General features: G+C 65.3%; 61 protein-coding genes (2 of these 61 cut by a window edge). 23 read left to right on the plus strand and 38 right to left on the minus strand.

Features of this window, described 5'->3' with window-relative positions:
• On the plus strand, positions 1-592 hold the 3' portion of the coding sequence (locus tag ACO055_RS06325) for a hypothetical protein (protein ID WP_422061738.1). Its footprint begins 50 nt before the window's first position; only the last 592 of its 642 coding nucleotides appear in the window; its start codon lies beyond the left edge, outside the window; the stop codon is at positions 590-592.
• A gap of 3 nt (positions 593-595) precedes the next feature.
• Here the strand turns inward: ACO055_RS06325 and ACO055_RS06330 are convergent, their stop codons facing one another.
• Both ACO055_RS06330 and ACO055_RS06335 read right to left on the minus strand, forming a co-directional pair.
• Positions 596-1,045 carry a DNA polymerase III subunit chi gene (locus ACO055_RS06330; RefSeq protein ID WP_422061739.1) on the minus strand — a complete coding sequence of 150 codons (450 nt, stop codon included), beginning with the start codon at positions 1,043-1,045 and terminating at the stop codon, positions 596-598.
• Positions 1,046-1,059: 14 nt separating this feature from the next.
• A complete protein-coding gene (locus ACO055_RS06335) occupies positions 1,060-2,505 on the minus strand; it encodes a leucyl aminopeptidase (protein ID WP_422061740.1) in 1,446 nt (481 codons plus the stop codon).
• A gap of 132 nt (positions 2,506-2,637) precedes the next feature.
• Between ACO055_RS06335 and ACO055_RS06340 the strand changes: the two genes are divergently transcribed.
• The 4 genes from ACO055_RS06340 (at position 2,638) to rsmA (ending at position 8,502) form a co-directional block, all read left to right on the plus strand.
• Positions 2,638-4,947 (plus strand): LPS-assembly protein LptD, encoded by a 2,310-nt coding sequence (locus ACO055_RS06340; RefSeq protein WP_422061741.1) that lies wholly within the window; start codon positions 2,638-2,640, stop codon positions 4,945-4,947.
• Between the two features lie 362 nt (positions 4,948-5,309).
• Positions 5,310-6,650 (plus strand): peptidylprolyl isomerase, encoded by a 1,341-nt coding sequence (locus ACO055_RS06345; protein WP_422061742.1) that lies wholly within the window; start codon positions 5,310-5,312, stop codon positions 6,648-6,650.
• Positions 6,650-7,669 (plus strand): 4-hydroxythreonine-4-phosphate dehydrogenase PdxA, encoded by a 1,020-nt coding sequence (pdxA, locus tag ACO055_RS06350; protein ID WP_422061743.1) that lies wholly within the window; start codon positions 6,650-6,652, stop codon positions 7,667-7,669. Before ACO055_RS06345 ends, pdxA begins: the two co-directional genes overlap by 1 nt.
• The gene (gene rsmA, locus ACO055_RS06355) at positions 7,666-8,502 is read left to right on the plus strand and encodes a 16S rRNA (adenine(1518)-N(6)/adenine(1519)-N(6))-dimethyltransferase RsmA (RefSeq protein ID WP_422061744.1); all 837 of its coding nucleotides are present in this window, start codon (positions 7,666-7,668) and stop codon (positions 8,500-8,502) included. The genes pdxA and rsmA overlap by 4 nt, the downstream gene beginning before the upstream one ends.
• Here rsmA and ACO055_RS06360 read toward each other — a convergent pair.
• From ACO055_RS06360 to ACO055_RS06380, 5 genes are all read right to left on the minus strand, one after another.
• Entirely contained in the window at positions 8,499-9,047 is a 549-nt protein-coding gene (locus ACO055_RS06360; RefSeq protein ID WP_422061745.1) for a tetratricopeptide repeat protein, read from the minus strand. The two genes, rsmA and ACO055_RS06360, sit on opposite strands and share 4 nt — an antisense overlap.
• An 11-nt stretch (positions 9,048-9,058) precedes the next feature.
• A complete protein-coding gene (locus ACO055_RS06365; protein WP_422061746.1) occupies positions 9,059-10,249 on the minus strand; it encodes an RsmB/NOP family class I SAM-dependent RNA methyltransferase in 1,191 nt (396 codons plus the stop codon).
• A gap of 168 nt (positions 10,250-10,417) precedes the next feature.
• Positions 10,418-11,875 carry an IMP dehydrogenase gene (gene guaB, locus ACO055_RS06370; RefSeq protein ID WP_422061747.1) on the minus strand — a complete coding sequence of 486 codons (1,458 nt, stop codon included), beginning with the start codon at positions 11,873-11,875 and terminating at the stop codon, positions 10,418-10,420.
• 196 nt (positions 11,876-12,071) lie between these two features.
• Positions 12,072-12,371: a hypothetical protein gene (locus tag ACO055_RS06375; RefSeq protein WP_422061748.1), complete on the minus strand. Its 300-nt coding sequence runs from the start codon at positions 12,369-12,371 to the stop codon at positions 12,072-12,074.
• Between the two features lie 68 nt (positions 12,372-12,439).
• Complete coding sequence (locus tag ACO055_RS06380; protein ID WP_422061749.1) at positions 12,440-12,835, minus strand: hypothetical protein; 396 nt, start codon at positions 12,833-12,835, stop codon at positions 12,440-12,442.
• Positions 12,836-12,926: 91 nt separating this feature from the next.
• On the opposite strand from ACO055_RS06380, the gene ACO055_RS06385 reads away from it, so the two are divergent.
• The gene (locus tag ACO055_RS06385) at positions 12,927-14,171 is read left to right on the plus strand and encodes an MFS transporter (protein ID WP_422061750.1); all 1,245 of its coding nucleotides are present in this window, start codon (positions 12,927-12,929) and stop codon (positions 14,169-14,171) included.
• Between the two features lie 98 nt (positions 14,172-14,269).
• Positions 14,270-15,409, plus strand: coding sequence for a diguanylate cyclase (locus ACO055_RS06390; RefSeq protein WP_422061751.1), 1,140 nt, complete (start codon positions 14,270-14,272; stop codon positions 15,407-15,409).
• On the opposite strand, the gene ACO055_RS06395 is transcribed toward ACO055_RS06390, so the two are convergent.
• The 10 genes from ACO055_RS06395 to coxB form a co-directional block, all read right to left on the minus strand.
• Positions 15,406-16,284, minus strand: a complete 879-nt coding sequence (locus ACO055_RS06395) for a class I SAM-dependent methyltransferase (protein WP_422062432.1) — start codon at positions 16,282-16,284, stop codon at positions 15,406-15,408. The two genes, ACO055_RS06390 and ACO055_RS06395, sit on opposite strands and share 4 nt — an antisense overlap.
• Positions 16,285-16,288: 4 nt before the next feature.
• Positions 16,289-17,686, minus strand: coding sequence for a threonine synthase (gene thrC / locus ACO055_RS06400; protein ID WP_422061752.1), 1,398 nt, complete (start codon positions 17,684-17,686; stop codon positions 16,289-16,291).
• Positions 17,687-17,713: 27 nt separating this feature from the next.
• A complete protein-coding gene (locus tag ACO055_RS06405) occupies positions 17,714-18,358 on the minus strand; it encodes an SURF1 family protein (protein WP_422061753.1) in 645 nt (214 codons plus the stop codon).
• A complete protein-coding gene (locus ACO055_RS06410) occupies positions 18,351-18,647 on the minus strand; it encodes a DUF983 domain-containing protein (RefSeq protein ID WP_422061754.1) in 297 nt (98 codons plus the stop codon). The genes ACO055_RS06405 and ACO055_RS06410 overlap by 8 nt, the downstream gene beginning before the upstream one ends.
• 91 nt (positions 18,648-18,738) lie before the next feature.
• Positions 18,739-19,614 carry a cytochrome c oxidase subunit 3 gene (locus ACO055_RS06415; protein WP_422061755.1) on the minus strand — a complete coding sequence of 292 codons (876 nt, stop codon included), beginning with the start codon at positions 19,612-19,614 and terminating at the stop codon, positions 18,739-18,741.
• A gap of 82 nt (positions 19,615-19,696) precedes the next feature.
• Positions 19,697-20,245, minus strand: coding sequence for a cytochrome c oxidase assembly protein (locus tag ACO055_RS06420; protein ID WP_422061756.1), 549 nt, complete (start codon positions 20,243-20,245; stop codon positions 19,697-19,699).
• 5 nt (positions 20,246-20,250) lie between these two features.
• Positions 20,251-20,400, minus strand: coding sequence for a hypothetical protein (locus ACO055_RS06425; RefSeq protein ID WP_422061757.1), 150 nt, complete (start codon positions 20,398-20,400; stop codon positions 20,251-20,253).
• Positions 20,397-21,308 carry a heme o synthase gene (locus ACO055_RS06430; protein ID WP_422061758.1) on the minus strand — a complete coding sequence of 304 codons (912 nt, stop codon included), beginning with the start codon at positions 21,306-21,308 and terminating at the stop codon, positions 20,397-20,399. Before ACO055_RS06430 ends, ACO055_RS06425 begins: the two co-directional genes overlap by 4 nt.
• Positions 21,309-21,370: 62 nt before the next feature.
• Positions 21,371-23,044 carry a cytochrome c oxidase subunit I gene (ctaD, locus tag ACO055_RS06435; RefSeq protein WP_422061759.1) on the minus strand — a complete coding sequence of 558 codons (1,674 nt, stop codon included), beginning with the start codon at positions 23,042-23,044 and terminating at the stop codon, positions 21,371-21,373.
• A gap of 16 nt (positions 23,045-23,060) precedes the next feature.
• Complete coding sequence (gene coxB, locus ACO055_RS06440) at positions 23,061-24,179, minus strand: cytochrome c oxidase subunit II (RefSeq protein WP_422061760.1); 1,119 nt, start codon at positions 24,177-24,179, stop codon at positions 23,061-23,063.
• Between the two features lie 232 nt (positions 24,180-24,411).
• Between coxB and pyrE the strand changes: the two genes are divergently transcribed.
• From pyrE to ACO055_RS06465, 5 genes are read left to right on the plus strand one after another with little or no spacing between them, the layout of a single operon-like run.
• The gene (pyrE, locus tag ACO055_RS06445) at positions 24,412-25,002 is read left to right on the plus strand and encodes an orotate phosphoribosyltransferase (RefSeq protein WP_422061761.1); all 591 of its coding nucleotides are present in this window, start codon (positions 24,412-24,414) and stop codon (positions 25,000-25,002) included.
• Entirely contained in the window at positions 24,999-25,745 is a 747-nt protein-coding gene (locus ACO055_RS06450; protein WP_422061762.1) for a pyridoxine 5'-phosphate synthase, read from the plus strand. Before pyrE ends, ACO055_RS06450 begins: the two co-directional genes overlap by 4 nt.
• Positions 25,742-26,143 (plus strand): holo-ACP synthase, encoded by a 402-nt coding sequence (gene acpS, locus ACO055_RS06455; RefSeq protein ID WP_422061763.1) that lies wholly within the window; start codon positions 25,742-25,744, stop codon positions 26,141-26,143. Before ACO055_RS06450 ends, acpS begins: the two co-directional genes overlap by 4 nt.
• Positions 26,144-26,145: 2 nt before the next feature.
• A complete protein-coding gene (lepB, locus tag ACO055_RS06460; protein ID WP_422061764.1) occupies positions 26,146-26,988 on the plus strand; it encodes a signal peptidase I in 843 nt (280 codons plus the stop codon).
• 11 nt (positions 26,989-26,999) lie between these two features.
• Positions 27,000-28,136, plus strand: a complete 1,137-nt coding sequence (locus ACO055_RS06465; RefSeq protein WP_422061765.1) for an AI-2E family transporter — start codon at positions 27,000-27,002, stop codon at positions 28,134-28,136.
• Between the two features lie 18 nt (positions 28,137-28,154).
• On the opposite strand, the gene ACO055_RS06470 is transcribed toward ACO055_RS06465, so the two are convergent.
• On the minus strand, positions 28,155-28,685 hold the full coding sequence (locus ACO055_RS06470) for an FKBP-type peptidyl-prolyl cis-trans isomerase (RefSeq protein ID WP_422061766.1): 531 nt from the start codon (positions 28,683-28,685) through the stop codon (positions 28,155-28,157).
• A 198-nt stretch (positions 28,686-28,883) separates the two neighbouring features.
• Positions 28,884-29,090 carry a 30S ribosomal protein S21 gene (rpsU, locus tag ACO055_RS06475; RefSeq protein WP_037510267.1) on the minus strand — a complete coding sequence of 69 codons (207 nt, stop codon included), beginning with the start codon at positions 29,088-29,090 and terminating at the stop codon, positions 28,884-28,886.
• Positions 29,091-29,368: 278 nt separating this feature from the next.
• On the opposite strand from rpsU, the gene ACO055_RS06480 reads away from it, so the two are divergent.
• The 3 genes from ACO055_RS06480 to ACO055_RS06490 are packed head-to-tail and all read left to right on the plus strand — an operon-like array spanning position 29,369 to position 31,189.
• Positions 29,369-30,133 (plus strand): class II aldolase/adducin family protein, encoded by a 765-nt coding sequence (locus ACO055_RS06480; RefSeq protein ID WP_422061767.1) that lies wholly within the window; start codon positions 29,369-29,371, stop codon positions 30,131-30,133.
• Between the two features lie 27 nt (positions 30,134-30,160).
• On the plus strand, positions 30,161-30,706 hold the full coding sequence (locus ACO055_RS06485) for a (2Fe-2S)-binding protein (protein WP_422061768.1): 546 nt from the start codon (positions 30,161-30,163) through the stop codon (positions 30,704-30,706).
• An 18-nt stretch (positions 30,707-30,724) separates the two neighbouring features.
• Complete coding sequence (locus tag ACO055_RS06490; RefSeq protein ID WP_422061769.1) at positions 30,725-31,189, plus strand: c-type cytochrome; 465 nt, start codon at positions 30,725-30,727, stop codon at positions 31,187-31,189.
• 35 nt (positions 31,190-31,224) lie between these two features.
• Here ACO055_RS06490 and ACO055_RS06495 read toward each other — a convergent pair whose 3' ends face one another.
• Positions 31,225-31,758, minus strand: a complete 534-nt coding sequence (locus ACO055_RS06495; RefSeq protein WP_422061770.1) for a hypothetical protein — start codon at positions 31,756-31,758, stop codon at positions 31,225-31,227.
• Between the two features lie 6 nt (positions 31,759-31,764).
• Between ACO055_RS06495 and ACO055_RS06500 the strand changes: the two genes are divergently transcribed.
• The 3 genes from ACO055_RS06500 to ACO055_RS06510 all read left to right on the plus strand — a co-directional run bounded on the left by ACO055_RS06500 (position 31,765) and on the right by ACO055_RS06510 (position 34,874).
• The gene (locus ACO055_RS06500) at positions 31,765-32,334 is read left to right on the plus strand and encodes an RcnB family protein (protein WP_422061771.1); all 570 of its coding nucleotides are present in this window, start codon (positions 31,765-31,767) and stop codon (positions 32,332-32,334) included.
• Between the two features lie 118 nt (positions 32,335-32,452).
• Positions 32,453-33,724 carry an amidohydrolase family protein gene (locus ACO055_RS06505; RefSeq protein ID WP_422061773.1) on the plus strand — a complete coding sequence of 424 codons (1,272 nt, stop codon included), beginning with the start codon at positions 32,453-32,455 and terminating at the stop codon, positions 33,722-33,724.
• A 118-nt stretch (positions 33,725-33,842) separates the two neighbouring features.
• A complete protein-coding gene (locus ACO055_RS06510; protein WP_422061774.1) occupies positions 33,843-34,874 on the plus strand; it encodes a fatty acid desaturase family protein in 1,032 nt (343 codons plus the stop codon).
• Here ACO055_RS06510 and ACO055_RS06515 read toward each other — a convergent pair.
• The 8 genes from ACO055_RS06515 to ACO055_RS06550 all read right to left on the minus strand — a co-directional run bounded on the left by ACO055_RS06515 (position 34,871) and on the right by ACO055_RS06550 (position 40,798).
• Positions 34,871-35,641, minus strand: coding sequence for a DNA-binding domain-containing protein (locus ACO055_RS06515; protein WP_422061775.1), 771 nt, complete (start codon positions 35,639-35,641; stop codon positions 34,871-34,873). The genes ACO055_RS06510 and ACO055_RS06515 overlap by 4 nt on opposite strands.
• Positions 35,634-36,485, minus strand: coding sequence for a DUF692 domain-containing protein (locus tag ACO055_RS06520; RefSeq protein ID WP_422061776.1), 852 nt, complete (start codon positions 36,483-36,485; stop codon positions 35,634-35,636). Before ACO055_RS06520 ends, ACO055_RS06515 begins: the two co-directional genes overlap by 8 nt.
• Before the next feature lie 56 nt (positions 36,486-36,541).
• Positions 36,542-36,850, minus strand: a complete 309-nt coding sequence (locus tag ACO055_RS06525; RefSeq protein WP_422061777.1) for a hypothetical protein — start codon at positions 36,848-36,850, stop codon at positions 36,542-36,544.
• A 151-nt stretch (positions 36,851-37,001) separates the two neighbouring features.
• Positions 37,002-37,286 carry a hypothetical protein gene (locus tag ACO055_RS06530; RefSeq protein ID WP_422061778.1) on the minus strand — a complete coding sequence of 95 codons (285 nt, stop codon included), beginning with the start codon at positions 37,284-37,286 and terminating at the stop codon, positions 37,002-37,004.
• Positions 37,287-37,384: 98 nt separating this feature from the next.
• Complete coding sequence (locus ACO055_RS06535) at positions 37,385-37,879, minus strand: asparaginase domain-containing protein (protein ID WP_422061779.1); 495 nt, start codon at positions 37,877-37,879, stop codon at positions 37,385-37,387.
• Positions 37,876-39,492, minus strand: coding sequence for a lysine--tRNA ligase (locus ACO055_RS06540; protein WP_422061780.1), 1,617 nt, complete (start codon positions 39,490-39,492; stop codon positions 37,876-37,878). The genes ACO055_RS06535 and ACO055_RS06540 overlap by 4 nt, the downstream gene beginning before the upstream one ends.
• 260 nt (positions 39,493-39,752) lie before the next feature.
• Positions 39,753-40,289 (minus strand): DUF4199 domain-containing protein, encoded by a 537-nt coding sequence (locus ACO055_RS06545; RefSeq protein WP_422061781.1) that lies wholly within the window; start codon positions 40,287-40,289, stop codon positions 39,753-39,755.
• A gap of 98 nt (positions 40,290-40,387) precedes the next feature.
• Complete coding sequence (locus ACO055_RS06550; RefSeq protein WP_422061782.1) at positions 40,388-40,798, minus strand: helix-turn-helix domain-containing protein; 411 nt, start codon at positions 40,796-40,798, stop codon at positions 40,388-40,390.
• A 110-nt stretch (positions 40,799-40,908) separates the two neighbouring features.
• Between ACO055_RS06550 and ACO055_RS06555 the strand changes: the two genes are divergently transcribed.
• The 3 genes from ACO055_RS06555 to ACO055_RS06565 all read left to right on the plus strand — a co-directional run bounded on the left by ACO055_RS06555 (position 40,909) and on the right by ACO055_RS06565 (position 44,920).
• Positions 40,909-41,277 (plus strand): PilZ domain-containing protein, encoded by a 369-nt coding sequence (locus tag ACO055_RS06555; RefSeq protein WP_422061783.1) that lies wholly within the window; start codon positions 40,909-40,911, stop codon positions 41,275-41,277.
• Between the two features lie 295 nt (positions 41,278-41,572).
• A complete protein-coding gene (locus tag ACO055_RS06560) occupies positions 41,573-44,314 on the plus strand; it encodes an ATP-dependent DNA helicase (RefSeq protein ID WP_422061784.1) in 2,742 nt (913 codons plus the stop codon).
• A 54-nt stretch (positions 44,315-44,368) separates the two neighbouring features.
• Entirely contained in the window at positions 44,369-44,920 is a 552-nt protein-coding gene (locus ACO055_RS06565) for a SixA phosphatase family protein (RefSeq protein WP_422061785.1), read from the plus strand.
• 462 nt (positions 44,921-45,382) lie between these two features.
• Here the strand turns inward: ACO055_RS06565 and ACO055_RS06570 are convergent, their stop codons facing one another.
• The 5 genes from ACO055_RS06570 to rpmF all read right to left on the minus strand — a co-directional run bounded on the left by ACO055_RS06570 (position 45,383) and on the right by rpmF (position 48,428).
• Positions 45,383-45,769: a MerR family transcriptional regulator gene (locus ACO055_RS06570; protein WP_422061786.1), complete on the minus strand. Its 387-nt coding sequence runs from the start codon at positions 45,767-45,769 to the stop codon at positions 45,383-45,385.
• Between the two features lie 21 nt (positions 45,770-45,790).
• Positions 45,791-46,084, minus strand: a complete 294-nt coding sequence (locus ACO055_RS06575) for an integration host factor subunit alpha (protein ID WP_422061787.1) — start codon at positions 46,082-46,084, stop codon at positions 45,791-45,793.
• Positions 46,085-46,233: 149 nt separating this feature from the next.
• Positions 46,234-47,199 (minus strand): beta-ketoacyl-ACP synthase III, encoded by a 966-nt coding sequence (locus tag ACO055_RS06580; protein ID WP_422061788.1) that lies wholly within the window; start codon positions 47,197-47,199, stop codon positions 46,234-46,236.
• Positions 47,196-48,230: a phosphate acyltransferase PlsX gene (plsX, locus tag ACO055_RS06585; protein WP_422061789.1), complete on the minus strand. Its 1,035-nt coding sequence runs from the start codon at positions 48,228-48,230 to the stop codon at positions 47,196-47,198. Before plsX ends, ACO055_RS06580 begins: the two co-directional genes overlap by 4 nt.
• Positions 48,231-48,251: 21 nt before the next feature.
• Entirely contained in the window at positions 48,252-48,428 is a 177-nt protein-coding gene (gene rpmF / locus ACO055_RS06590; RefSeq protein ID WP_053553947.1) for a 50S ribosomal protein L32, read from the minus strand.
• A 575-nt stretch (positions 48,429-49,003) separates the two neighbouring features.
• Here rpmF and ACO055_RS06595 point away from each other — a divergent pair.
• Positions 49,004-49,441 carry an MAPEG family protein gene (locus tag ACO055_RS06595; protein WP_422061790.1) on the plus strand — a complete coding sequence of 146 codons (438 nt, stop codon included), beginning with the start codon at positions 49,004-49,006 and terminating at the stop codon, positions 49,439-49,441.
• 30 nt (positions 49,442-49,471) lie between these two features.
• On the opposite strand, the gene ACO055_RS06600 is transcribed toward ACO055_RS06595, so the two are convergent.
• The 4 genes from ACO055_RS06600 to ACO055_RS06615 are packed head-to-tail and all read right to left on the minus strand — an operon-like array spanning position 49,472 to position 52,112.
• Positions 49,472-50,137: an MBL fold metallo-hydrolase gene (locus tag ACO055_RS06600; RefSeq protein ID WP_422061791.1), complete on the minus strand. Its 666-nt coding sequence runs from the start codon at positions 50,135-50,137 to the stop codon at positions 49,472-49,474.
• A gap of 45 nt (positions 50,138-50,182) precedes the next feature.
• A complete protein-coding gene (locus tag ACO055_RS06605; protein WP_422061792.1) occupies positions 50,183-50,731 on the minus strand; it encodes a retropepsin-like aspartic protease family protein in 549 nt (182 codons plus the stop codon).
• A gap of 35 nt (positions 50,732-50,766) precedes the next feature.
• On the minus strand, positions 50,767-51,351 hold the full coding sequence (locus tag ACO055_RS06610) for a hypothetical protein (protein WP_422061793.1): 585 nt from the start codon (positions 51,349-51,351) through the stop codon (positions 50,767-50,769).
• Between the two features lie 32 nt (positions 51,352-51,383).
• Positions 51,384-52,112 (minus strand): YgfZ/GcvT domain-containing protein, encoded by a 729-nt coding sequence (locus ACO055_RS06615; RefSeq protein ID WP_422061794.1) that lies wholly within the window; start codon positions 52,110-52,112, stop codon positions 51,384-51,386.
• 57 nt (positions 52,113-52,169) lie between these two features.
• On the opposite strand from ACO055_RS06615, the gene pyrC reads away from it, so the two are divergent.
• Positions 52,170-53,192, plus strand: a complete 1,023-nt coding sequence (gene pyrC, locus ACO055_RS06620) for a dihydroorotase (protein WP_422061795.1) — start codon at positions 52,170-52,172, stop codon at positions 53,190-53,192.
• 153 nt (positions 53,193-53,345) lie between these two features.
• Here pyrC and rarD read toward each other — a convergent pair whose 3' ends face one another.
• Positions 53,346-53,712 carry the 3' end of an EamA family transporter RarD gene (gene rarD, locus ACO055_RS06625; RefSeq protein WP_422061796.1) on the minus strand. It continues 551 nt past the right edge of the window, so the window shows 367 of its 918 coding nt (coding positions 552-918); the start codon falls outside the window, past its right edge — the gene reads right to left on this strand; it ends in the stop codon at positions 53,346-53,348.

Consider the following 53,712-nt stretch of genomic DNA (forward strand, 5'->3'; position numbering starts at 1 on the left):
ACTGGCGGCATCTATCGCGCTGACTAGCGGGGCAAAAGCGGCGGAGGCCGCGCTGCGCCCCACGGCATCGGGTGACCTGGGACCTTTCTACCCGATCGACAGACTCGCCGAGGATGATGCCGACCTGACGTGGATCAAGGGGCACGACAAACGCGCGATGGGCGATGTGATCGAGGTCAGCGGCCGCGTGCTCGACCGCTATGGCAAGCCGGTGTCCGGTGCGACGCTGGAAGTCTGGCAGGCCAATTCGGTCGGCCGCTATGCGCATCCGAACGATATCGCGACAGCGCCGATTGACCCGAATTTCCAGGGCTATGCTCAGATCAGGACTGGCGCGGACGGCGAATGGCGGATCGTTACGATCAAGCCCGCCGCCTATGACTCGCCGATCGGGCGGCGGACGCCGCACATCCATTTCGACGTCCATGGCAAAAGTCACCGTCTCATCTCGCAGATGTATTTTGCCGACGATGCGGACACCAACGCGAACGACGTGCTTTACAAGGGCCTTGGCGACTGGGCCGACACGGCGGTCGCGCGGCTCGACAGTCCGGCGAAGTATCGCTGGGACGTGATATTGATGGACGCCTAGCGCTCAGGGCCCTTCGGACCAGCGTCCGTTTTCGTCCTGCTTCCAGAAGCGGTTGTCGACATCGTCGCGCGCCGCCAGCGTACGCCAGGTCGCGCGTGCGTCGTCGATGCGGCTGTTGTCGAACAGCAGGAAGCTTCGTTCGAACCCCAGCGCCTCGTCACGCCATTCGCCGTCGGCGAGCGCGATGTGCGTTGCGCGGTTGGGCGGCGCGGGATCGAGCGTACCGGCAAGCAGAATCGGCTCGATCGCCTCGTCGGGCGACCCGGCATTGCCGTGCGGCAGAAAGCCCGCGGGTTGCAGCGTCCACAGCGCCTCGTCGATCGCCTGCCGCTGCATCGCCGAGGCGGCGACCACCAGCAGACGGTCGCCATTCGCCAGAATGCGCGTCGCAAGCGCGGGGAGCACCCGTTCGACGGGGTCGCGCGTCAGCCGGTAGAAGTCGACGCGGGACATGCTCCCCTGCCCTCTCAGCCTTCGTGGTTGTCGGCGATGTAGCGGTCGAGCAGGCGGACGCCATAGCCGGTTGCGCCCTTGCCATGGACCGCGCCGTCCTTGTCGGCCCACGCCATCCCCGCGATGTCGAGATGCGCCCAGGCGACGCCTTCGTCGACATAGCGCTTCAGGAATTGTGCCGCGGTGATCGAGCCGCCTTCGCGCGGGCCGATATTCTTCATGTCGGCGATCGGGCTGTCTATCAGCTTGTCGTAAGCAGCCGACAGCGGGAAGCGCCACAGTTTGTTGTTGCTGCCCTCGCCCGCCGCGATCAGATCGGTCGCCAGCTTGTCGTCATTGGCGAAGATGCCGGCATATTCGTGGCCGAGCGAGATGACCATCGCGCCGGTCAGCGTGGCAAGATCGACGATGACCTTGGGATCATAGGCCTTTTGCGCCCAGCTGATCGCGTCGCAGAGGACAAGGCGGCCCTCGGCGTCGGTGTTGAGCACTTCGACCGTCTGGCCCGACATGGTGGTGACGATGTCGCCGGGACGCATCGCGTTGCCGTCGGGCATATTTTCGACGAGGCCCACGACGCCGACGACATTCGCCTTTGCCTTGCGCCCGGCAATCGCCTTCATCGCGCCGGCGACGGCGCCCGCGCCGCCCATGTCCCATTTCATCATGTCCATGCCCGGCCCAGGCTTCAGGCTGATGCCGCCGGTGTCGAACGTCACGCCCTTGCCGATGAACACGACCGGCGCTTCGCCTGCCTCGCCGCCGTTCCAGCGCATCGCCAGAAGGCGCGGCGGGCGCGTCGAGCCCTGCGCAACGCCAAGCAGGGCGCCCATGCCGAGCGCTTTCATCTGGCGCTCGTCGAGGATTTCGATCTCGATGCCCAGGTCGGCGAGGTGCTGGCAGCGCTCGACGAAGGTTTCGGGATAAAGAATGTTCGGCGGCTCGGCGACGAGCGTCTGGGTCAGCGCAACGCCGTCGGCAACCGCCGAATAGCTGCCCCAGCGTGCCGACAGATCGCCCGCGGGCGACGCGATCAGGATGCTGTTCAGGCTCGGCTTCGCCGTATCCGACAACCGCGTGCGATAGGTATCGATGCGCCAGGCGCGCAGCTTTGCGCCCATGGCGAAGGCAAGAACATCGTCTTCGTCGTTCTGCGCCGTGCTCGCGAAATCGACGTGTAGCGTCTGGACACCGCTGGTTTGCAGCCGCGCGACGAGCGCAGCGCCAGCGCGCTCGAGATCCAGCACGCTGCCTTCGCCGATGCCGACGAGCAACAGCCGCTTCGCCTGTTCGCCGTCGATCGCGGCGGTTTCGGCAATCGCGCCGGCGGCGCCTTCGAAGCGCGCCTGCTGGGCCGCGGCGCCGAGCAGTGCGCCCAGCGCGCTCGCCTCTCCCTTGCGGACCGGAAACGCGACAACGTCGGCAGACGTGTCGATTTGCGCGACAAACTGGATGTTCATGCCTTAACTTTCATATGCGGAGATTGATTGGAACGTGCCGGATCGATAGGGGTTTCGCCTGCGAGTTGCAAAAACAAAGCAGCCGGTCCAAGCCGGATTGCCGTTATCTAGGGTCTGGGACAAAGATATCAAATGAGCTGGGCTTTGTTCCATCGGTCGACGCGCACGCGCCCCTTGTGGCTGGTGACCGCGAGCGGCGTCGCGCTGATGGCGTGCCCCGTCGCCGCCCAACAGTCGGTCGAGCCGCCGCAGATCGAGGCGCCACAGGGCCAGCCCGACCTGCAGAATCGCGACGTCTCTACCGCCGCCACCGACGCTCCCGCCTCCAGGGCCGAGGATCAGATCGGCTTTGCCGCCGATAATATCAATTACGACAGCGACAGCGACATCGTCGTCGCCGAGGGCAATGTCGCGATGAACCGCGACACGGTCGACATGCGCGCGAACAAGGTGACGTGGAACCGCAAGACCGGTGAAGTCGTCGCCGAAGGCGATGTCGCGATCAAGAATCCCGAGGGCGACACCGCCTATGGCGACCGTATCGTCCTGACCGACACGCTGCGCGACGGCGTGGTCGAAAATCTGCTCGTCGTGCTCGACAATGGCGCGCGCCTCGCTGCGGTGAAGGGCACACGATTCGACAACGGCAATATCGAGCTCGAAAACGCCGCCTATACGCCCTGCCCTGTCGAGGATGGCAGCGGTTGCCCGAAGAATCCGAGCTGGCAGGTCCGCGCCGTCCGCGTGATCTATGACCGCGCGAAGAACAAGATTCGGTACAAGGGCGCGCGGATCGAGTTGTTCGGCCTGCCGCTGATCCCTCTACCGGGGCTCAGCCACCCTGCGAACCAGCAGGCGGGAAGCGGGCTTCTCGTTCCCGAAATCCGCCTCGCGCGCTCCAATGGCTTCGAGATCGCGGTTCCTTATTATCTGCGCATTGCATCCGATCGCGACATCACGATCACGCCGCATATCTACACTGGCGCGGCGCCGATGCTCGAAGGCGAATTCCGGGCGCTGACCGATGTCGGATCGTTCCGGATCAATGGCTATGCGACGTCCAGCTCGGTCGTGCCGCTCAACGTGAGCGGTCCGACGGTTCCCGGCAAAAACGAGTTTCGCGGCTATCTGGAAAGCGCAGGCAAGTTCCAGTTCTCGCCGCGCTGGAGCTTCACCTTTTCGGGTCGCATCGCGACCGACCGCACGTTCATGCGCCGCTATGACATCAGCCGCGACGACCGCTTGCGCTCGACCTTCGAGCTCGAACGGATCGGCGGGAGCAGCTATCTGTCGATCGCCGGCTGGGCGACGCAAACGTTGCGCGCCGGCGATCAGCAGGGCCAGCAACCCATTGCGCTGCCGATCATCGACTATCGCCAGCGTTTTGCCGATCCGGTGCTGGGCGGGCAGGTCGAGTTGCAGCTCAACACGCTCGCGATCGGCCGCACGTCTGGCCAGGACACGCAGCGCGCCTTTGCCGGCGCGTCCTGGAATCTGCGTGGGCTGACCGGAATGGGCCAGGAAGTCGTGCTGACCGCGCTCGTGCGCGGCGATGTCTATCACAGCGACGAAAACCTGCTGACCTCTGTGCCCGGCTATCGCGGCAAATCGGGCTGGGAAGGCCGCGGTATCGCTGCCGTTGCCGCCGACATGCGCTGGCCCTTCATCGGCGAATTCGCCGGCGGCACACAGACGCTGACGCCGCGCGTCCAGATCGTCGCGACGCCGCAGCTCAAGAATCTCGATATTCCGAACGAGGATTCGCGCGCGTTCGATCTGGAAGACAGCAACCTGTTCGCGATCAACCGCTTCTCCGGATACGACCGGTTCGAGGATGGCGCGCGCATCACCTATGGCGTCGAATGGAATTACAGCCGGCCGGGGTTCAATGTCAGTTCGGTGATCGGACAAAGCTATCGCCTGTCGGACAAGCCCAGCCTGTTCCCCGACGGCACCGGCCTGACCGACCGGACCTCCGACGTCGTCGGGCGCACGACGGTTGCGTACAAGGACTTCCTGCGGCTGACGCACCGCTTCCGGCTCGACAAGGATAATCTGGCGATCCGCCGCAACGAATTCGACGCGACGATCGGCAGCCGTTCGACCTATGCCGTGCTCGGCTATTCGCGGCTCAACCGCGACATCCTGCTGCTCGGCGAGGATTTGCAGGACCGCGAGGAAGCGCGTGTCGGCGGCCGCGTCGCCTTTGCGAAAAACTGGTCGATCTTCGGGTCAGCCATCGTCGACCTGACCAGCAAGAATGACGATCCCCTGAGCGTCGCCGACGGCTTCGACCCGATTCGGCATCGCTTGGGCGTCGCCTATGACGACGAATGCCTGTCGATCGCACTGACCTGGCGCCGCGACTATATCGACACCGGCGACGCGCGGCGCGGCAACAGCTTCTCGTTCCGCATCGCCTTCCGCAATCTGGGGTTCTAGCTACCCGCTGACGCGTGGAAGCGGATATTCCCTTTTTCGTCATCTTGCACTTTTCGTCATCCCGGACTTGATCCGCTTCGTCATCCCGGACTTGATCCTCTTCGTCATCCCGGACTGGATCCGGGATCCATAGCCGCACCGTCGTCGTGGATCCCGGATCAAGTCCGGGATGACGAAGCGGAGCTAGGCGCCTCCCCCCTCCACCGTCGCAAAGCGCACGCCTCCCCCATTCTGCTCAGCCCCCGTTCAGCGTTTCAACGCTAGATCGGGCCCAGTTATGACATGCAGACACGCGTTTGCGCTGGACCATCGGGCACGTCCGCTGATACGGAGCGGGCCGGAACCTCTCGAATAGGGTAAAAATGATCAAAATTTCGACCATGATCGGGCTGATGGCCGCGGCGGCCGTGGGTATCACGCCGGTAATCGCGCAGACCGTCCCCGACAATGAAGTGCCGACGACCAGCCTGAACATTCCGGGCAACGTCCAGATCTACGGCGATGCCAAGCCGAATGTCTATCGCCCCTCGGCGACGGTGAATGGCGAGATCGTGACCGCGACCGACATCGAACAGCGCATGGCGCTGATCCGCATCGCGAACAACAATGTCGAGCTGCCGCCCGAAGAATTGCAGCGGCTGCGCAACCAGGTTTTCAGCAACCTGATCGACGAAAAGCTGCAAATCCAGGAAGCCAAGGCGGCCAAGATCGAGATCGACGAGAATGTCATCAACGATCAGTTCGCCCGCCTGGCTGCGCGCTTCAAGCAGACGCCCGACCAGTTCACGCAATATCTGGTGTCGAAAAATTCTTCGGCGGCCGCGGTCAAGCAACAGATCCGCGGTGAATATGCCTGGGACCGCCTGCTGTCGCGCAACATCCAGTCGACGACCAACGTGTCGACCGAAGAGGTTGAAGCGATCGTCAAGCAGATGAACGAATCCAAGGGCCAGGACGAATTTCACATCGGCGAAATCTATCTGTCGGCGACGCCTGAAAACGCCGCCGCCATCGTCGAGAATGCCCGCAAGATCATCCAGGCGCTACAGGCGGGCGGCAGCTTTGCCGCCTATGCGCGCCAGTTTTCAGAAGCATCGACCGCGGTCGTCGGCGGCGACCTTGGCTGGGTGAAGTCGGCGCAGTTGCCGACATCGATGGCCGAAGCCGCCGGGCAGATGCAGCCGGGCCAGCTGGTCGGCCCGATCGAGGTTCCGGGCGGCGTGTCGATCATGCTGATGATCGACCGGCGCCAGGTCCTGACCGCCGATCCGCGCGACGCGGTGCTGAGCCTGAAGCAGATCTCGCTCGATTTCCCGGCCGGGACGAACGAAGCGCGCGCCGCCGAACTCGCCGGCAAATTTGCCGAATCGACGCGCAATATCGCCGGCTGCGGCGCCGCCGACGCGGTGGCGGCCAGCATTGGCGCCGCCATCGTCTCGCGCGACAATATCGAAATGCGCGCGCTGCCTGCCCCTCTGCAATCGACGCTGGCCTCGATGCAGATCGGCCAGACGACGCAGCCTTTCGGCGCCGCGAACGAAGGCATCAGCGTGCTGGTGCTGTGCGGCCGCGATATGCCGCAGACGGCGACCGCGCCCGATCTCCAGCAGATCGAGCAGCGCCTGCTCGAGGAAAAGGTCAACAAGCGCGCCCAGCGGTATCTGCGCGATCTGCGACGCGACGCGGTGATCGAATATAGCTGATGCCCGATCCTGATACTCCGCGGCCGATCGCGGTCACCATGGGTGACCCGGCCGGCGTGGGACCCGAAGTCGCAGCCCGTTCGTGGGTTGCGCGACGCGAGCATGGCCTTCCGCCTTTCATTGCCATCGGCGACATTGCCGCGGTCGAAGCCGTCTGGGACGGGCCGATCGCGCGCGTGGGCGATGTCGAGGAGGCCGAGCGCGCGTTCGATACCGCCCTCCCCGTCTGGCACCTCGAAGACAGCGGGCCGCTGACCCCCGGCACACCGACCGCGGCCGGCGCGACCTGCGCGCTCCACGCGCTCGAAACCGGCATCGGCCTGACGCGCAATGGCGCGAGCTCGGCGCTCGTCACCGGCCCGGTGTCGAAGCATGCCTTGCACGGCATCGGCTATACGCACCCCGGGCAGACCGAATTCATCGCCGAGCGCTGCGGCGTCACGCACACCAATGCGGTGATGATGCTGGCGGGACCGAGCCTGCGCGTCGTGCCGCTGACCGTCCATATCCCCCTGTCCGAAGTTCCCGAGCGGCTGACGATCGAACTGATCGTCGCCAAGGCGCGGATCGTCGCGCGCGGGCTGGCGCGCGATTTCGGCGTCGCGCAGCCGCGGCTCGCGATCGCAGGGCTCAACCCGCACGCAGGCGAAAGCGGCCAGCTCGGTGACGAGGAAATCCGCATCATGGCCCCCGCGGTCGCGCAGCTCGCCGAGGAAGGGATCATCGTCGAAGGCCCGCTGGCCGCCGACGCGCTGTTCGCCCCGGGCATTCGCGATCGGTATGACGCGATCCTGTGCGGCTATCACGACCAGGCGCTCGCACCGTTCAAGGCGCTGCATTTCCACGACGGGGTCAATCTGACGCTGGGGCTGCCGATCATCCGCACCTCGCCCGACCATGGCACCGCGTTCAACATCGCCGGAGCGGGGACGGCCGATCCGGGACCGACGATCGCAGCGATCGCGATGGCGGCGCGCATGGCCGCCGCGCGCGAGCAAAGCTACGCGCCGGCGAAGTGACCGTCGAACCCAAGCATCCCCTGCCCCCGCTGCGCGAGACGGTGCGCGTCCACGGCCTGCAGGCCAGCAAGGCGCTGGGGCAGAACTTCCTGTTCGACGAACAGCTGCTCGACCGGATCGCGGCGCTGCCGGGCGACCTGGACGACGCGGCGGTGTTCGAGGTGGGACCGGGGCCTGGCGGGCTGACGCGCGCGTTGCTCCGCGCTGGCGCGCGCGTGACCGCAGTCGAGCGCGACGACCGCTGCCTGCCGCTGCTCGGCGAGCTGTCGGACGCGTTCGGCGGGCGGCTGACCGTCATTCCCGACGATGCGATGGCGATCGATGCCGATGCGATCGCGGGCGCGCCATATCATATCGTCGCGAACCTGCCGTATAATGTCGGCACCGCGCTGTTCACGCGCTGGCTCGAGCCCAAGGCGTGGCCGCCGCTGTGGCTGTCGCTGACGCTGATGTTCCAGCTCGAGGTCGCCGAACGCATCGTCGCGCCGGTGGGATCGGGCGCTTACGGGCGCCTCGCGGTGCTATCGCAGTGGCGTTCGACCCCGAAGATCGCGATGAAAGTCCATCGCTCGGCGTTCACGCCGCCGCCCAAGGTGATGTCGGCGATCGTCCACGTGACACCGACCGAGCAGCCCGAAGGCGTCAACCCGCGCATCCTGTCGAAACTCACCGAGAAGGGATTTGGCCAGCGGCGCAAGATGCTGCGGCAGAGCCTGAAAGGGATGGAAGGCGCCATCGAGGCGCTCGAATCGCTCGGCATCGACCCGACACGGCGCGCCGAAACGATCAGCGTCGCCGAGTGGGTCGCGCTGGCGCGAACGTTGAGCGCTTAATTCTGGTTGCTGGTGCCGACCGTCGCTACGACGGGCTTCGGTGCGATCGCTTCGGCGGCGACGACGCGTTTTGCGTCGCTGCTGGCGATGGCTCTTTCGAGCGTCGCGACCTGCGGACAGGTCGTCTTGCACAGCCGCTTCGCGTCGGCGAGCTTTTCGCGCGCCAGCTCGAGCGCGCCCTTGTCGGCGAGCGCTTCGCCCTGTCCGGTCAGAGCGGTGACGTCGTTGGGTTCGAGGAGCAGCGCTTCGCGATAGAGGCCGATCGCCTTGCCCGGCAGCCCCTGCGCGCGCGCGACCTGCGCCATCGCGATGATCGCCGAGCGGTTGCGCGGATCGGCGGCGAGCGCCGATTCATAGAAATCGACCGCCTGGGTCAGATTGCCCGCGGTCTGCGCGGCTTCGCCCTGCTTCTGGAGCACGGTCGAACGCGGCAGGATGTCGTTGTCGGCGCGCTGCGCATCGGAGGCCACGGGCATGCTGGCAAGAATAAGGCCGGCACCAAGAGCCAACAGACTGACGCGCATCGCATTCTCCCATTTTGTCATTCGCGGCGATGCTAACATGGGCGTGTCAGCCGTGCGAGAAAAAATCCGTCGCAGCCGTCGTGGGCCGGCGTCAGCAGAAAACCGCGGCCCGCAGCGCGGCCGATGCCCCGGGGCAGATAGTCTTGATCCGCCGTCCAGCCGGGATTTTGCGTCAGAAACTCGTCCACCTGGGCCCGCCCCTCGCGCGCGATGATCGAGCAGACGGCATAGAGGAGTTTGCCGCCGGGCGCCACAAGATCGGCGCCGATGCCGATGAGCTTCGCCTGATCGGCGAGATGACGATCGAGGCGCGCGGGGGTGAGGCGCCAGCGCAATTCGGGACTGCGCCGCCAGGTGCCGCTGCCCGAGCAAGGTGCATCGACAATGACGTGATCGGCCTTGCCCTGCCAGTCGGCGAGCATGTCCAGTTCCTGGCCCGGATTGAGCAGCCGTGTTTCGATCCGCGTCGCGCCTGCGCGTTCGGCGCGCGGCGCGAGTTGCTGCAGGCGGGCGCGGTTCGTGTCGCAGGCCAGAATATCGGCGGCGTTTCCGGTGAACGAAGCGATGGCAAGCGTCTTGCCGCCGCCCCCCGCACACAGATCGACGATCTTCGCGCCGGCCGCGGCGCCCAGAGCGGCCGACGCATATTGGCTCGCAGCGTCCTGAACCTCGAAGCGGCCCTCGGCATAGGCGGGATGCTGGGCGGCAGCGGTTTCGGGCGGCAGGCGCCAGCCGTCGGCCGCGCCGGGGATCGCTTTACCCTCGGGAAAAAATGTCGCCAGATCGTCGCCGGTCGCCTTGATCCGGTTGGCGCGAAGATCGAGCGAAGCGCGCGCGAGCATCGCGTCGCGCTCGCTTTCGCCGACGAGCGGATCGAAGAGATCGATGAGCGCCTGTGCCGCAAGCCCGGGCTCGGCGCGCGGTTCGTCAGGCGCGATCGGCGCGGGGCCATAGGGCGTGCCGTCGAACAGCTCCGTCAGCGCGGGATCGGCATCGACGAGCGCGAGCATTGCGGCGCGCCCCGACGCGGGCGCCGACCGAACGACACGGATTGCATCATAGACATGCGCGCGGATCGCGCGGCGATCCTTCGACCCCGCATAGCGGCGCGCGCGCATCGCTTCGGCGAAAATGGCGTCGGCCGGCGGCCCGCCCTCACGCGCCGAAGCGGCAATGGCGTCGAGAATCTCGATGGCGGTCTGGAGGCGGGCGGCGGGGGTCATAACGCCTTCTCCCTCTCCTTCAGGGGGCAGCGAGATTTGCCGACTGGCTGGCCTAGTCGCAGCGGGTGGGGCCCATCGGCCTTGCGCAAGGCTGACGGCCCCCACCCCGATCCCTTTCCTGAAAGGGAGGGGCTTGCAGGAGTCGCTTCGCCGTGCATTGCGCTATCCTCAACCCGCCGGATAATTCGGCGCCTCGCGGGTGATCGCGACGTCGTGGACATGGCTTTCGCGCAGCCCCGCATTGGTGATCCGTACGAACTTTGCCCGCTCGCGCAGGTCTTTCAGCGTCCGGCTGCCCGTATAGCCCATCGCGGCCTTCACCCCGCCAACGAGCTGGTGGATCACATCCTTCGCCGGGCCCTTGAACGGGACCTGGCCCTCGATGCCTTCGGGAACCAGCTTCATCTGGTCCTTGATGTCCTGCTGGAAATATCGGTCGGCCGAACCGCGCGCCATCGCGCCGACACTGCCCATGCCGCGGTAGCTTTTGTACGTCCGGCCCCGGAACAGGAAGGTTTCGCCCGGCGCCTCGGCCGTGCCGGCGAGGAGCGAGCCGACCATCACGCTCGACGCGCCCGCGGCGAGCGCCTTTGCTATGTCGCCCGACGTGCGCAGGCCGCCGTCGGCGATGACGGGAACGCCCAGCTTTTCAGCGGCTTCGACGCTGTCGAGAATCGCGGTGAGCTGCGGCACGCCGACGCCCGCGACCACGCGCGTGGTGCAGATCGATCCGGGGCCGATGCCGACCTTTACGCCGTCGGCGCCGGCGTCGATCAGCGCCTTGGTCGCATCGCCCGTCGCGACATTGCCCGCGAGCACCTGGACGCGGTTCGACATTTTCTTGATCCGCTCGACCGTCGCGCCGACACCCTTGCTGTGGCCGTGCGCGGTATCGACGACGATCAGGTCGCATTCGGCGTCGAGCAAAGCCTCGACCCGCTCGATCCCCGAATCGCCGGTGTTCGTCGCCGCGGCAACGCGCAGGCGGCCGTTGCCGTCCTTGGTCGCGTCGGGGAAGTTGACCGCCTTTTCCATGTCCTTGACGGTGATCAGACCGATACAGCGATAATCGTCATCTACGACGAGCAGCTTTTCGATGCGCCGCTGGTGCAGCAATTTGCGCGCCTCGTCCTGCCCGACGCCGGGGCGGACGGTTGCCAGATGTTCGGCGGTCATCAGCTCGCGCACCGGCTGGCCGGGGTTGTCGGCAAAGCGGACGTCGCGGTGGGTCAGGATGCCGACGAGCTTGCCGCCGGGTTCGACCACCGGAATCCCCGAAATCTTGTGCTGGTCCATCAGCGCGGTCGCATAAGAGAGCGGCGCGTCGGGGGTGATGGTGATCGGGTTGACGATCATGCCGCTTTCAAAGCGCTTCACTTGCCGCACCGCTGCGGCCTGTTCCTCGATCGTCATGTTGCGGTGGAGAACGCCGATACCGCCGATCTGCGCCATCAGGATCGCCATGTCGGCCTCGGTCACCGTATCCATTGCCGAGGAGAGGATCGGGATATTGAGCGTGATCTCGCTGGTCAGCTGAGTCGAAAGATTGGCGTCGGAAGGCAGGATATCCGAAGCACCGGGCACCAGCAGCACGTCGTCGAAGGTCAGGCCGGTGATGATTTCCATGGGTGCCACTTTCTCATGCGGGCGGCATCTGCCCCGCGTTTCGGGACGACACACGCGATTCGTTTGGTGGCGGCCCATGTAACCAGTCGGACCGGAGCGCGCCAGTGGGGTCGGTGCGATTATTTCATCCGCGCCCTACGCGCGGAAAAAGACGGGATTGCGGCAGCGCGGGGCCGCCGCAATCCCGTACCCGGCGTTATTTGGCGAGCAGCCAGACGACCGTCACCAACATCAGGGCAAAGAAAGTGGTGAAGCCAATGATCTCGCCCCAGGCGAGGTCGAGTTGCCGCGCATGCTGATCGCGGAACGCCGCGATATTCTCCTTGAGATCGACCATACCGGTGACAAGCCCGATGTCGAGGTGCCGCCCCTTCTTGAGGAAGACCACGGCCTCCTTCGCCTCGGCGTCGCTGATGTGGGGGTAACGGCGGAAGATATCTTCCGCGCGCACGGCCTGGGTCGAGGCCGAAGCCCCGTTTTCGATTATGTCCGTCATTTCAAATTCCATCGCTTGCGCCCCCGCGAAGGGGGCGTCGAATTGGGTCCGCCCAAGGGCGGCGCTGATTAGCCGATGGAGGGAAAAGGCGGCGCGCGTGCGGCGTAGGGCGCACCGTGCCAACCGGCGACCTTTGCCAGCGGAAGCGTGACGAAAGCGGCGGCCTCCGCCGAACGCGCCGCCAGCAGGATCGCCGCGACCAGCGCCAGCGGGTCGGGACCCGATGGGTTGTGCCGGTGATCGTCGTCGCCGGTTCGATGCGGCGTCAGCTTGATCGCGGCCAAGCGTCCCACATGCGCCGGTGCCTCGACCAGCGCCCGCACCGCCGACACCTTCACCGCGCCGTCGAGCGCGCGAGCGCCCGCCGGATCGTTCAGCGCGCCGAACGCGCCGAGCGACAGCAGCGCCATCCAGGCCAGCAAGCCAGCCATGCGGCTGCGGCCGAGAGAGAGGATCGACGTCATCGGCCCTCTATAATCATTCCTACCTTGCGGAAAACTGACTCATTTGTCGAAGTGGAGCGCCTTGCGACGGTGGCCATGCCGGTCTAGGCGCATGGGTGTGAGTTCCGACACGCCCTCCCCGCCCTCCGCGCTCGCCCCCTTCAACTACCCCGCCTTTCGCGCCATCTGGATCGCCAACCTGGCGTCGAACATGGGGTCGATGATCCAGTCGGTCGGTGCCGCGTGGCTGATGACCGAGCTCACACGGTCGCATCTGCTCATCGCGCTCGTCCAGGTCGGCGCGACGATCCCGATCCTGCTGCTCGGCGTCTTTGCCGGTGCGATTGCCGACAATTACGACCGGCGGCGCGTGATGCTCGCCGCGCAGACGGGGATGCTCATCGTCTCGGCCATCTTGACGGTGACGACATGGATGGGGGCGATCACGCCCTTTCTTCTGCTCTTCTTCACGCTCGCGGTAGGCTGTGGCACTGCGCTGAATGGCCCGGCGTGGCAGGCCTCGGTGCGCATGCAGGTCGGCCCGAAAGATCTGCCGCAAGCGATCGCGCTCAACAGCATCGCGTTCAACCTTGCGCGAAGCGCGGGGCCCGCGCTTGGCGGGCTGCTCATTTCGATCACCGGCCCGGCGCCGGCGTTTGCGCTCAACGCGATCTCCTATCTGGCGCTGATCGTCGTGCTGCTGCGCTGGCATCCGGAGGTCGAGCCGCCGAAACGCACGCCCATGCTCGCGTCGATCGCAACGGGCCTGCGCTTTTGCTATCAGTCCGATCCGGTGCGCCGCATCCTGATCCGCGGCTTCGTCTTCGGGACCCCCGCGATTACCTTTCAGGCTTTGCTGCCTTCACTCGTGCGCGACCGGCTGCACGGGACCGAGACGATATACGGCGTATGCCTGGCCGCATTTGGCATCGGCTCGATCCTCGCGGCGCTGTTCGTGGGCAATCTTCGCCGGCGCTGGGGCAGCGACCGGATCGTGAGCGCATCCTCGCTGGTCTATGCGGCGGCGATGCTGCCCGTCGCGCTGACCCAAAGCCTGCCGATCATCCTGGCCGCCGCCTTTGTCGCGGGCATGGCGTGGGTATCGACCCTGACAACTCTCAACGTCGCGATGCAGCTTCGCTCGCCCGAAGCGATCCTGGGGCGATGCATGGCGATCTATCAAGCCGTGACTTTTGGCGCGATGGCGCTCGGAGCATGGCTGTTCGGGGCGATCGCCGACCTTTGGACGCTTTCCACCGCGATTCTCGCCGCCGCGGGATGGTTGACGATTTCGGCGATCATCGTCCCGATGCTGGCGCCGATGCCGGGGCGCGACGAAGGCCGCATCATGCCCTGAGCCAAGGTGCAGCGACGGGTTTCAAAAGGCGCCCGACGACGCGCATGATAATTTTCGGTTCGGCTTAAATCGGGTCCATGGCGCCCGTTAAAAGTCGCATGACCACACATGCAACACCTTCGAACGAGCCGGTTGGGCGGCTCCTGGGATGGCTGGGACTCCGCAATGCCCAAGGCGGAACCCGTGACGAGGATCGAGCGCCGGCAGCCGCCGTCACGCGCGACCTGCTGCGCGAGGGGCGCCGCCAACTGGTGGGCGCGATCGGCGCCTTCCTGCTCGATCACGATCTCGACGTCACGGCGACGAACCTGTTGATCGCGCACAGCGCCTTTTCGGGGATCAATCCCCGGCTTGCGCGCCAGATCGCAACACGCGCGCAGGGCGGCGAAGGCATTACGCAGCAGTGGCTCGACGAACTCGCGCAACAGGAACCGATCCAGCCCGACCGCGCCGACATCGACCGGATGGTCGCGCGCCTCGAAACCAACCTCGAAACCTTTCAGACCAACACCAAAGCCGCGCGCAGCGCCACCAGTGAATATGGCACCAAGCTGGAGGCGCACGTCAGCGACCTGCAAGAGGTGCAAAAGACCGGCGAACTCGTGTCGCACCTTGCCGACATCGCGAAGGTCATGCTCGAACGCACGCGCCACGCCGAAGAGGAAATGCGCAAGAGCGAGGACGAGGCCAAGGCGCTTCGCAAGAGCCTCGCCCGCGCCAAGCGCGATGCCGAGGTCGACTATCTGACCGGCCTGCCCAACCGACGGGCGTTCGAGGTGCTGCTCGAACATCATTACGAGGAAGCACGCGCCGCGGTCGAACCGCTCAGCGTCGCTTTCTGCGACATCGACGAGTTCAAGAAGGTCAACGATACGCACGGGCACGAGGCGGGCGACCGCGTCATCAAGCTGATCGCCGATACGCTCGCGCGCATCTCGAACGACCATTGCCATGTCGCGCGCCACGGCGGCGAAGAATTTGTGATGCTGTTCCGCGGCCTGCCGCCGAGCGAAGCGGTCAAGAAGCTCGACGAGGCACGCGAAGGGCTGGCCGAACGGCGGTTGATCAACCGCAAGACCGATCAGCCCTTTGGCCAGATCACCTTTTCGGGCGGCGTTGCCGACGTGTTCGGCTTTGGCGATGCGCGCGCCGCACTCAAAGCCGCCGACGAAGCGCTATATCGTGCGAAAGAAAACGGCCGAAACCGCATAGAGCTAGCCGAACCCAAAGCGGCCTAACGGCTCCAGCGCGCAAAGATTGCGGTCGGCAGCAACAGCCCGCGCGTTTCCTCGCGCACCACGAGTTCGCCGCATTCGACCTGGCCCGGCAGATCGGCGAACAACTGCGCGAGCAGCTCGCCGATCGCGAGCGCCGACATGCGCACCGCATAGACGGTCAGGAACAGCGCGCGGCTGTCGGCGTCGAGCAGCTGGCGGCAATCGGCGAGCAAGGGCGCCAGGCTTTCCTCGAGCTGCCAGCGTTCGTTGTTCGGCCCGCGCCCGAATTTCGGGGGGTCGAGCAGGATGGCGTCATAGCGCCGCTCGCGTCGTACTTCGCGCGCGGTGAACTTGCCGGCATCGTCGACGATCCAGCGGATCGGTTTGTCGGCCATGCCCGCCAGCTCGGCATTTTCGCGCGCCTGCGCGACCGATTTCTTCGATGCATCGACATGGGTCACCGATGCGCCTGCCGCGGCCAAGGCCTGGCTGCCGACGCCGGTATAGCCGAACAGGTTCAGAAACGCCGGATCGGCCTTGTCGGCGACCTGCGCGCGCAGCCAGTCCCACACGGGCGCCATGTCGGGGAAGAAGCCCAGGTGCCGAAAGGGCGTGCATTGCGCCGTGAAGCGCGTCTCGCGCCATCCCAGCGGCCATCCTTCGGTCGGGACGGGCTTGTTATAATACCAGCGGCCGCCACCATCGTCGTCAGACGCCGGAATGAATTCGCCGTCGGCGGCGTCCCATTCGCTTTGCGGCAGCGCCGGCTGCCACATCGCCTGCGGCTCGGGGCGGATGAAGCGGTGGGCGCCATAGCGTTCGAGCTTGCGCCCGCCGCCGCTGTCGACCAGCCCATAATCGCCCCACGCCTCGCCGATCAGCGTGATCAAAGGCAGCTGATCAGCCACGCGCTGCTTCGCCGAGAATATAGGCCTTCACCGCGTCATAATCGCCGGGCAGCTTTTCATACCGTTCTTCGCGCTCGAACAGATTGCCGAGGCGGGCGGGAAGCGCCGGGCGAACGCCGGTTGCGCGCTCGACCGCGTCGCGGAACTTTGCCGGATGCGCGGTCGCCAGCGTGACGACGGGGACATCGGCGTCAATCTGCAGCTCGCGCGCTGCCGCCAGCCCGACCGCGCTGTGCGGATCGATGATCTGGCCTGCCTTCTCCTGCGCCCAGCGCAGCGCGAGCGCCATCCCGTCGGCGTCGATCCGCGCACTGGAAAACAGATCGCGCGCACCGACGAGCATGTCGGCCGGGATCGTCATCGCACGCTGCGCATCGAATTCGTGCATCATGCCGGTAATCGCGCCACCGTCGCGGCCCGCCAGGTCGAAGAGCAGCCGTTCGAAATTGCTGCTGACCTGGATGTCCATGCTCGGCGTCGCGGTCGCGGTGACGCTGCCCGCGCTGTAATCGCCACTCGACAGCGCGCGGTGGAGGATGTCGTTGACGTTCGTCGCGACGACGAGCCGCGCGACGGGCAGCCCCATGCGCGCCGCGACATAGCCTGCGAACACATCGCCGAAATTGCCCGTCGGGACACTGAAGGCGACTTGGCGGTCGGGCGCGCCGAGGCGGACGGCGGCGTAGAAATAATAGACGATCTGCGCCATCAGCCGCGCCCAATTGATGCTATTCACCGCCGACAGCGTCACCTGGCTGCGCGCCTCCGCATCGCCGAACAGCCGCTTCACCATCGCCTGCGCATCGTCGAAGCTGCCGTCGATGGAGATATTGTGGACGTTCGGCGCCAGCACCGTCGTCATCTGGCGGCGCTGGACGTCGCTGACGCGGCCCTCGGGATGAAGCATGAAGATCTGGATATGCTCGCGCCCCGCGACCGCTTCGATCGCCGCCGAGCCGGTGTCGCCCGACGTCGCGCCGACGATCGTGATGTCGGTGTCGCCGCCGCTCAGGAATTTCTCGAACAGCTGGCCGAGCAATTGCAGCGCGACGTCCTTGAACGCCAGCGTCGGGCCGTGGAACAGTTCGAGCAGCCAATGCCGATGGTCGAGCTGGACGAGCGGCGTCACCGCATCGTGGCTGAAGCGGCCATAAGCGGCTTTGCAAAGCGCGCGCAGATCGTCCTCGGACAGGATGCCGATGACGAACGGGGTCATCACGCGAACCGCGGTTTCGACATAATCGAGCCCGGCAAGCGCGCGAATCTCGTCGGTCGTCATCTGCGGCCAGACGGCGGGAACATAGAGCCCCCCGTCGCTGGCGAGCCCCGCGAGCGTGGCGGCGCGAAAGTCGAGAGTCGGCGCGGAGCCGCGGGTGCTGATATAATCCATGACGGCACAGCGCCTAGCGGCGCGCCGTCACCGCTGCAAGCGGCGGCGAACCGCCAGGATATAGATAATCAGCGCGGCGGCAGCGAAAATGAACCATTGCACGGCGTAGGCGAGATGGTTGTTCGGGACGTCGGCCCCCGACGGCACCTCACTTGCGCGCAGCCCCGCGACCGGTGCGTCGGCCACGAGCATCGCGCGCGCGGGAACCGCCTTACCCGTCAATCGCTCGATCATCGACGGCTGTTCGGGACCGGGCACGATCGTCCCCTGCACGGTTCCGCCTTTCCATTGCGGCGGTTTGAAGTCGTCGGCGATCCCGACGTCGACGAGGACGCCCGGGCCCTCGGCGCCGGTGCGGCAATCGGCGATCATGCGAATGCCGGTCTTGCCGGTGCGGTCGGTGCCGCCGCGCGGATCCCAGCGCGTCGGCTCGAGGCAGACGACGCTGCTCTTGCGAAACAGAAAGGCATCGGCGACCGGCGGCAGCTTGGGATAGGTGACGAGCGACGACATCGCCATGTTGCGTTCGTACAGCGCGATCAGCGCTTCCTTCTCGGCCTTGCGCTGGAGCTGCCAGACGCCGAGCGCGATCATCACCGCGACGGCCGCGAGCACGACGATCGTCGAGACGACCGGCCAGCGGCGAAGCGTCGTTTCGGCGGGTTCAGTCATGACGCGTTGTCCCTTCGGCGGCCTGTCGCTGGTGCTCGCTCGCGAGCAGCGCCGCCTTGCCGACGCGCAGCCCGTAAAGGACGGCAGCGGCGGTCAGCGGCACCCAGAGGACGACATGGACCCAGAGCGGCGGCCTGAACGCGGCGTCGACGCCGAGTGCCAGCGCGATCAGCAAGGCGCCGATGATCAGGGTGAGGAAGGCCGCAGGGCCGTCGCCGACATTGTATCGGCCGGATTCGAGCCCGCAAGACGGGCAACGCTCGCGAAAACTGGCCGCGCCCTCGAACAAGCCGGGCGCACCGCATTCGGGACAGAGACCAAAAAAGGCAGCGCGCCAGACCGGCGGCTGCCCTTTTTGTGTTGGCTCGTCTTGCGGCAATTTAGTGCGCGGCGACCGGCGCGCCCCAGCCGCCCCAGACATAGACGATGATGAAGAGGAACAGCCACACCACGTCGACGAAGTGCCAGTACCAGGCAGCAGCTTCAAAACCGAAATGCTGGGTCGGAGTGAAGTGGCCCTTATAGGTGCGGACGAGGCAGACGATCAGGAAGATCGTGCCGACGAGCACGTGGAAACCGTGGAAACCCGTCGCCATGAAGAAGGCCGAGGTATAGTTGATCGTGCCGAAGTGGAACGGCGCCTCGGCATATTCATAGGCCTGGATCGAGGTGAACAGCATCCCCAGGATGATCGTCGCCCACAGACCCTTTTTCAGCCCCTCGCGATCGCCGTGGATCAGCGCATGGTGCGCCCAGGTAATCGTCGTGCCCGAGCAGAGCAAGATCAGCGTGTTGAGCAAGGGCAGCGAAAAGGCGTCGATGACGTGGATGCCCTTCGGCGGCCATACCGTCGCCGCGAGCGCGCCGTCCTGGCCGAACAGCGAGGTGACCGCGCCGTCGACGATTTCAACCGGAACCGGGAAAAGCGAAAAGTCGAACCAGGCCCAGAACCAGCCGACGAAGAACATGACTTCGGACGCGATGAACAGGATCATGCCGTACCGCAGATGCAACTGAACGACCGGCGTATGGTCGCCTGCATGCGCTTCGTTGATGACGTCAGACCACCAGCTGAAGAAGGTGGCGATCACACCTGCCAGGCCGAGGCCGAGCACCCATTTGCCGGCACCGCCGAAATAGTCGGCGTGCATGGCCATCACCAGGCCAAAGAACATCGTAAGCGCAGCGACCGAGCCGATGAGCGGCCAGACGCTGGGGTTTACGAGATGATAGTCATGATGTTTGGCACCGGACATGGCGTTTTTCCCGTTTTAGCAGCCCCAGCATGGCGATTCCCCATCGCCCGCCGGTCCTTTGTAAGACTCTTTGATCGCGGCCTTAGCTCGCCTTTTTGTCGCCGTCTACAGGGTGGAAGGTGTAGCTCAGCGTGATTTCCTCGATGTCGCGCGCGTCGGGATCGTCCTTGATCTTGGGATCGACGAAGAACAGCACCGGCATGCGGATTTGCTCGCCCGGTTTCAGCGTCTGCTGGGTGAAGCAGAAGCACTGGATCTTGGTGAAATATTTGCCCGCAGCGTCGGGCGTGACGTTGAAGCTCGCGGTTCCGATCACCTCGTGCGGCGACTGGTTTTCGGCGATGAAGATCGCCATGTCGCGCGCGCCGATGCTGACCGTATCGGTCGGATGCTCGGGATAGAATTTCCACGGCAGATTCGGCGAGACATTGGCATCGAAACGGACCGAGATCGTGTCGCTGAGAATCTTCGGCTCGGCGGCGGCGGCCACCGGATCGAAGCGCTGAGTCGTGCCGCCGAAGCCGGTCACGCGGCAGAAGAGATTATAGAGCGGCACCGCCGCGAAGCCGAGACCCACCATTGCAACTGCGAGTAGCGCCGCCAGCGATCCGGTCTTCGCGTTCCGCGACATCGTCCTCACTTGGGCACCACCATGCGCGCCATCGTGATGAAGAAGAACAGGAAAGCAAGCCCGCCGAGAATCCACCCCATCATGTTCGCACGGCTGCGCTGACGGCGGCGATATTCGGCTTCGTCGAAGGGTTCGGGGGGAGTTTCGTCGGTCATAGGGGCCACCAATGGTCGGCGACGACTGCGCCGAACAATATGAAAAGATAAGCGATCGAATAGGCGAAGAGACGCTTTTCGGGCTGCATCATGTCACCCTCGCCCGTGGTCCGCGTGCCGACCTGGATCGACAGCAGGACGAAGACGATCGACAGGATGACCGCCGTCCAGCCATAGAGCGCGCCGGCATAGCCCAGCGGCCATGGCGCGATCGCCGACGCCGCCATGATCAGCGCGTAGAACAGGATCTGGCGCCGCGTCGAGGTTTCGCCTGCGACGACCGGCATCATCGGGATACCCGCGGCGGCGTAGTCCGACCGCATGAACAGCGCGAGCGCCCAGAAATGCGGCGGCGTCCACAGGAAGATCAGCAGAAAGAGCAAAACCGGCAGCGGCGCGATGCTGCCCGTCGCGGCGACCCAGCCTATCAGCGGCGGAAAGGCGCCTGCCGCGCCGCCGATGACAATATTCTGCGGCGTCCGCGGCTTCAGCCACATGGTGTAGACGAAAACATAGAAAAGGATCGACACCGTCAGCAGCACCGCCGCCTGCCAGTTGGCGGCGAAGAGCATCAGAAAGACGGAGAAAGCCGCGAGTCCGACTCCGAACTGCAGCGCGGTCTGCGGATCGAGCCGTCCCGCCGGAAGCGGCCGTCCGGCGGTGCGCTTCATCTTCGCGTCGAGCCCGGCCTCATACCATTGATTGAGCGCGCCCGACGCCCCCGCGCCCAGCGCGATCGCGAGGATCGATGAGAAGGCGAGGACCGGATGGACGCTGCCCGGTGCCGCGAGCAGACCGCAAAGCGCGGTGAACACGACCAGCGACATCACGCGCGGCTTGGTGAGCGCGAACAGGTCGCGCCAGTCGGCCGGAAGCGCCGGTTCGCCGTGGGTCAGGCTCTGCGCCATGCTAACTCCAGGCCGGAAAGCAGATCGCCCCCTGCCAAGTTTTCAGCAGGGGGCGGATGCAATCAGGCGATACGCGGCAGTTCGTTGAACTGGTGGAACGGCGGCGGGCTCGACAGCGTCCATTCGAGCGTCGTCGCACCTTCGCCCCACGGATTGTCGGCCGCCTTCTTGCCCGCGAACAGCGACCAGCCGATATTCACGAAGAAGAACAGCATGCCGACGGCCATGATCACATAGCCGAGCGACGAGACGTGGTGCCAATAGGCATAAGCTTCCGCATAGTCGGGATAACGGCGCGGCATGCCCTGCTGGCCCAGGAAGTGCTGGGGGAAGAACATGACGTTCACGCCGATGAAGAATACCCAGAAGTGCAGCTGTCCAAGGAACTCGTTGTACATCCGGCCCGACATCTTCGGGAACCAGTAATAGAAGCCGGCGAAGAGCGAGAAGACCGCGCCCAGCGACAGCACATAGTGGAAGTGCGCGACGACATAATAGGTGTCGTGCAGGTTGGTATCGACGCCGCCGTTGGCGAGCACGACGCCTGTGACGCCGCCAACGGTGAACATGAAGATAAAGCCCATCGCCCAGACCATCGGCGTCTTGAAGCTGACCGAACCGCCCCACATGGTAGCGATCCAGCTGAAGATCTTGATGCCGGTCGGGACCGCGATGACCATCGTCGCCGCGGTGAAGTACATCTTCAGGTTCACGCTCATGCCGACCGTGAACATGTGGTGTGCCCACACGATGAAACCGACAACGCCGATCGCGACCATCGCATAGGCCATGCCCAGATAGCCGAACACCGGCTTCTTGCTGAAGGTGGAGATGATCTGGCTGACCATGCCGAAGCCGGGCAGGATCATGATGTACACTTCGGGGTGGCCGAAGAACCAGAAGAGATGCTGATAGAGCACCGGATCGCCGCCGCCCGTCGCATCATAGAAGGTCGTGCCGAAATTGCGGTCGGTCAGCAGCATGGTGATCGCGGCGGCCAGAACCGGCAGCGCGAGCAGCAGCAGGAAGGCGGTCACCAGCACCGACCACACGAACAGCGGCATCTTGTGCAGGGTCATGCCCGGCGCGCGCATGTTGAAGATCGTGGTGATGAAGTTGATCGCGCCGAGAATCGACGCTGCACCGGCAAGATGGAGCGAGAAGATCGCCATATCGACAGCCGGGCCGACCGACCCGCTGGTCGACAGCGGCGCGTAGACCGTCCAGCCGGTGCCGGCGCCATGCCCGCTGCCGCCCGGAACGAAGCTCGATCCGACGAGCATCACGAACGCGACCGCGGTCAGCCAGAAGCTGACGTTGTTCATGCGCGGGAAGGCCATGTCGGGCGCGCCGATCATCAGCGGCACGAACCAGTTGCCGAAACCGCCGATCATCGCGGGCATGACCATGAAGAAGACCATGATCAGGCCGTGCGCGGTGATGAGCACGTTCCAAAGATGCTTGCCTGCAACCTCGTCGGCGCCGCTGCCGAGCGCTGCCGCCCAGCCCGGAAGATACTGGATGCCGGGTTCGGCGAGTTCGAGGCGCATCATGCCCGAAATCACGCCGCCGACGATGCCGGCGATGATCGCGAAGATCAGATAGAGGGTGCCGATGTCCTTGTGGTTCGTCGACATGAACCAGCGGACGAAAAAGCCCGGCGTGTCATGATCATGGTCGTGATCGTGCGCATGGTCGTGGCCGTGCGCGGGTGCAGTCGCTGCGATATCGGTCATCTGTCGGACCCCTTGATTATTTCTTGGCGGCCGGGGCAGCGGCGGGAGCCGCAGCCGGCGCTGCTTCGGTCGTGGCGGCTGCAGCCGGTGCGGCGGCAGCGGGAGCGGTGGTGGCGGGCGCCGGAGCGGCAGCAGCCGGGGCAGCGGCGGCAGGCGCCGCCGGTGTCGGCTTGGGGTTGCCGCCCTTCGAGCGGACCCAGGCTTCCCATTTGTCGACCGGCAGCACTTCGACCGCGATCGGCATATAGCCGTGGTCGACGCCGCAAAGCTCCGAACACTGGCCGTAATAGACGCCGACCTTCGTCGCGGTGAACGTCGTTTCGTTCGCGCGGCCGGGAACCGCGTCCATCTTGGTCCAGAAGGCAGGAACCGCAAAGCTGTGGATCACGTCCGAACCGGTAATGATCAGCTTCACCTGACGCCCGACCGGAACGACCATGCGGTTGTCGACCGCGAGGTGATAGGGTTCGCCTGCAGCCTTGGCCTTGTCCTCGGGCAGGATCTTAGAGACATATTCGCCGATGCCCTGGTCGGGATAGGCATAGCCCCAATACCATTGATACCCGGTGACCTTGATCGTCAGCGCGTCCTTCTTCGGCGGCTCATATTGCGCCGCGAGCAAGCGGATCGACGGGACCGCGATGACCGCAAGGATCAGCACCGGGATCGCCGTCCAGATCACTTCGATGAAGGTGTTGTGCGTGGTCTTCGACGGCACCGGGTTCACCTTTGCACGGAAGCGCACGACAACCCAGAGCAGAAGGCCAAGAACGAAGAGCGAGATCACCGTGATCACCGGCAACAGGATGGCATGGTTGAACCAGTAGGCTTGCTCGCCGATCGGGGTGACCTGCGGCTGGAAATTGATGCCGGCATCGACCGGTTGGCCGATCCCGGGGGTCGGCTTCATCGGCACATAGGTTGCATCGCCCGCGGGAGCGGCAGCCTTGGTCGCCTCGACCGCAGCGGGAGCAGCGGTCGTCGCGGCCGCATCGGCGGTCGCCGGAGCCGGAGTCGCCGTCACGGTGACTGCCGGGGTCGCAGCAGGAGCAGCCGCGTGCGCGGCGCCCACCGCGCCGAGCGACAAAGCCGCTGCGATTGCAATGGTTTGCAAGCTGGTTTTCAAGCTCTTCATAAGGATAGTGCCGCCCGTTGCCTGTTGTTCTTGTCGATGCCCCAGCCCTTTATCCGGATGGCCGGACATACGTCACGGCAGCCGTCCCCGAGGCTGAATCTCGCGGGCGCTATAGACCCGCTTGCCGCTTGCCTCAAGCATCTCTAACACTATTTTACGGCTGGCAAATCTTCGCCGCCGAAACGCAGTCGCCCGATCCGGGCGACGACAGGAACAAAAGATAAAATCTCCCATGACCGATGACGACATCCTGGCCGAATTCCGCGCCGCCGACGCGCTGCTGCAGGGACATTTCCTGCTCTCCTCCGGCCGCCACAGCGAATATTATCTGCAGTGCGCGCGCGTGCTGATGGATACCGAGCGCGCGGGCCGCCTGGCCGTCACGCTGGCAGGCAAGCTGCCGCGCGAACTGCGGCAGGCGATCGACATCGTCGTCTCGCCCGCGATGGGCGGCGTGATCATCGGCCATGAAATGGGCCGCGCGCTCGGCAAACCGGCGATTTTCGTCGAGCGCCCGACGGGCGTTTTCGAACTGCGCCGCGGCTTTGCCATCGCGCCGGGATCAAAGGTCCTGATGGTCGAGGACGTCGTGACCACCGGCCTGTCGTCGCGCGAAGCGATGGAAGCGGTGCGCGCAGCAGGCGGCGAGGTCGTCGCCGAGGCTGCGCTCGTCGACCGCTCGGCGGGAAGCAATATCGACCTTGGGGTGCCCTTCTATCCCCTCGTCGCGATCAATTTCCCGACCTATGCTGAAAATGAACTCCCGCCAGAACTGGCATCGACGCCGGCGATAAAGCCCGGGAGCCGGAGCGTAGCGGCTTGAGCGCCTCCCCCTCCAAATTGCGGCTCGGCGTCAACATCGATCATGTTGCGACGATCCGCAACGCGCGCGGCGGCGAGCATCCCGATCCGGTGCGCGCGGCCGAAATCGTCGCGGCGTTCGGCGGCGACGGGATCACCGCGCATCTGCGTGAGGACCGGCGACACATTCGCGACGACGACCTCGCGCGCATCCAGGCGGCGACCGACCTTCCGCTGAATCTCGAGATGGCGGCGACCGACGAGATGCTGGCGATCGCGCTGCGCCATATGCCGCACGCGGCGTGCATCGTCCCCGAAAAGCGCGAAGAACGTACCACCGAGGGCGGGCTCGACGCCGCTGGCCAGCATAATCATCTGGCGCCGATCGTCGGACGGCTGAACGACGCGGGGATCCGCGTCAGCCTGTTCATCGAACCCGACCCGCGGCAGATCGAAGCGGCAATGCGGCTGAACGTGCCGGTCGTCGAGTTCCACACCGGCCGCTATGCGCATGTCGAGGGCGAGGAGCGCGCCGCCGAACTCCGCCGCATCGCCGATGCCGCCGCGCTCGCGTGGAAGAATGGCATCGAACCGCATGCCGGGCACGGCCTGACCTATGACAATGTCGTACCGATCGCCGCGATTCCCCAGCTCGCTGAGCTCAACATCGGCCATTATCTGATCGGCGAAGCGATCTTCACCGGGCTGGAGCATGCGATCCAGCGCATGCGCGGCCTGATGGACGAAGCGCGCGGCGCGGCATGATCATCGGCCTCGGCTCCGACCTCTGCAATATCGAGCGGATCCAGAATTCGCTCGACCGGTTTGGCGAGCGGTTCGAGAATCGCGTCTTCACCGACGTCGAGCGCGCCAAGGCAGCGCGGCGTCCGTTCACTCGCGCGGGCACTTATGCCAAGCGCTTCGCGGCGAAGGAGGCTTTTTCGAAAGCCGTCGGCACCGGCTTCAAGCGCGGGGTGTTCATGAAGGACATCGGGGTCGTCAACGAGCCGTCGGGGGCACCGACGCTCGCGCTGACCGGCGGAGCAGCGGCACGGCTCGCCGCGATGATTCCGCCGGGACATACAGCGCACATCCATCTGACGCTGACCGACGACCATCCCTGGGCGCAGGCTTTCGTCATCATCGAGGCAATCAAGGACTGAGAATGACGAAAACGACAGGCAAGGACGACGGAAGCTGGGGCAAGCTGATCCGCGATATCGTGGTGATATTGCTGCTGGTGCTCGGCATCCACAGCTGCGTTGCCAAGCCTTTCTATATCCCCTCGGATTCGATGATGCCGGTTCTGCGCAACGGCGACCGGCTGGTGGTGTCCAAATATCCCTATGGCTGGTCCTACGCCTCGGTCAGCTTTCACCTCGCGCCCAAAACGGCCGGACGCCTGTTCGGCAAGCTGCCCGAACGGGGCGACATCGTCGTGCTGGAACATCCGGTGACCCGCATCGACTATATCAAGCGCGTGATCGGCCTGCCCGGCGACACGATCGAGCTGAAAGGCGGCGCGCTGTTCATCAACGGAAAGCCCGTGAAGCGCGAAGTGCAGCCGATGCTCGGCGTCCCGGTCGACGGCAATATGCCCGGCGCAGACAGCTCGCTCGGGCGCTTCCTCGACCGGGATGCCAGCGGCAAAGATGTTCTGGAACTGCCGATCGTACGCGAAACGCTGCCCGGAGGAGCAACATTCGACACGATCGATATGGGTCCGGGCTATATGACCGACGACTATGGCCCCGAGAAAGTCCCGGCCGGCCATCTGTTCCTGATGGGCGACAACCGCGACGGCAGCGCCGACAGCCGCGTATCGGTCGACCGCAAGGGTCTGGGCGGCCCCGTGCCGTTCGACGCGATCGCCGGACGCGCCGAAATCATCAGCTTTTCGACCGACGGCACCGCCGAATGGTACAATCCGCTGAGCTGGTTCAGCGCGCTGCGGTCGAACCGCGCGGGAACCAACCTGCGTCCGGCGCATGATGCCACAGTGAAATAGGGAGTAAGGGCATGGCGACGACGAGGAAACCGGCCACGACACGCGCGAAGGCCGTGGCCAAAGCGTCGCCCGCCGTTCCCGAGGACGATCACAAGGAAGCCGTCGGCCCGACCGAGATCCGCAGCCAGCTCGTCCGCAGCGAGTTGCTCCGCGCCGGTGTGTGGCTTGGCCTCGCGCTGCTGATCGGCGTTTGCATCATCCTGATCCAGCCGATCCTGCTGATCTTCGCCGGAATCGTCATGGCGGCCATGCTCGACGGCGGCACCCGCCTGCTTGGCCGCGTTCTGCCGATCGCGCGCGGATGGCGGTTGCTGATTGTCTGTCTGTCGCTCGTCGCCTTCATGGCGTGGACGGTCATGTTTGCCGGCTCGCAGATCGCCGATCAGGCCGCGACCCTGCAACAGGTCGTGATGTCGCAGGTCCAACGCATCGCCGCGTGGGCGAGCGAGCATGGCATGGGCGACCTCCAGCTCGATACGAAAACGATCACCGACAATATCGCCGGCACCTTCGGGCGCGTCACGGCCGCGGTCGGCACAGTGCTCGGCGCGCTCACCAGCCTGATCATGGTCCTCGTACTCGGCATCTTCATCGCGATCGAGCCTCGGCTTTACGAGCGCGGCGTCGCGTGGATGCTGCCGATGAAGAGCCGCGAGAATTTCTATATCACGACCGCGCGCATGGGCTTTACGCTGCGCCGACTGATGGCTGGCCGCTTGCTCGGCATGCTGGTCGAGGGTGTCGGAACCTGGCTCGCCTGCCTGGCGGTCGGCATCCCAATGGCCGCGCTGATGGGGCTGCTCACCGGCCTGCTCGCGTTCATCCCCAACATCGGGGCGATTGTGTCAGGCGTGCTGCTCGTCCTCGTGGGTTTTTCGGCAGGGGTCGACACGGGGCTCTGGGCGATCGCGATCTATTTCATCGTTCAGACCGTCGACGGCTATCTGATCGTGCCGATGGTCGCGAAGCAGACGGTCGACCTCGCCCCCGCCCTCGTCCTGGGCGCGCAAATCCTGTTCGGCGCGTTGCTCGGCATCATGGGCCTGTTCCTGGCCGATCCGATCGTCGCGATGATCAAGGTCGCGCTCGAACGCGAAGCCGAACGCAATGCCGGCGCCGCCAAAACAAAAGCGGCGGCGAGCACCTAACCCGAAACCATGTTTTGATTACTGCGGGGGCGCGGGAGGAGGAGCGCCGGGAGCACCGCCCGGCGCGCCCTGCATCATCTGCTGCTGCTGTTGCTGCTGCATCATCTGCTGCATCGCGCGGACTTCGGCTTCCGAACGGAAGTCGAGCAGTTCGATGTCGAAGTGCAACGTGCTGTTCGCGGGGATCGGTCCCGCGGCACGGTCGCCATAGCCTAGCGCAGGCGGGATCACGACCTTGTACTTGCCGCCCTTTTGCATGCGTGCCAGCGCCTGGCCGAATCCCGGAACAACCTGCGCGACCTGAAGCGGCGCCTGTTCATTGGCGTCAAAGACCGTGCCGTCGTCGAGCTTGCCTTCATATTTGATGAGGACGACGTCGGCTTTGGTGGGGCTGGGACCGGTACCCGCCTTCACCGTTTCAAAGCCGATACGCGGCGTAAAATGGAACGCCAGCGCGACGCCCGCGACGAGCAGCGCAATCAGGCTGATCCACATCAGCCACAGGCCGCCCTTGCTCACCGGGCGCAATGGAACCGTCGTTACGCTCATCGTCGCTATCCTTCCCCTGCCCCGGCGGAGCAAATGTCGCGCACGCCTATAGGCGGAGCGGCGTGGGAGGGTCCAGAGACATTATTCCGCTGTCGCGAAAGGCGGGACCGGCCCGCATACCAGATGCCCCAACGAAAAAGGGCGCCGCGTTGCCGCGGCGCCCTTTTCTCGAATCAGGATCCCGAACGGGAGACGGTCTTACTTGATACCGTCACGCTCCATCCGCTTGCGCTCCATCTTGCGGGCGCGGCGGACAGCGGCGGCATGCTCGCGCGCACGCTTTTCGCTGGGCTTCTCGTAATGACGGCGCAGCTTCATTTCGCGATACACGCCCTCACGCTGCAGCTTCTTCTTGAGCGCGCGAAGGGCCTGGTCGACATTATTGTCGCGAACGATGATCTGCATACGCCGTGTCGTCTCCTGTTCGTCAAAACGACCATGTCCCCGGCACAGATCCGGTTCGCCATAAGTCGCCGATATTCGGGCAATAAAAAGAGCGCCGCGATCACGCGACGTTCCGATGGGCCGCCAACTAGAGAGATTCGCGGCAAAATGCAAGCCCCCGCGCGGCGAACCGCGCGGGTCACGCCGCGAGACTGGACTTGCCGCTCTCGGGATTGTGCCAGCCCCTCGGCTTGTGGCATAGGTAGCAGGACGAAACTAACATGACAAAGGGACAGGCCATGGCGACCCAGCTCAAGCGCAACAGCAAATATAGCGAAGCCGAATGGACGGCGCGGCAGGAACTTGCCGCCTGTTACCGCATCTTTGCGATGATGGGCTGGGACGAAATGATCTTCAACCATATCACGGTGAAGCTCGACGATCAGGAAGGCGCGTTCCTGATCAACCCCTATGGCATGCACTTCAGCGAAGTGACCGCGTCCAGCCTGATCAAGATCGACATCGACGGCAACAAGCTGGACGAGGACAATCCCTGGCACGTCAACAAGGCGGGCTTTGTCCAGCACAGTCTGTTCCACCGCGTCCTGCCCGATGCGCATGCGATCATCCACACGCACACGACAGCAACGGTGGCGGTATGCGGCCTCGAAAACGGGCTGCAGCCGACGAATTTCTATGCCTGCAACTTCATGGGCCAGCTTGCCTATCATGATTTCGAGGGCGTCACGGTACGCGAGGAAGAAGGGGCTCGGCTCGTCGAACATCTTGGCGACAAGCGCATCCTGATGCTGCGCAACCACGGCCCCGTGGTGATGGGCAAATCGCTGAGCGATGCGTTCATCAAATATTGGGCGCTGCAACGCGCCTGCGAAATCCAGCTCGCGACGATGAGCATGGGCAAGCCGATCCTGGTCGGCGAGGATGTCATCAAGGTCCACCAGCGCGACCTTTATATGGCGGCGATTCCTGGCCAGTCGGGCAAGGCCGAATTCGATGCGATGGTGCGCAAGATCGACAAGATCGACACGAGCTGGCGTGACTAATCCGGCCGTTCGGCTAAGACCGCCTGCATGACACGATTCTCGGTCAACGACCGGCCGGTCGAATATCGCATGGACCCCGAAACGCCCCTGCTGTGGGCGCTTCGGGATGCCTCGAACCTGACCGGCACCAAATATGGCTGCGGCACCGGCGAGTGCGGCGCGTGCACGGTCGATATCGACGGCGAAGCGATCCGCAGCTGCATGGTCACGATCGCCGAATGCGAAGGCCGCTTCGTCACGACGATCGAGGCACTGTCACGCGACCGCAGCCATCCGGTGCAGCAGGCCTGGGTTGCCGAGCAGGTTCCCCAATGCGGCTTCTGCCAGTCGGGGATGATCATGGCCGCCGCGGCCCTGCTGCGAAAGAACAGCAATCCCAGCGATGCCGAGATCGACGCGGCGATGACCAACATCTGCCGATGTGGCACCTATCCGCGAATCCGCACCGCGATCAGCCGGGCCGGGCGCGTGCTGCGCGGCGAGGAACGTATTGCCGCTGCGCCGCCGCCGGGTATCCGCCCCGCCGATGCGGCGCGCGCCGTTCCAGCGCTGAAACCGCCGCCTGCCCCCTGACCATCGAGGAGAATGACGATGCGCTTTTTGTCCACCCTGACGATCGCCGCGCTTGTCGCCACCGCCAGCGCCGCCGCTCTGGCCAAACCTGCGGCAGAGCCTGCCAGCCCGACGCAGGCGCAGATCGTGGCGGCACGCAAAGCCTCCTTCACGATGTCGGCGGGAATCGTTGCGGCGATGAAGCACACGATCGACGCCGACGAGGATGTGAACAAATGGGCGTTCGGGGCGCGCGGGCTTTCAGCCTGGGCCGCCGCCCTCCCCGCCATGTTTCCGGCGGGATCGAATATCACCGGATCAGAAGCTTTGCCGACCGTGTGGAGCGACAATGCCGGCTTTCGGGCCATCGCCGCCAAATATAGCGAGGATGCCGCCAAGCTTTCGGACCTTGCCAAGGCAAACGACAAGCCGGGTTTCGCGGCGCAGTGGGCAGTCGTCCGCGCCGATTGCGAAAGCTGTCACAAGACCTATCGCACCAAGTGATGTTCATCTAGCTGAACCGCAGGCAACAACCGGGTTCAGCCACGATCCATCTTGCGTCCGGTAATTTCCACTTCATCTTCCCGATCGGCTGGGTGCCGGGTGGGACATTGGAGAATGCCGAGATGAAGAAGACGCTTGGAGGGCTGCTCATCGCAGCGACAATCCTCACCCCCATTGCGCCCGCTGCCGCCCAGGCAAGCGGCGAGCGTATCCAGATTGCCCAGCGCGGCGATCGTGGCGGCGAGCGCGGCCCGCGCGGCCCCGAAGTCCGTCGCGGCGGCAATGGGAACGGCGACGGTCAGCGCGGCGAACGCCAGCGCACCGAAAGCGCGCCGCAGACGCAGCAGGTTCAGCAGGTCGAACGCGCGCCGCGCGGCGATCGCGGCGGCAACGGCTGGAACGGTCAGCGCCAACGCGGCGGCGACGGTGAGCGCCAGCAGCAGGGCCAGCGCAGCGACGGCCAGCGCCAGTGGCAGGGCCAGCGCAGCGAGGGCCAGCGTCAGTGGCAGGGTCAACGCGGCGACGGGCAACGCCCGGTCGTCCAGCAGCAGCGCCCGGTCGTGCAGCAACAGCGCGTGACCGGCCAGCGGGGCACCTATGACCGCAACGGCAATGGCCGAACCGACCGTCAGTGGGATCGCAACCGCGACGGTCAGGTCGACCGTCAGTGGGACCGCAACCGCAACGGACAGGTCGATCGCCGCTATGACCGCAATCGCAACGGCGACCTCGACCGCCGCTGGGATCGCAACGACAACAACCGCGTCGATCGCCGTTACGACCAGAACCGCAACGGCTCTGTCGATCGGCGCTATCGCGATGGCCGCTCCGGCAACAACTGGAACCGCGACTGGCGCAGCGACCGCCGCTACGACTGGCGGAACTACCGCGAGCGGAACCGGAATTATTACCGGATGCCCAGCTATTACAACCCGTATCGCGGCTATGGCTACACCCGGTTCAGCATCGGCTTCTCGCTGAACTCGCTGTTCTACAGCCAACGCTACTGGATCAACGACCCCAGCTACTACCGTTTGCCGGCCGCTTACGGCGACTATCGCTGGATCCGCTATTACGACGACGCGCTGCTCGTCGACACCTACTCCGGCGAAGTGGTCGACGTGATCTATGACTTCTTCTGGTAATATTCCTTTCGGTTACCTGAAGTGAAACTGAGGGGTCGGCTCGTCCGGCCCCTCTTTTTATGGCCTTGCCCTACCCTGTCCCGCGCGCCACGATGACGGCACAGACAGGGGAGATCATATGCGTAAAATCGGACTCGTCGCCGCGGCGGCCTGCGCGCTGCTGAGCAGCACCGCGATTGCCAAGACCACGATCATCTATGCCGGCCGCGTCATCACCGATGCCAGCAAGCCTGCCGCAGGCCCCTCGACCATCACCGTCACCGACGATCGCATCATTTCGATCACCCCGGGCCGCTCCGCGGCGCCCGCCGATGCCGAGGTCGTCGATCTGGGCGAGAAGACGCTGCTTCCCGGACTGATCGACCTTCACGTGCATCTGACCGGCGATCCCGGCGGCGACTTTCGCAGCGAAGCCGTCGAACCCGATGAATGGGGCGTCGTCGTCGGCGCCAAAAATGCGCGCGTCACGCTGCGTGCCGGCTTCACCACGGTGCGCGAGGCCGGGTCGGCGCAATACACCGCTTTCTCGCTCCGCCGCGGCACGGCCGAGGGTTTCATCGAAGGGCCGCGGATCATCGCGGCCGGTCCGGCGCTGTCGATTATCGGCGGGCACGGCGACGTCACGGGATTTCGCGAGGACATCCATGCCGTCCTCGACCAGGGCTATACCTGCACGGGTGCGATCGAATGCGCCGAGAAGGTCCGCAAGGCGTCGCGCGCGGGCGCCGACGTCATCAAGATCACGGCAACCGGCGGCGTGCTGTCGCAGCAAGGCCGCGGGCTCGAAGGCCATTTCTCGAACGCCGAACTGGTCAGCATCGCCGACACCGCCCATTCGCTCGGATTGAAGGTCATGGCGCATGCGCACGGCGCGCGCGGAATCGAATCGGCGGCCGCGGCAGGGATCGACAGCATCGAACATGGCACGTTCGCCGACGATGCCGCGCTCAAGGTCATGAAGGCCAAGGGCACGTATATGGTCCCCACCCTGATGGCATTCGAGGGCATTCGCGAACGGCTCGGCAAGGGCATCTATACACCGACGGTCGAGACCAAGGTCCGGATGACGCTGAACGACGTCGGCAAAGCGGTCGGCCGTGCAAGAGCGCTCGGCGTGCCGATCGCCTTCGGCACCGACGCCGGCGTGTTCGAACATGGCCGCAATGCGGGCGAGTTCGCGCTGCTCGTCAAATATGGGCTGACGCCGCGCGAAGCGCTGGCCAGCGCGACGACGGTCGCCGCCAAACTCCTGTCGATGGACAGCGAGATCGGCCGTATCGCACCGGGCATGTCGGCAGACATGATCGCGGTGAGCGGTGATCCGCTGACCGATGTCACGACGCTGGAAAAGGTCGATTGGGTGATGGTCCGCGGCCACATCGCGGATTGAAGGCCACAAGAATCATGTTTTCCCACGAAGGCAAGCGGCCAGCGCCGCCGATTGCCGGCGCTTGCGAGCCAAAACGGAAGGGGTTTGGTTTCGGATCGAAACTCGTTAAAGTGTTGCCGTGTCCGCCGTTCGCCTCTTGCCTCCCGATCGCTTTTTCGACCGTGCTGAATGGTCCGCGATAACGACCGCGTCGCGCTGGCGCGGCCCTTGGCTCGTCGCGCATGCGTGGATCGTCAGCATCGCCGCGGTCGGGCTGGCAGCATGGAGCGGAAATCCCGCAGCGTGGCTGCTCGCGGTCGCGATCGTCGGCGGGCGGCAGCTTGGCCTCGCGATCCTGATGCACGAGGCAGCGCACGGGCTTCTCCATCCGAATCGGAAACTGAACAATTTCCTTGGCCAATGGCTGACGGGCGCCGCGGTCGGATCGGACCTGATCGCCTATCGCACTTATCATCTGCAGCATCACAAATTCACGCAGCAGCCCGAAGACCCCGACCTGTCGCTGTCGAAACCCTTCCCGACAACGCGCGCGAGCCTGGGCCGCAAGGCGCTTCGTGACCTGACCGGACAGACCTTTTTCAAACAGCGTGCGGCGCAATTCGGATTCGCGCTCAAGGGACTGAAAGCCATGCTGCGGGGCGAACAGGTTGAGAAAGGCCGGGCCAGCACCAAGGCCGGAACGCCCTTCAACAAGCAGTCCGACGACGGCATGACGTCACCGACGATCGACGTGGCCGGCGCGATGACGGTGGCCCGCTCGGTCGGGCGCTTTCTGGTCGTGCAAGGCGTTCTGCTTGCTGCCTCGCTCGCTCTCTATGGCTGGACGCCCTACCTGCTCTGGCTTGCCGGTCTGGCGACGACCTTTCAGCTGTATCTGCGCGTCCGCAACATCGCCGAGCATGCCTGTACGACGACCGGCAGCGACGACCCGTTCACGCATGCGCGCACCACCTATGCCGGCTGGATCGCACGCGCGACGGTCGCGCCCTATTGGGTGAATTTTCACGCCGAGCATCATCTGTTCATGGGCGTACCCTGTTATCGGCTGCCCGCGGTGCATGCGATGCTCGGCCGGCAAGGCAAGCATGACGCGATGACGATTGCGCCGGGCTATGCGGCGGTCCTGCGGCGAGTGACTGCCAAAGGCTAGTTCGCCAGAATGAGCACCCCGTCGGCGAGCCACTGGCCCAGCCAGGCGGCCAGCTCTTTCATCGCCGCCGCCTCGCCCACTCGCTCGATGACATGCGCGCTGAGGTCGGTGAAGCTTGCACCGACTGCCAGCTGCGCCAGCGCATCGGCCTCGCCCTCCGACAGGCTGCGAAAACTGGGCTGCTGGCCACTGCGCCAGACGAGCAGTGTCACCGGCGCCGCGAAGGCGGCAGGCTCGGGCGGCGCCTCTTGGGCGTCGAGCGCACTCCAGAGCGCCGCGACATTGAATTGCACCGCGACCAGTTGCGCCGCAGGATGAAGCATCAACCGCCGCTCGATCCACGCGTCGCCGAGTTCACCCACCGCCGCGGCATCGAGCGAAGGCGTGTCGGGCGCATCGAAGGCGCTGCGCAACGCCCAGTCGAGCCGCGCGAGTTCGGCCAGCTCGCCGTCATCCGGAAAATGCTGCGCAAGAAATGCAGGAAACTCGACGCCATAATAGCGCAAGTTGCGCGTCGTCGACGGGTGCGCCGTCAGATAGGCGCCTGCGATATTGTCGAACTGCTCGTCGCCCAGATAGGAATGCAGCCGTTCGAAATGGTCGGCAAGCACCCCCGCCAGGCTGGCGCGATAATTGTTGCGATAGATGTCGAGCCGCCGCGCCGCGCCGACGCGGGCATCGTCGACGATCAGCGCCTCGCCGCCGGCATCGCCGCCGATGATCGCAGCAAGGAAGCGGTGTTGAAGCTCGCGCAAGGCCTCAGGCATGGGCTGGCTCCATCGCCTGCGCCGCCAGCGCCCTAGCCCGGTCGAGTTCGGCGATGACATCGGCGAGCGGCGGAATGTCGTCGTCGCGCTCGATCATCGTCGCAACGGGGCCGAACAGGGCGATCGCCCTGGAATAAAGATCCCACACCGCGTCGCACACCGCCGCATCATGGGTGTCGATGACGATGTCGCCCATGTCGCTGTGCCCCGCGAGATGGACCTGCTGGATGCGGTCGGCGGGCAATCCGGCGAGATAGTCGCGCGGGTCAAAGCCATGGTTGCGCGCGCTGACATAGATGTTGTTGACGTCGAGCAGCAGCAGACAGTCGGCGCGTTCTGCCATTTCGGCGAGGAAGTTCCACTCGCTGCGGTCGGACGAGCGGAAGGTCACATAGCTCGACGGGTTTTCGATCAGGATGCGGCGGCCGAGATAATCCTGCACGCGGCGGATATTGTCGACGACGCAGTCGAGCGCGGGCGCGTCGTAAGGCAAAGGCAGCAAATCGTGGCTGTTGTGCGCGTTGATTCCGGTCCAGCACAGATGGTCCGAAATCCACAGCGGCTCGACGCGCCGTTCCAGCGCCTTGAGCTGCGCCAGATACTCGCCGTCGAGCGGCTCGTCGGACCCGATCGACAGCGACACGCCGTGCATCACCATCGGATAGTCGGCGCGGATCGCGTCGAGCATCGCCAGCGGCTTGCCGCCCGGCACCATGTAATTTTCGGAGATGATCTCGAGCCAGTCGACCGGCTGCGGCCCGGCGAGGAAATCGCGATAATGATCGGGGCGCAGGCCCAGCCCGAAGCCCGGCGACGGCACCGTCCTGCAATCATCTGGGTGCACGCATCATCTCCACGGTAACGAGGGGTCCGGCGCGCGGCCGGACCCGCCGCTTACGGTCAGACGCCGATCTTGCCGCCGTCGGTCAGGCATTTGCCCGCCGCGAGCTTCTTGAAGCCCTTGCCCTTGCAACTGTTCGCGCCGGCGCAGCTGTTGCCCGCGGTGCTGCAGCCCGAATCGCCACTGCACGACGCCGCTTCGACCTTGCAGTCCGACGAGCCCTTGCAGCTGTTGACGCCATAGCATTTCACCGTGTCGCTGGCGCTGATCTGCTTGGGCAGAGGCTTGTCGGCAGCAACGGCTGCGCTCGACAGCGCGAGCGCGGTCGCTGATGCGGCAATCAGGCCGGCGAGTTTGTTCGAAGTCATAGATCGTCCCTTCCCTTGGTTGTCCAGATAAGGTGGGGCGAATCGTCGCCCCCGTGTTTTGTCACACGACCCGAAGGCCTTGTGGCATGATCTGGATCACAGGCGAAGGAATTCTTCCCGTGCGGCGGGGCGGCCGCACGGGAAGTGACGATCAGCCGATGTCGCCGATGACGCCGCCACCGGTCAGGCACTTGGCCGCGGCCATCGCCTTGAAGCCATGGCCCTTGCATTCATTCTGGCCCTTGCATTCGTTCGACGCGGTCTTGCAGTCGGCGGTGCCCTTGCAGCTGTTGACGCCGTAGCAATGCACCGTGTCATTGGCGCTGACCGCGGCGCCCGCGCTGCCCGTGGGCGCCGGGGCGGCCATGGCTGCGCCGGCAAGTGCGAGAGCGGTGGCCGAAGCGGCGATGGCGGCGGCAAATTTGCTGTTGGTCATGATGGATCCTCCCAGGATGGTGCGATGGAGGGACCCGATGTCCGTCCATGCTGAGTATTCGGACGGATCGGCAAAAGGTTACGCCGCGCGGGCGATTGTCATGCGGCGCTCGACACGAAGCGCGCGCCCGCGCGGTCCTTCACCGTCGTCGCGGGGTCGAAGATCATCCCGTTCATCGCGATGTAGACGCCAGGCGGCAAGGTCTGCGCCGCGGCCAGCGCAAAGCCGACGTTGAATTCGGCGTCGCTCGCGCGCACCGACGCCGGTTGCATGGCACCCGTCATCACGATCGTCTTGCCCGGAATATCCTTCAGGACGCGTCCGGTGACGGGCATGGTATCGGTGCCGTGCGTGACGAGAATGCGCGACGCGTCGCTGGCGACGACCGCGGCCCGGATTTTCGCGCGATCGGCATCGTCGAGTTCGAGGCTGTCCTTGCGCATCAACTGGGTCACGCGGTGCGGGACATGGACATTATTCTCTCGCAGCAGGTCGGGAAGCGCCGTCGGGCCCACCTGATATTCGGACAAGGCGTCGAAATAGACCTTGTCGATCGTCCCGCCGGTGGTGAAGATCTCGATCGTTCCGGTCACGCCAGAGCCTCGGCAATCAGCCGCCGCGTGTTGTCGATCCCGAACAGCGCGATGAAGCTGCCCATGCGCGGCCCCGCGCTCGATCCGAGCAGCGTCTCATAAAGCGCCTTGAACCAGTCGCGCAGGTTTTCAAACGCATAGGCTTCGTTCTTGCCGATCTCGTACACGATATTCTGGATATCGTCGGCGCCGGCATCGGCGGGCAGTGCAGCAAGCCTTGCGTCGAGTTCGGCGAGCGCCGCGCCTTCGCCGCCCTGCGGCTTGCGGCGATGGAGCGTCGGCGCGACATAGTCGCGGTTATACGCCATCGCATTGTCGATCAGCCGATCGAGCTCGGGATAGGTGGCCGCGTTCGCGCCTTCGACATATTGGCCGAGATAGCGCCAGATCTGGTCCTTCGACGCATCGGCGCCCATCACCCCGACCAGATTGAGCAGCAAGCCGAACGTCACCGGCAGTTCGGCCGGAGGGATATCCTCGCCGCGCGCGACATGGACATGATGCACCGGATTGCCGAGCCGCTTGTCAGGCTCCTGCGTGGGATAATTGCCGCGCATCTGCAGATATTCGTCGACCGCCTTCGGGATCACGCCGATGTGCAGCTGCTTCGCCGCCTTGGGCTCGCGATAGGCGAAAAAGGCCAGGCTTTCCTCGCTGCCATAGTCGAGCCATTGCTCGAGGCTGAGGCCGTTGCCCTTCGACTTCGAAATCTTCTCGCCCTTTTCGTCGAGGAACATCTCGTAGATCAGCCCCTCGGGCTTCCGCCCGCCGAGCGCCTTGGCGATCTTGCCCGACTGGACGCCGCTGTCGGTCAGGTCCTTGCCGTACATTTCATAATCGACGCCCAATGCGACCCAGCGCATCGCCCAGTCGACCTTCCATTGCAGCTTGGCGCCGCCGCCCAGAATCGAATGGGTAATCGTCTCGCCTTCGTCCTCGAACGACACGAGCCCGGCATCGGCATCGACGACGGTCACCGGAACCTGGAGCACGACGCCCGACTTTGGGCTGACCGGCAGGATCGGCGAATAGGTCGCCGCACGCTCGGCACGCAGCGTCGGCAGCATGATGTCGAGAATGTCCTGATTGTGGCGCAGCACATTCTTCAGCGCGTCGTCGAACGCGCCCGCCTTGTAGCGCTCGGTCGAACTGACGAATTCATATTCGAAGCCGAACCGGTCGAGAAATTCGCGCAGCTTCGCATTGTTATGGTGCGCGAAACTTTCGAACTTGCCGAACGGATCGGGAATGTCGGTGAGCGGCTTGCCAAGATAGGCGCGCAGCATGTCGCCGTTCGGCACATTATCGGGAACCTTGCGCAGCCCGTCCATGTCGTCGCTGAACGCGACAAGCCGCGTCGCCGCGGCCACTCCCGATTCATTGGCGGTCAGCGCCTCATAGGCGCGGCGGACCATCGTCGTGCGCAGCACTTCGTTGAAGGTGCCGATATGCGGCAGGCCCGACGGACCATAGCCGGTCTCGAAGATGATCGCGTCGCCGCCGGGCTTGCCGTCGGGATAGCGTTTCACCAGCTTGCGCGCTTCCTCGAACGGCCAGGCCTTGGACGTTTGCGCGGGTTCGCGCAGCGAAGGATGCAGGTGCAAGTCAGTCATGGCTGCGCCCATAGCGGCAACAAGGCCTGATGGGAAGAAGCGCAGAAAACTGCGTAACTTCACGCGCAATTCGCGTTGCTGCCCCGTCCTTGCCCAGGCTTAAAGCCACAAAAGCCCCGCACGCGCGCGCCCAAAATGTGTCCTTTGTGGCTTTAAGCAGAAGGGCGTTGGCTGGCGGCATTGGCATTATGAAGCACGCCGGTGCAATGTAGGAAAGCCGATAGTTCGGTCGCCGCCCGGAAATGTTGCGCCGCCTCGATTCACCCGCGCGGCTGTGTCGCGGGCATGAAGCTGCTCTTGCGCAGCAAGGCCGCGGATACGATCGACACCAGCAGCGCGACGGGCAATATTTCCATGAAGGTCAGCGCCATGCGGAAGGCGGGGTTCTTGTATTGCTCGGCCATCGCATTCATCTCGGCCGAAAATTTGGCAACCTCCGCCGCCGACTTGCCCGCCGCGCGCATGCTCTCGATGCTCTGGGCAATATATTCGGCCATGAAGGTTCCGCCGGTCTGCCACATATAGACCTCCCAGCTCAGCACGTAGAAGAGCGACGCGACGCCCGCGATGCCCAGCCCGACCATCAATGCCTTTCCGAAACCGATCACGCCGCCCAGATTGACGTCGCGATAGCGCTTCACGCCGACGAAAACGAACAGCAGCGCGACCAGCATCGACAGATAGCCGGCGACCATCCCCATCGTGCCATGATCGGAAATGACGGCGATGCTGGTATACATGCCAAGAATAACGATGACGCCCGATAGGACGCCATAGACTGCGATGATCCTGCCCATATCCTGTCTCCCCGATGGATGAATGCCATGCGGGATGGGCCGAAACAACGGACGAAATCCATCGCCCAAACGGGTGATTTGGCCAATTTAGCCCGATTTTACGGCAGAATGTCCAGCGTCCGCGCCTTTTGCACCGCCTGCGTCCGGCTGGCGACCGCCAGCTTTTCGTAAACCCGGGCGATATGGGTCTTGACCGTGTTGGGCGAGATATCGAGCTGGCGCGCGATGACCTTGTTGGCGTGACCCGCGGCGAGCATTTCGAGCACCTGGCACTCGCGCGCGCTGATCCCCAGCGCGGCGATCGCGGCATCGTTGCGGACAAAGGCCTGGCGCGGCCGCGCGGTCAGGCGGCTGCCGACCCATATGCCGAGTGCGACGCAAATCACCGCGATGCAGGCGATGTAGAATTCGGCCGACCAGCGGTGCACGACATGCTTGTAATTCAGCCACTCGAGCAGAAAGGCCGCCGCAGCGAGGCCGATGCCGTAGAGGATGATCGGGCGGACCATGCGCTCGGTAAATCATTGTCGGACGCGGCTTGCAACAGGCCGCCCCGATCGGCCGCGATGGCGCGAACATCGTTACCACAAAATTTACCATGTCGGCGTAGCGTCGGCGCATGGAAGATTTTCGCTCCCCCACGGCGCGCAGCCACAAACGCACTCCGGTCGCGATCGACGTCACCGTCAATGGCGTGCTCAACTTCATCGACGGCCAGATCACCGATCTGTCGGAAGGCGGTGCGCGGATCGACGGAGCGAGCATGCCCGCGCGATCACGCTGCGAAATCCATTATGGCGGCGAAGTCGTCTATGCGGTCGTCATGTGGTCGGAGATCGACCGCATGGGCGTGCGCTTCCCTTATGAACTGACGCACGGTCCGCTTTACAACGCCTTGAATCGCGCGCGGAACATCGTGCCGGTCGACCCGGCGCAGGTTTTCCTGAACAACCGCGCGCCGGTCTTTGGGCGTCGCGGGCTGAGCTGATCCATAACGGATTGATCCGTTCGCCCTGAGCTTGTCGAAGGGCCGTCACGCTCGTTTGGAGTCAGGAGTTTTCGGCGCGAATTGAGGCGCTGGAGGCAGAGCGTCGAATAAAGCCGAATAAAAGGGTGGAGCCGCGCGAAAATGATGGCGCTGATCCGCGGCAATTGGGATCGAATTTCGGTGCTGGCGAAAGGCAAGAGCGGTCCTTCGACAAGCTCAGGACAAACGGATTAGGAGATCGTATCAGCGCAAGGCCCTGCTTGCCGCGTTCGCCTTTTGTCCCTAGCGTCGCCCGATGCTCCCCCGCGTCGATCCTCTTGCCCTGCCCGCGATTCATGCGAGCCATGTCGGCATCTGGATCGCGACCGCCGACGGGCGCGTCCAGCGTGTCGGGCGCGGCGAGGCGATTGCGGCGGTCGCGGCGACGCCGCACCTGTTGCTCGGCGCAACGCTGACCGGCGACCGGCTCGGCTACCCCGAATTGTCGGGGCTCGACCTGCTCGAACTCTTCGCCTTCCTTTATCCCGCGCGCTTCGCGGTACCGACCCCCGCGGGCATCGCCGCGGCAGCCGGGCTCGACGCGCCGAAGACCGAAGAGGATATTGCCCTCTTCCTGCCGCAAGCCGCGGCAGCGATGCTGGCGAGCCTCGACGATCCCGACTGGCCCGAGCGCGAGGGCGCGTGGCACGGGCTGCAGGCGCTGGCGCGCCAGCGCTGGCCGTGGGCTTCGCTGATCCAGCCGCGCCTCGACCCGCCCGACAAGGCCGATCGCTGGCTGTTCGCGCGCTTGCCCGAATGGGAAGAAGCGCCGCCGCGCGCGCAGCCGCGGCAGGTGACGATCAACCCCGACGACGTCAGCGCCCGGCTCGACCGGTTGACCGGCGACGGGGCCGAGCGCCGATCGGGCCAGCAGGATTATGCCCGCGCCACCGCGACGATCTTCGAGCCGCGCGAACGCAAGGATGCGCCGCAGATGCTTGTCGCCGAAGCGGGCACGGGCATCGGCAAGACGCTGGGCTATCTCGCCCCCGCCAAGCAGTGGATCGACCAGTCGGCAGGCGCCGTCTGCATCTCGACCTTCACCAAGGCGCTGCAACGCCAATTGTCGCGCGAGACCGAAAAGCTTTATCCCGACGCCGCGACGCACCGCGAAAAGGTGGTCGTGCGCAAGGGGCGCGAAAATTACCTCTGCCTGCTCAATCTGGAAGACGCCCTGCAAGGCGGCTTCTCGGGCCGCGCCGCGATCCTTGCGCAGCTCGTCGCGCGTTGGGCGGCATATAGCCGCGACGGCGACATGGTCGGCGGCGACCTGCCCGGCTGGCTCCCTGCCCTCTTCCGCCGCAACGGGACGACGGCGCTGACCGACCGGCGCGGCGAGTGCATCTATGCCGGCTGCCCGCATTTCCGCAAATGCTTCATCGAACGGTCGGCGCGCGCCGCGACGCAGGCCGACATCATCATCGCCAACCATGCACTGACGATGGTGCAGGCCGCGCGGCCACGTGACGGCGGCGCGCCGGCGACGCGGCTGATCTTCGACGAAGGCCATCATCTGTGGGACGCCGCCGACAGCATGTTTGCCGCGGCGCTGACCGGGCAGGAAGCGGTCGAAATCCGCCGCTGGGTGCTCGGCCCCGAAGGCAAGTCGCGCGGGCGGCGGCGCGGGCTGGCGGCGCGGCTGGCCGATGTCGCGAGCTATGACGAAGGCGGCGACAAGGCGATTCAGGCCGCGATCCAGGCCGCAGGCGAGTTGCCCGGCGACGGCTGGCTCGCGCGGCTCGCCGAAAATGATCCGTGGGGCGCGATCGAGCGGCTGCTCGTTGCGGTGCGCGCGATGGTCTATGCGCGCGCGGTCGACGCGCGGACCGGCGACAGCGGCTATGGCCTCGAGACCGAACTCGCCGACCCCGACCCCGACCTGGTCGCCGCAGCAGCAAGCGCGAGCGATGCGATCGAGGCGTTGCTGCGCCCGCTGATGGCGCTCGGCAAACGGCTCGACGCGCTGGTCGACGATCCTCCCGACTGGCTCGATGGCCAGGCGCGGGCGCGCGTCGACGGCGCGCGCAACAGCCTGGGGACCCGGATCGACACATTGGGCGGCTGGCTGTCGCTGCTCGGCCGCGTCGGCGGGCCCGCCAATCCCGACTTCGTCGACTGGCTTGCGGTCGACCGCTTCGACGGGCGCGAATTCGACCTTGGGCTCCACCGCCACTGGCTCGACCCGGCGCGTCCTGTTGCCGAGATCGTCTATCGCCCCGCGCAAGGCGTGCTCGTGACGTCGGCGACGCTGCGCAGCGGTGCGCCCGGCAACGGCGGTTGGGCCGACGCCGACATCCGCACCGGCGCGCGGCACATGGACGGCGGCGTCCAGCATTTCGCCGTGCCCAGCCCGTTCGATTATGCGCGCCAGTCCGAGGTGCTGATCGTCACCGATATAGCGCGCGGCGACCTGCCCGCGCTCGCCGGCGCGTACAGCCGGTTGATCGAGGCATCGGGCGGCGGCGCGCTTGGACTGTTCAGCGCGATCCGGCGGCTGCGCATCGTGCATGCGCGCATCGCCGATCGCCTCGCGCGCGCCGGGCTGCCGCTCTATGCGCAGCATGTCGATCCGCTCGACACCGGGACGCTCGTCGATATCTTTCGCGCCGACCCGCACGCCTCGCTGCTCGGCACCGATGCGCTGCGCGACGGGGTCGACGTTCCGGGCGATTCGCTGCGGCTGGTGGTCATGGAGGGCGTCCCCTGGCCGCGCCCGACGATCCTCCACGCCGCGCGCCGCGCCGCGCAGGGCGGCAGCGCCTATGACGACAGCGTGATTCGCGCGCGGATCGGCCAGGCGTTCGGCCGCCTGATCCGCCGCGCCGACGATTTCGGACAGTTCGTCATGCTCTCGCCCAGCTTCCCTTCCAGGCTGCTCAGCGCCTTCCCCGAAGGCACGCCGATCCGCCGCCTGCCGCTCGACGAAGCGGTCAATCACGTCGCGGCTGCCAATATCCGACAGCGAAAAAGCGCATATCCCGCCTTTTCACCGTCATAAGATTGCGGCACAGAGTTTTTGATTGAGGGGATCGAGGCAGCGCGGGGAGCGATTTTGAAGACTTTGACCATCCTGCGGCACGCGAAGTCGGGCTGGGACGTGCAGGTCGAGCGCGATTTCGACCGCCCGATCAACGCGCGCGGGCGCCGCGGCGCGGAGATCATCGGCCAATATGTGAAGCGGCAGGCAATGCCCGTCGACCGGATCATCGCCTCGCCCGCGGTGCGCGTCACCGAAACGCTCGACCTGTTCCAGCCTGCGGCGAATCTGGACCGTATCGAACCGCATTGGGACCGGCGCATCTATCTCGCTTCGGCGGCGACGCTGATCGACGTCATCCGCGACATGGGGCGCGAATCGACCGACCTTTTGATCTCGGGCCATAATCCGGGGCTCGAGGATCTGGTGCTGATGCTCGTTCCCGAAGGCGAGGGCGGCGCCTTGCGCGCCGAGGTCGAAGAGAAGCTTCCCACCTCGGCGCTCGTCCGGCTCGAACTCGACATCGCCGACTGGCACGATCTCGACGTCGACATGGCGCGGATCGCGGCCTTTGTCCGCCCGCGCGATCTCGACCCGGCGCTCGCGCCGGCGATGGACGACGACTGACGCCGGCGACCGATTTGGGGTGGTGAGCGGACCGTTCGTCCGACCCAGCGTGTTCCCTGGCGAAAGCCGGGGCCCAGGGTGTCGCAGAGCCGGCGTTGCGTGCGCACGCTGTGGACCCCGGCCTTCGCCGGGGAACACGTCACGATCATCCGCAATCGGTCGCTAGCCCTCCGTCATGCTGAACTTGTTTCAGCATCCACGGCCGGACCTTTCATTTCGCGCGGTGCTGAAGGGTACGGCGCCCCATGGATCCTGAAACAAGTTCAGGATGACGAGGAGTGAGGGGTTCCTCCCTGTGGCGCAGCCATGGGGAGGGGGACCGTCCGCGAAGCGGATGGTGGAGGGGCCTTGCGACGGCGGTGTCATGGCCCCTCCGTCAGCGCTGCGCGCTGCCACCTCCCCATCGCTGCGCGACAGGGAGGATCAACGGCAACAACCGGCGAAGGCGGTCGCTGACGCCGGTCAGCCGAGCGCGGCGGCGAGCCGCTGGCGCAGCGCGACGAGCGCTTCCACCGGAATGGCTTGCGCTCCGTTTGCGGCGGGCACGCCAATCGGCGCGGGGGCTTCGGATCGCGCCGCGCCATTCGGCTCGGACAGTGCCTTGCGCGCGCCCTCGACGGTAAAGCCCCTCACATGCAGCAGGTGATGGATGCGTTCGGCCAGCGCGACATCCTCGGTGCGGTAATAGCGGCGACGGCCCGAGCGCTGGAGCGGGCGAAGCTGCGGGAAGCGCGTCTCCCAATAGCGCAGCACATGCGTCGGCACGCCGATGCGGTCGGCAAGCTCGCCGATTGCCAGCATCGCGCCGGCGGATTTGCCGCCGTCGCTGCGCTCGGAAAAATCAGACATAATGCGGGCCCCGCGCCCGGATTACTTGCCGGCGACGCGCGCGCGCATCGACTGGCTGGCACGAAAGGTCATCACCCGCCGCGGCAGGATCGGCACTTCGATGCCGGTCTTGGGATTGCGGCCGATCCGCTGCGCCTTGTCGCGCAGTACGAAGGTGCCGAACCCCGAAATCTTCACATTCTGCCCGTCGGCAAGCGCCTCGGACATCGAATCGAGGATCGATTCGACGATCGTCGCCGACTCGTTCCGCGACAGGCCAATCTGCTGGTTGATCCGCGTCGCGATGTCGGCGCGCGTAAGAGTCCCTGCTGCCATGATGTTCCCTTCCCCTCCTGAAGCATAAGCACGAGAAAGCCTCTGACAGCCCCCACCGTCACGAGTCCCTGTGTTCTATGTAACAAATGCGAATTAATCCGCCAAACTGAAACGGATGGAGCGAGAAGTTGATGCGGTGAAGCGGCGTTCTAGACGCGCAGGACCGCCGCGCCCCACGTAAAGCCGCCGCCCATCGCTTCCAGAACGACCAGATCGCCGCGTTTGATGCGCCCGTCGCGCACCGCAAGATCGAGCGCGAGCGGCACCGATGCCGCCGAGGTATTGGCATGCTGGTCGACGGTCAGAACGACGCGTTCCGGCGGCAAACCCAGCTTTTTCGCGGTCGCGTCGATGATGCGCTTGTTCGCCTGGTGCGGCACGACCCAGTCGATCTGGGTCGGCGACATCCCGACATCGGCCATGACCTCTCCCAGCACATTGGCCAGATTGGTGACGGCATGCCGGAACACTTCGCGCCCTTGCATGCGAACATGGCCGACGGTGCCGGTCGTCGACGGACCGCCATCGACATAGAGCATGTCAGTATATTTACCCTCGGCATGGAGCCGAGTCGCCAGAATGCCGCGATCGTCGGCAACGTCTTCGGCCGAAAGCACGACCGCGCCTGCTCCGTCGCCGAAGAGCACGCAGGTGGTGCGATCCTCCCAGTCGAGGATCCGGCTGAAGGTTTCGCTGCCGATGACGAGCGCGCGTTTCGCGGCGCCGGTGCGCAGCATCGAGTCGGCAACCGATACGGCATAGAGAAAGCCCGAACAGACCGCCGCGACATCGAACGCGATGCAATCGGGCGCGCCGATCAGCGCCTGCACTTTCGTGGCGCTCGCCGGGAACGTATTGTCGGGCGTCGCCGTCGCGACGATGATCAGGCCGATATCCGACGCTTCGAGCCCCGCCGCCTTCAACGCTTCGCGTGCGGCCGCAGCGCCGAGCGTCGCGGTCGTCTCGTCAGGCTCGGCGATGTGGCGAAAGCGGATGCCGGTGCGTTCGACGATCCATTCGTCGCTGGTGTCGACGCGCTTGGCGAGCTCGGCATTCGAGACGCGGGTGCGCGGCAACGCCGAGCCGGTACCCGCCAGAATCGCACGAAGGGTCATGCCGTGTTCCGGCCGCGGAAATTGGCAAGATCCTCGGTCACCTGACGCGTGATATCCTTTTCGATCAACTCGGCACAAAGGTGGACGCAGTTGGCCACGCCTTTGGCATCGGCGCTGCCGTGGCTCTTGAGCACGACGCCGTTGAGGCCGAGGAACACCGCGCCATTGTGGTTGTTCGGGTCGAGATGATGGCGCAGCAACTCGGTCGCGGGGCGCGAGATCAGAAAGCCGATCTTCGAGCGCGCCGAACTGGTGAAGGCGCGGCGCAGCAGGTCGGTCACGAAGCGCGCCGTCCCCTCGATCGTCTTCAGCGCGATATTGCCCGAGAAGCCGTCATGGACGATGACATCGACATCGCCGCGCGACAATTTGTCGCCTTCGATAAAGCCCGCGAATTCCATCGGCAGGCCCTTGGCATCGCGCAGCAGCGCGGCAGCGTCGCGAATCTCGTCGGTGCCCTTCAGCTCTTCGGTGCCGATGTTGAGCAACGCGACACGCGGCCGCTGAAGCCCCATCGCGGTGCGTGCATAGGCAGCACCCATGACCGCGAACTGGACCAGATTGTTGGCGTCGCAATCGGTGTTCGCGCCAAGGTCGAGCATGACGACATCATTGTCGCCCAGCGTCGGCAGCAGCGCGGCGAGCGCCGGCCGGTCGATGCCGGGCATCGTGCGCAGCGCGATCTTTGCCATCGCCATCAGCGCGCCGGTGTTGCCCGCCGAAACGGCGCCGCCGGCATCGCCGCGCTTCACCGCGTCGATCGCGAGCCCCATCGAGCTGTTCTTCGCCTTGCGGATCGCCTGGCTGGGCTTGTCCTCGCCGCTGACGACACCATCGGTGTGGATGATGTCCGACGCGGCGCGCAGGTTCGGGTGGTTTTCGAGCGCGGCCTTGATCTGCACCTCGTCGCCGACGAGGATGAAGCGAAGGCCGTCGTGCCGATGGCGCGCCATAGCGGCGCCGGCGAGCATCATGCGCACGCCGACGTCACCGCCCATCGCATCGATTGCGATTCGCGGTGTGAGGCTCATCTGGGCGCCCTCCGGCTTGGCTTAGGCGCCGGCGACCACTTCGCGGCCATTATAGTGGCCACAAGCATTGCAAAGATTGTGCGGGCGCTTCAGCTCGCCGCAATTCGGGCATTCCTGAAAGGCTTCGACCTTCAGGCTGTCGTGGCTACGACGCATGCCGCGCTTCGAGGGCGAGGTTTTTCGCTTGGGAACAGCCATGATATTTCCTGTATTATCAAATGTTTCTACGAATCGGCGAACCCGAACTTGTCGTTCCCGTTGCCGGAAATGACTGGCCCGCCCGCCGTGCGAAGGGTGGTTCCTGCCTGTAAAATGACAAGAAATCTTCCGCCGGAAGGTGCCTCAACGCCAGTTGGTGTCGGGTGCCGGATCGGGCGGGGCTATAGCGTTTTTGCCCGCAAAGGCAACCCCTGAGGCACGTAACAAATCGCGCAAGGTCAACTCTCCCTTCGTTGCCCCGGACCCGATCGGCAATTGCCCCCTTCGGGAAGAAAGAGATGTTCCCCCATGAAGGCGGGAGCCCAGGCCCAAGGGACGCGCGCGGCAGCGCACACTTCGGCGCTTCGCGTCGAAGCTGGACCCCCGCCTTCGCGGGGGGACACATATTTGCTCCGATGGGATAACCAGATCCGGAGCGCATGGCGTCAGCGCCGCGGCGGATGCGGGATCAACTCCGCCATGACGAAGCAAGATTGGCGCTCTTGCCCTACCCGTCGCGCAATGCCACATCTCGCTCACGCCGGAATACCGGCCAAATATATGGGGGAAGCGATATGATAATCTTGCCGATCAGCCTGACGATTGCCGCGGGGGCGGCGCTGCTCAATTTGTGGCTCACGATGCGCGTCGGCCGGGTCCGCGGTACCGAGAAGGTGTCGATCGGCGACGGCGGCAGCGAACCGCTGATCCGCCGCATGCGCGCGCACAGCAATTTCGTCGAGAACACGGCGTTCGTGTTGATCCTGCTCGCGCTCGTCGAACTCGGCCTCGGCTCGTCGATATGGCTGTGGGCCGTCGGCGCGCTCTATCTGGTCGGCCGTATCCTCCACGCGCTCGGCATGGACGGGATGATGTGGGGCCGCATGGCCGGAACGATCATCACGATGGTCACGCAGCTCGGCCTGGCGATCACCGCGGTGGCGATCGTCTATCTGACGCCGGTCAGCTTCAGCTCGAAGGTCGTCGAGACCGAGATCGTCGCGCCGAAGTAGGATTCGCCCCTCCCGCTAGCGGGAGGGGGATCACCCACCGATCGCGGTATCGCTGACATAAGGGTTGGTGCGCCGCTCCTGCGCAAAGCTGCTGTGCGCGCCATGCCCTGGCAGAAAGATGGTATCGCCGCCGAGCGGCCACAGCTTCTGCGTGATCGAATCGAGCAGCTGCTGATGGTCGCCGCGCGGAAAGTCGGTGCGGCCGATCGATCCCTGGAACAGCACATCGCCGACGATCGCGAGCTTGGACGGCGCGTGATGGAACACGACATGCCCCGGCGTGTGGCCGGGACAATGGATCACGTCGATCTCGAGATTGCCGACGGTCACCTTGTCGCCATCGACGAGCCAGCGGTCGGGCTCGAACGGCTCGCCCTCCATCCCGAAGCGTTCGCCCGCGGTCGCCAGCCCCTCGATCCAGAAACGGTCGTCCTCGTGCGGCCCTTCGACCGGCACGCCCAGTTCCTTCGCCAGCACGCCAGCCTGCCCGCAATGGTCCATATGGCCGTGGGTCACCAGGATCTTCTCGATCTCGACACCGGTCTGGCGCACGGCCTCGCGAAGCTTGGGCAGGTCGCCGCCGGGATCGACGAAGGCCGCCTTGTTGGTTTCGGTGCACCACAGCAGGGTGCAATTCTGCTGGAAGGCCGTGACGGGCACGATCGCCGCACGCAGCGGAGGATTGGGAGCGTTCATGGCGCCCGATGTGGGCAAAGCGCGCCGATTTGACAAGCCTGCGTCTTAGCGCAGCGTCATCGTGTCGCCTTCGACGTTCACCGCGTCGAGTTTGGAAAGATAGCTCTGGCCGAGCAGCGATACGCCCATGTCGGCATCGATCACCGCAGCTTCGACGCGGCGGACCTCGATGCCATCGACTTCGACGCTATCGAGCACCACGACGCGCATCGGCACATCGCCGCCCGCCGTTTTCGCGGTCCCCGCGATGGGCAGGCGATCGACATCGATCCCGATCGCCTCGGCATCGCGGCGCGTCAGCGCGATGAGCGACGCGCCGCTGTCGACCATCATGCGGATATTGGTGCCATTGACGGCGGTATCGGCATAGAAATGCGAATCCCCGGCACGGCCGATCCGCACTTCGCCCGACGAGGAGCGGGCCGCGGATGCTTGCCCGCTGCCATGGCTGCGCGGCTGGGTCGTCCAATTGTCATTACCGTGATTTGACGCTTCGACGGGCGAGGCCTTGCCGACCTCGCGGGTCGCCATGCTCCCCACCGCGATCGCGCCTGCCGCGATGACCGCGACCAAGGAGATAAAGCGCCCCAGCATCGGCGCATATTATAACCGCCATGGTTGGAGAAAGGTTAAACCGGCCCGCCTGCGCCTTGCTCGATAAACGCCCGCCACGTCGGCGTTTCGCCGCGAATGCTGTAGGTCACGCGCGTGCAGGCATAGCGCCGGCCCGGCGCATTGTCGGCTTCGGCGGCGGTGCTTGGCCATTGGTCATCGCCATAGGAAGACCAGCAGACGATCGCCTCGGCTTCGGGCCGCGCCGCGATCGCGGCCTGCTCGTCGGCGGTCAGCGACGCCGGCGGTTGCCATCCCAATATCGCGCGATGGGTCAAGGCGCGCGAAAAGAGCGCGTGGCGAAACGGGCTGCTCCGTTCGCTCAGCAACGCCGACACGCGCGCGCGATCGGCCGTAGCGAGCCATCGTCCGCCGAGCAGCGGCGCCCAACGGCTTTCATCCCCCGACCGGAGCGCGGGCAGCAACTCGTCGGCGGCCGCCTCGAACCGCGCCGTCCACGGCGAATCCGCAGCGAGCGGCGCAAGCCTTGCGGGCGCCGACGCGTCTTCGGGTACAACGGGGACGAGCAAGGTTTCGGCCGCAAGGGCTGGCGAAACGGCGAAGGCGGCGGCAAGCACCGACGAAATCAGCAGAGCGCGCATGGCGGGAAGACTATCACAGCCGCCTGCACCTGTCATGAACCGGTGACGGTCAGCGCCTCGCGCATCCAGGCGGGCGCCGCGGCCGGATCGATCGCCTCGACTCGGCGATGCTCGACCGAACAGCCCAGTTCGGGCCAGGCGACCACTTGCCGCTTTGCATCGGCGTCGGCGATCGGCACGACGACGAGCCGCCGGTTGACCTTCTGCCGCCAGTTCATCCGCGCGGTATTTTCCTGCCCGACATAACAGCCCTTGCTGAAGCTGACGCCGTTGAGCTCGGCAGCGTTGCATTCGAGCCAGAGCGTCGTCCCGTCGCCCAGCTCGGCGCGGCCTTCGGTGACGCCGAGCGCCAGGCGATGCGCGCGCCATGCGGCATCGGCGCTTTCGCCTTCACCGGCCGGCGCCAGCCAGCGCTGGCCAAGCTCGGGCAGCCGCGGGTCGACGACGCCCAGGTCGCCTTCGCGCGCCCAGTGGACGCACAGGTCGGGCTCGGGTTCGATCGTGACCGCGCGGCGCAGCCGGTACAGCGTCAACCGCTTGGCCAGATCGCCCGCGGCATCGCGCTCGCAGTCGATCAGCACGTCCTGCTCGTCGCCCCAGATCAGGAAATCGAACAGCACCTTGCCCTGTGCGGTCAGCAGCGCCGCCCACACCGGCAGATTGCCCGACGTGTCGTTGGTGACGAGGCCCTGGAGGAAGCCGCGGACATCCTCGCCGGAGAGACGGATGAGCGCGCGGTCGATCAGGGTGGTATTAGCCATGGCGATAATTTAGGGACGGCCGAGCCAAAACCAAGCATCCATTTCCGCGAGACCCGCATGACCGACCGCCTGACGATCCGCCGCCCCGACGATTGGCACGTCCATCTGCGCGACGGCGCGATGCTCGATCATGTGGCGCGCTATACCGCGCGGCAGTTCGCGCGTGCGATCATCATGCCGAATCTGTCGCCGCCCGTCACGACGGCCGAGGAAGGCGCCGCCTATCGCGACCGCATTCGCGCCGCGGTGCCTGCCGACCTCGACTTCACGCCGCTGATCGTCGCCTATCTGACCGATGATAGCGACCCCGGCCAGATGGAGCGCGGCCATGCCGCAGGGGTGTTCACCGCGGCGAAACTCTATCCCGCGCACGCGACGACGGGCAGCGCGCACGGCGTCACCGACGTCGCGAACATCATGCCGGTGCTCGAACGGATGGCCGATATCGGCATGCCGCTGCTGATCCACGGCGAAGTCACCGACCATGACGTCGATATTTTCGACCGCGAAGCAGTGTTCATCGAACGCACGCTCGCGCCGCTGGTGCAGCAGTTGCCGCAGCTCAAGATCGTGTTCGAGCATATTACGACGTCCGAAGCCGTCGCGTTCGTCCACGCGGCGCCCGCGAATGTCGGCGCGACGATCACGCCGCAGCATCTTCACATCAATCGCAACGCGATGCTCGTCGGCGGCATCCGGCCGCACGCCTATTGCCTGCCCGTGGCGAAGCGCGAGCAGCATCGGCTTGCGGTGCGCGCGGCGGCGGTGTCGGGCTCGCCCAAATTCTTCCTCGGCACCGACAGCGCGCCGCATGCCGTGCACACGAAAGAGGCCGCCTGCGGCTGTGCGGGCATCTTCAACGCGCCCTACGCGCTCGAAAGCTATATCCAGGTGTTCGACGAGGAAGGCGCGCTCGACAAGTTCGAAGGCTTTGCGAGCGAGCATGGCCCGAATTTCTATGGCCTCGCGCTCAACGGCGACACGATCACGCTGGAACGCGGCGCGACGGTGGTGCCGGACACGATCGGCGAGGTCGTGCCCTTTCACGCCGGCGAAACGCTGGGGTGGCGGATCGTATAAAATCTTCGTCACCCCGGACTGGATCGGGATAAATCCCAGGGGAGCACCCCCTCCGTGCCCCAGTGGGATCATTGCCGACTGGATCCGGGGTCGATGCCTTCCGCGCCGCGATGGATGCCGGATCAAGTGCGGCATGACGAAACCGATGACCGTCTAGGCGATCTCGATCATCCGATCGGCGCGCATCTTGCGCCACATATCGAAACTGAACACGGCAATGCTGACCCAGATCAGCAGGAAACAGGCCAGCTGCGCCGGTTTCAGCGGTTCGTCGAACACGAACAGGCTGAGCAGGAAAGCGACGCTGGGCGCCAGATATTGGACGAAGCCAAGCGCGGCATAGCTCATCCTGCGCGCCGCGGTCGCGAAGAGCAGCAAGGGAACGGCGGTCACGACGCCGCCCGCCATCAACAGCAGGCTGATCGACGTCCCCGATCCAAAGCCCCGCTCGTCGCCGATCCACAGATAATAGCCCGCCGCGAGCAGCGAAGGCACCAGCAGCACCGTAGTCTCGATCGCC

This window comes from Sphingopyxis sp. (assembly GCF_965227415.1).
Taxonomy (GTDB): Bacteria; Pseudomonadota; Alphaproteobacteria; order Sphingomonadales; family Sphingomonadaceae; genus Sphingopyxis.

What these genes read in the sequence shown, in the direction of transcription:
- ACO055_RS06330 (WP_422061739.1), bottom strand. Translation starts at nt 1,045, where the DNA reads ATGTCCCGCGTCGACTTCTACCGGCTGACGCGCGACCCCGTCGAACGG.
- ACO055_RS06335 (WP_422061740.1), bottom strand. Translation starts at nt 2,505, where the DNA reads ATGAACATCCAGTTTGTCGCGCAAATCGACACGTCTGCCGACGTTGTC.
- ACO055_RS06340 (WP_422061741.1), top strand. Translation starts at nt 2,638, where the DNA reads ATGAGCTGGGCTTTGTTCCATCGGTCGACGCGCACGCGCCCCTTGTGG.
- ACO055_RS06345 (WP_422061742.1), top strand. Translation starts at nt 5,310, where the DNA reads ATGATCAAAATTTCGACCATGATCGGGCTGATGGCCGCGGCGGCCGTG.
- pdxA (WP_422061743.1), top strand. Translation starts at nt 6,650, where the DNA reads ATGCCCGATCCTGATACTCCGCGGCCGATCGCGGTCACCATGGGTGAC.
- ACO055_RS06360 (WP_422061745.1), bottom strand. Translation starts at nt 9,047, where the DNA reads ATGACAAAATGGGAGAATGCGATGCGCGTCAGTCTGTTGGCTCTTGGT.
- ACO055_RS06365 (WP_422061746.1), bottom strand. Translation starts at nt 10,249, where the DNA reads ATGACCCCCGCCGCCCGCCTCCAGACCGCCATCGAGATTCTCGACGCC.
- guaB (WP_422061747.1), bottom strand. Translation starts at nt 11,875, where the DNA reads ATGGAAATCATCACCGGCCTGACCTTCGACGACGTGCTGCTGGTGCCC.
- ACO055_RS06375 (WP_422061748.1), bottom strand. Translation starts at nt 12,371, where the DNA reads ATGACGGACATAATCGAAAACGGGGCTTCGGCCTCGACCCAGGCCGTG.
- ACO055_RS06380 (WP_422061749.1), bottom strand. Translation starts at nt 12,835, where the DNA reads ATGACGTCGATCCTCTCTCTCGGCCGCAGCCGCATGGCTGGCTTGCTG.
- ACO055_RS06385 (WP_422061750.1), top strand. Translation starts at nt 12,927, where the DNA reads ATGGGTGTGAGTTCCGACACGCCCTCCCCGCCCTCCGCGCTCGCCCCC.
- ACO055_RS06390 (WP_422061751.1), top strand. Translation starts at nt 14,270, where the DNA reads ATGACCACACATGCAACACCTTCGAACGAGCCGGTTGGGCGGCTCCTG.
- thrC (WP_422061752.1), bottom strand. Translation starts at nt 17,686, where the DNA reads ATGGATTATATCAGCACCCGCGGCTCCGCGCCGACTCTCGACTTTCGC.
- ACO055_RS06405 (WP_422061753.1), bottom strand. Translation starts at nt 18,358, where the DNA reads ATGACTGAACCCGCCGAAACGACGCTTCGCCGCTGGCCGGTCGTCTCG.
- ACO055_RS06415 (WP_422061755.1), bottom strand. Translation starts at nt 19,614, where the DNA reads ATGTCCGGTGCCAAACATCATGACTATCATCTCGTAAACCCCAGCGTC.
- ACO055_RS06420 (WP_422061756.1), bottom strand. Translation starts at nt 20,245, where the DNA reads ATGTCGCGGAACGCGAAGACCGGATCGCTGGCGGCGCTACTCGCAGTT.
- ACO055_RS06425 (WP_422061757.1), bottom strand. Translation starts at nt 20,400, where the DNA reads ATGACCGACGAAACTCCCCCCGAACCCTTCGACGAAGCCGAATATCGC.
- ACO055_RS06430 (WP_422061758.1), bottom strand. Translation starts at nt 21,308, where the DNA reads ATGGCGCAGAGCCTGACCCACGGCGAACCGGCGCTTCCGGCCGACTGG.
- ctaD (WP_422061759.1), bottom strand. Translation starts at nt 23,044, where the DNA reads ATGACCGATATCGCAGCGACTGCACCCGCGCACGGCCACGACCATGCG.
- coxB (WP_422061760.1), bottom strand. Translation starts at nt 24,179, where the DNA reads ATGAAGAGCTTGAAAACCAGCTTGCAAACCATTGCAATCGCAGCGGCT.
- pyrE (WP_422061761.1), top strand. Translation starts at nt 24,412, where the DNA reads ATGACCGATGACGACATCCTGGCCGAATTCCGCGCCGCCGACGCGCTG.
- acpS (WP_422061763.1), top strand. Translation starts at nt 25,742, where the DNA reads ATGATCATCGGCCTCGGCTCCGACCTCTGCAATATCGAGCGGATCCAG.
- lepB (WP_422061764.1), top strand. Translation starts at nt 26,146, where the DNA reads ATGACGAAAACGACAGGCAAGGACGACGGAAGCTGGGGCAAGCTGATC.
- ACO055_RS06465 (WP_422061765.1), top strand. Translation starts at nt 27,000, where the DNA reads ATGGCGACGACGAGGAAACCGGCCACGACACGCGCGAAGGCCGTGGCC.
- ACO055_RS06470 (WP_422061766.1), bottom strand. Translation starts at nt 28,685, where the DNA reads ATGAGCGTAACGACGGTTCCATTGCGCCCGGTGAGCAAGGGCGGCCTG.
- rpsU (WP_037510267.1), bottom strand. Translation starts at nt 29,090, where the DNA reads ATGCAGATCATCGTTCGCGACAATAATGTCGACCAGGCCCTTCGCGCG.
- ACO055_RS06480 (WP_422061767.1), top strand. Translation starts at nt 29,369, where the DNA reads ATGGCGACCCAGCTCAAGCGCAACAGCAAATATAGCGAAGCCGAATGG.
- ACO055_RS06485 (WP_422061768.1), top strand. Translation starts at nt 30,161, where the DNA reads ATGACACGATTCTCGGTCAACGACCGGCCGGTCGAATATCGCATGGAC.
- ACO055_RS06490 (WP_422061769.1), top strand. Translation starts at nt 30,725, where the DNA reads ATGCGCTTTTTGTCCACCCTGACGATCGCCGCGCTTGTCGCCACCGCC.
- ACO055_RS06505 (WP_422061773.1), top strand. Translation starts at nt 32,453, where the DNA reads ATGCGTAAAATCGGACTCGTCGCCGCGGCGGCCTGCGCGCTGCTGAGC.
- ACO055_RS06515 (WP_422061775.1), bottom strand. Translation starts at nt 35,641, where the DNA reads ATGCCTGAGGCCTTGCGCGAGCTTCAACACCGCTTCCTTGCTGCGATC.
- ACO055_RS06525 (WP_422061777.1), bottom strand. Translation starts at nt 36,850, where the DNA reads ATGACTTCGAACAAACTCGCCGGCCTGATTGCCGCATCAGCGACCGCG.
- ACO055_RS06530 (WP_422061778.1), bottom strand. Translation starts at nt 37,286, where the DNA reads ATGACCAACAGCAAATTTGCCGCCGCCATCGCCGCTTCGGCCACCGCT.
- ACO055_RS06540 (WP_422061780.1), bottom strand. Translation starts at nt 39,492, where the DNA reads ATGACTGACTTGCACCTGCATCCTTCGCTGCGCGAACCCGCGCAAACG.
- ACO055_RS06545 (WP_422061781.1), bottom strand. Translation starts at nt 40,289, where the DNA reads ATGGGCAGGATCATCGCAGTCTATGGCGTCCTATCGGGCGTCATCGTT.
- ACO055_RS06550 (WP_422061782.1), bottom strand. Translation starts at nt 40,798, where the DNA reads ATGGTCCGCCCGATCATCCTCTACGGCATCGGCCTCGCTGCGGCGGCC.
- ACO055_RS06555 (WP_422061783.1), top strand. Translation starts at nt 40,909, where the DNA reads ATGGAAGATTTTCGCTCCCCCACGGCGCGCAGCCACAAACGCACTCCG.
- ACO055_RS06560 (WP_422061784.1), top strand. Translation starts at nt 41,573, where the DNA reads ATGCTCCCCCGCGTCGATCCTCTTGCCCTGCCCGCGATTCATGCGAGC.
- ACO055_RS06570 (WP_422061786.1), bottom strand. Translation starts at nt 45,769, where the DNA reads ATGTCTGATTTTTCCGAGCGCAGCGACGGCGGCAAATCCGCCGGCGCG.
- ACO055_RS06575 (WP_422061787.1), bottom strand. Translation starts at nt 46,084, where the DNA reads ATGGCAGCAGGGACTCTTACGCGCGCCGACATCGCGACGCGGATCAAC.
- ACO055_RS06580 (WP_422061788.1), bottom strand. Translation starts at nt 47,199, where the DNA reads ATGACCCTTCGTGCGATTCTGGCGGGTACCGGCTCGGCGTTGCCGCGC.
- plsX (WP_422061789.1), bottom strand. Translation starts at nt 48,230, where the DNA reads ATGAGCCTCACACCGCGAATCGCAATCGATGCGATGGGCGGTGACGTC.
- rpmF (WP_053553947.1), bottom strand. Translation starts at nt 48,428, where the DNA reads ATGGCTGTTCCCAAGCGAAAAACCTCGCCCTCGAAGCGCGGCATGCGT.
- ACO055_RS06595 (WP_422061790.1), top strand. Translation starts at nt 49,004, where the DNA reads ATGATAATCTTGCCGATCAGCCTGACGATTGCCGCGGGGGCGGCGCTG.
- ACO055_RS06600 (WP_422061791.1), bottom strand. Translation starts at nt 50,137, where the DNA reads ATGAACGCTCCCAATCCTCCGCTGCGTGCGGCGATCGTGCCCGTCACG.
- ACO055_RS06605 (WP_422061792.1), bottom strand. Translation starts at nt 50,731, where the DNA reads ATGCTGGGGCGCTTTATCTCCTTGGTCGCGGTCATCGCGGCAGGCGCG.
- ACO055_RS06610 (WP_422061793.1), bottom strand. Translation starts at nt 51,351, where the DNA reads ATGCGCGCTCTGCTGATTTCGTCGGTGCTTGCCGCCGCCTTCGCCGTT.
- ACO055_RS06615 (WP_422061794.1), bottom strand. Translation starts at nt 52,112, where the DNA reads ATGGCTAATACCACCCTGATCGACCGCGCGCTCATCCGTCTCTCCGGC.
- pyrC (WP_422061795.1), top strand. Translation starts at nt 52,170, where the DNA reads ATGACCGACCGCCTGACGATCCGCCGCCCCGACGATTGGCACGTCCAT.